Annotated in this window: 62 protein-coding genes, 4 tRNA genes and 2 pseudogenes (1 of these 68 running past the window's edge); 60 read left to right on the top strand and 8 right to left on the bottom strand. The window is 51.3% G+C overall.

Annotated elements, in window-relative coordinates; genetic code table 11:
• On the bottom strand, positions 1-948 hold the 5' portion of the coding sequence (locus ADICEAN_RS03935) for a hypothetical protein (protein WP_009194230.1). It extends 1119 nt beyond the left edge of the window; the window shows 948 of its 2067 coding nt (coding positions 1-948); it begins with the start codon at positions 946-948; the stop codon falls past the left edge of the window.
• Between the two features lie 210 nt (positions 949-1158).
• Positions 1159-1906: pseudogene (gene fabG / locus ADICEAN_RS03930) on the bottom strand (3-oxoacyl-[acyl-carrier-protein] reductase).
• Between the two features lie 327 nt (positions 1907-2233).
• Here fabG and lpdA point away from each other — a divergent pair.
• The 3 genes from lpdA to ltaE all read left to right on the top strand — a co-directional run bounded on the left by lpdA (position 2234) and on the right by ltaE (position 9411).
• Positions 2234-3631 (top strand): dihydrolipoyl dehydrogenase, encoded by a 1398-nt coding sequence (gene lpdA / locus ADICEAN_RS03925; RefSeq protein WP_009194227.1) that lies wholly within the window; start codon positions 2234-2236, stop codon positions 3629-3631.
• Positions 3632-4135: 504 nt separating this feature from the next.
• Entirely contained in the window at positions 4136-8275 is a 4140-nt protein-coding gene (locus tag ADICEAN_RS03920; RefSeq protein ID WP_009194226.1) for a tetratricopeptide repeat protein, read from the top strand.
• Between the two features lie 104 nt (positions 8276-8379).
• Positions 8380-9411, top strand: coding sequence for a low-specificity L-threonine aldolase (gene ltaE, locus ADICEAN_RS03915; protein WP_040396153.1), 1032 nt, complete (start codon positions 8380-8382; stop codon positions 9409-9411).
• Positions 9412-9720: 309 nt separating this feature from the next.
• Here ltaE and ADICEAN_RS03910 read toward each other — a convergent pair whose 3' ends face one another.
• Positions 9721-10593, bottom strand: a complete 873-nt coding sequence (locus ADICEAN_RS03910) for a DMT family transporter (protein WP_009194224.1) — start codon at positions 10591-10593, stop codon at positions 9721-9723.
• A gap of 115 nt (positions 10594-10708) precedes the next feature.
• Between ADICEAN_RS03910 and ADICEAN_RS03905 the strand changes: the two genes are divergently transcribed.
• Positions 10709-11992 carry a replication-associated recombination protein A gene (locus ADICEAN_RS03905; RefSeq protein WP_009194223.1) on the top strand — a complete coding sequence of 428 codons (1284 nt, stop codon included), beginning with the start codon at positions 10709-10711 and terminating at the stop codon, positions 11990-11992.
• On the opposite strand, the gene ADICEAN_RS03900 is transcribed toward ADICEAN_RS03905, so the two are convergent.
• On the bottom strand, positions 11989-13089 hold the full coding sequence (locus tag ADICEAN_RS03900; protein ID WP_009194222.1) for a glycosyltransferase family 4 protein: 1101 nt from the start codon (positions 13087-13089) through the stop codon (positions 11989-11991). The two genes, ADICEAN_RS03905 and ADICEAN_RS03900, sit on opposite strands and share 4 nt — an antisense overlap.
• Positions 13090-13602: 513 nt before the next feature.
• Between ADICEAN_RS03900 and ADICEAN_RS03890 the strand changes: the two genes are divergently transcribed.
• The 4 genes from ADICEAN_RS03890 (at position 13603) to nadD (ending at position 15607) form a co-directional block, all read left to right on the top strand.
• Complete coding sequence (locus tag ADICEAN_RS03890) at positions 13603-14136, top strand: sigma-70 family RNA polymerase sigma factor (RefSeq protein ID WP_152426308.1); 534 nt, start codon at positions 13603-13605, stop codon at positions 14134-14136.
• A 96-nt stretch (positions 14137-14232) separates the two neighbouring features.
• Entirely contained in the window at positions 14233-14436 is a 204-nt protein-coding gene (locus ADICEAN_RS03885) for an anti-sigma factor (RefSeq protein WP_236612863.1), read from the top strand.
• Complete coding sequence (gene gmk / locus ADICEAN_RS03880) at positions 14436-15038, top strand: guanylate kinase (RefSeq protein WP_009194219.1); 603 nt, start codon at positions 14436-14438, stop codon at positions 15036-15038. The genes ADICEAN_RS03885 and gmk overlap by 1 nt, the downstream gene beginning before the upstream one ends.
• Positions 15035-15607: a nicotinate (nicotinamide) nucleotide adenylyltransferase gene (gene nadD / locus ADICEAN_RS03875; RefSeq protein ID WP_009194218.1), complete on the top strand. Its 573-nt coding sequence runs from the start codon at positions 15035-15037 to the stop codon at positions 15605-15607. Before gmk ends, nadD begins: the two co-directional genes overlap by 4 nt.
• 87 nt (positions 15608-15694) lie before the next feature.
• Here the strand turns inward: nadD and frr are convergent, their stop codons facing one another.
• The 3 genes from frr to ADICEAN_RS03860 all read right to left on the bottom strand — a co-directional run bounded on the left by frr (position 15695) and on the right by ADICEAN_RS03860 (position 17623).
• On the bottom strand, positions 15695-16258 hold the full coding sequence (frr, locus tag ADICEAN_RS03870) for a ribosome recycling factor (RefSeq protein ID WP_009194217.1): 564 nt from the start codon (positions 16256-16258) through the stop codon (positions 15695-15697).
• A gap of 55 nt (positions 16259-16313) precedes the next feature.
• The gene (pyrH, locus tag ADICEAN_RS03865; RefSeq protein ID WP_009194216.1) at positions 16314-17027 is read right to left on the bottom strand and encodes a UMP kinase; all 714 of its coding nucleotides are present in this window, start codon (positions 17025-17027) and stop codon (positions 16314-16316) included.
• A 98-nt stretch (positions 17028-17125) separates the two neighbouring features.
• The gene (locus tag ADICEAN_RS03860; RefSeq protein WP_009194215.1) at positions 17126-17623 is read right to left on the bottom strand and encodes a biotin/lipoyl-containing protein; all 498 of its coding nucleotides are present in this window, start codon (positions 17621-17623) and stop codon (positions 17126-17128) included.
• Between the two features lie 56 nt (positions 17624-17679).
• Between ADICEAN_RS03860 and ADICEAN_RS03855 the strand changes: the two genes are divergently transcribed.
• The 52 genes and pseudogenes from ADICEAN_RS03855 (at position 17680) to ADICEAN_RS20895 (ending at position 55056) form a co-directional block, all read left to right on the top strand.
• A complete protein-coding gene (locus tag ADICEAN_RS03855; protein ID WP_009194214.1) occupies positions 17680-20235 on the top strand; it encodes a M1 family metallopeptidase in 2556 nt (851 codons plus the stop codon).
• A 127-nt stretch (positions 20236-20362) separates the two neighbouring features.
• Positions 20363-20448 (top strand) — tRNA-Tyr (locus ADICEAN_RS03850).
• A gap of 62 nt (positions 20449-20510) precedes the next feature.
• A tRNA-Gly gene (locus ADICEAN_RS03845) sits at positions 20511-20583 on the top strand.
• Positions 20584-20655: 72 nt separating this feature from the next.
• Positions 20656-20730 (top strand) — tRNA-Thr (locus ADICEAN_RS03840).
• A 50-nt stretch (positions 20731-20780) separates the two neighbouring features.
• The gene (gene tuf, locus ADICEAN_RS03835) at positions 20781-21968 is read left to right on the top strand and encodes an elongation factor Tu (protein WP_009194213.1); all 1188 of its coding nucleotides are present in this window, start codon (positions 20781-20783) and stop codon (positions 21966-21968) included.
• Between the two features lie 103 nt (positions 21969-22071).
• Positions 22072-22144: transfer RNA gene (locus tag ADICEAN_RS03830), tRNA-Trp, on the top strand.
• Positions 22145-22160: 16 nt separating this feature from the next.
• Positions 22161-22352 (top strand): preprotein translocase subunit SecE, encoded by a 192-nt coding sequence (gene secE / locus ADICEAN_RS03825; RefSeq protein WP_009194212.1) that lies wholly within the window; start codon positions 22161-22163, stop codon positions 22350-22352.
• 17 nt (positions 22353-22369) lie between these two features.
• Positions 22370-22924 carry a transcription termination/antitermination protein NusG gene (gene nusG / locus ADICEAN_RS03820; protein ID WP_009194211.1) on the top strand — a complete coding sequence of 185 codons (555 nt, stop codon included), beginning with the start codon at positions 22370-22372 and terminating at the stop codon, positions 22922-22924.
• Positions 22925-22928: 4 nt separating this feature from the next.
• On the top strand, positions 22929-23375 hold the full coding sequence (gene rplK / locus ADICEAN_RS03815) for a 50S ribosomal protein L11 (RefSeq protein ID WP_009194210.1): 447 nt from the start codon (positions 22929-22931) through the stop codon (positions 23373-23375).
• 5 nt (positions 23376-23380) lie between these two features.
• Positions 23381-24079, top strand: coding sequence for a 50S ribosomal protein L1 (rplA, locus tag ADICEAN_RS03810; RefSeq protein WP_009194209.1), 699 nt, complete (start codon positions 23381-23383; stop codon positions 24077-24079).
• Positions 24080-24083: 4 nt separating this feature from the next.
• A complete protein-coding gene (gene rplJ, locus ADICEAN_RS03805; RefSeq protein ID WP_009194208.1) occupies positions 24084-24611 on the top strand; it encodes a 50S ribosomal protein L10 in 528 nt (175 codons plus the stop codon).
• 37 nt (positions 24612-24648) lie between these two features.
• Complete coding sequence (gene rplL / locus ADICEAN_RS03800; RefSeq protein WP_009194207.1) at positions 24649-25026, top strand: 50S ribosomal protein L7/L12; 378 nt, start codon at positions 24649-24651, stop codon at positions 25024-25026.
• A 167-nt stretch (positions 25027-25193) separates the two neighbouring features.
• A complete protein-coding gene (gene rpoB / locus ADICEAN_RS03795; protein ID WP_009194206.1) occupies positions 25194-29060 on the top strand; it encodes a DNA-directed RNA polymerase subunit beta in 3867 nt (1288 codons plus the stop codon).
• Positions 29061-29161: 101 nt separating this feature from the next.
• Positions 29162-33486: pseudogene (rpoC, locus tag ADICEAN_RS03790) on the top strand (DNA-directed RNA polymerase subunit beta').
• Between the two features lie 8 nt (positions 33487-33494).
• Complete coding sequence (locus ADICEAN_RS03785; protein WP_009194203.1) at positions 33495-33824, top strand: DUF3467 domain-containing protein; 330 nt, start codon at positions 33495-33497, stop codon at positions 33822-33824.
• Between the two features lie 117 nt (positions 33825-33941).
• A complete protein-coding gene (gene rpsL, locus ADICEAN_RS03780) occupies positions 33942-34322 on the top strand; it encodes a 30S ribosomal protein S12 (RefSeq protein WP_040396151.1) in 381 nt (126 codons plus the stop codon).
• Between the two features lie 19 nt (positions 34323-34341).
• Entirely contained in the window at positions 34342-34809 is a 468-nt protein-coding gene (gene rpsG / locus ADICEAN_RS03775; RefSeq protein WP_009194201.1) for a 30S ribosomal protein S7, read from the top strand.
• A gap of 3 nt (positions 34810-34812) precedes the next feature.
• Entirely contained in the window at positions 34813-36933 is a 2121-nt protein-coding gene (fusA, locus tag ADICEAN_RS03770) for an elongation factor G (protein WP_009194200.1), read from the top strand.
• 6 nt (positions 36934-36939) lie between these two features.
• A complete protein-coding gene (gene rpsJ / locus ADICEAN_RS03765; RefSeq protein WP_009194199.1) occupies positions 36940-37245 on the top strand; it encodes a 30S ribosomal protein S10 in 306 nt (101 codons plus the stop codon).
• A 185-nt stretch (positions 37246-37430) separates the two neighbouring features.
• Complete coding sequence (gene rplC / locus ADICEAN_RS03760; protein ID WP_040396150.1) at positions 37431-38063, top strand: 50S ribosomal protein L3; 633 nt, start codon at positions 37431-37433, stop codon at positions 38061-38063.
• Positions 38064-38066: 3 nt separating this feature from the next.
• Positions 38067-38702 (top strand): 50S ribosomal protein L4, encoded by a 636-nt coding sequence (rplD, locus tag ADICEAN_RS03755; RefSeq protein WP_009194197.1) that lies wholly within the window; start codon positions 38067-38069, stop codon positions 38700-38702.
• On the top strand, positions 38699-38986 hold the full coding sequence (rplW, locus tag ADICEAN_RS03750) for a 50S ribosomal protein L23 (protein ID WP_009194196.1): 288 nt from the start codon (positions 38699-38701) through the stop codon (positions 38984-38986). The genes rplD and rplW overlap by 4 nt, the downstream gene beginning before the upstream one ends.
• Before the next feature lie 11 nt (positions 38987-38997).
• Positions 38998-39822, top strand: coding sequence for a 50S ribosomal protein L2 (gene rplB, locus ADICEAN_RS03745; protein ID WP_009194195.1), 825 nt, complete (start codon positions 38998-39000; stop codon positions 39820-39822).
• Positions 39822-40100: a 30S ribosomal protein S19 gene (rpsS, locus tag ADICEAN_RS03740; RefSeq protein ID WP_009194194.1), complete on the top strand. Its 279-nt coding sequence runs from the start codon at positions 39822-39824 to the stop codon at positions 40098-40100. The genes rplB and rpsS overlap by 1 nt, the downstream gene beginning before the upstream one ends.
• Position 40101: 1 nt before the next feature.
• On the top strand, positions 40102-40482 hold the full coding sequence (gene rplV / locus ADICEAN_RS03735; protein ID WP_009194193.1) for a 50S ribosomal protein L22: 381 nt from the start codon (positions 40102-40104) through the stop codon (positions 40480-40482).
• 2 nt (positions 40483-40484) lie between these two features.
• Positions 40485-41237 carry a 30S ribosomal protein S3 gene (rpsC, locus tag ADICEAN_RS03730; protein WP_009194192.1) on the top strand — a complete coding sequence of 251 codons (753 nt, stop codon included), beginning with the start codon at positions 40485-40487 and terminating at the stop codon, positions 41235-41237.
• 24 nt (positions 41238-41261) lie between these two features.
• Positions 41262-41681, top strand: a complete 420-nt coding sequence (gene rplP / locus ADICEAN_RS03725) for a 50S ribosomal protein L16 (RefSeq protein WP_009194191.1) — start codon at positions 41262-41264, stop codon at positions 41679-41681.
• An 8-nt stretch (positions 41682-41689) separates the two neighbouring features.
• Entirely contained in the window at positions 41690-41884 is a 195-nt protein-coding gene (gene rpmC, locus ADICEAN_RS03720) for a 50S ribosomal protein L29 (protein ID WP_009194190.1), read from the top strand.
• A gap of 3 nt (positions 41885-41887) precedes the next feature.
• Positions 41888-42145: a 30S ribosomal protein S17 gene (gene rpsQ, locus ADICEAN_RS03715; RefSeq protein ID WP_009194189.1), complete on the top strand. Its 258-nt coding sequence runs from the start codon at positions 41888-41890 to the stop codon at positions 42143-42145.
• A 2-nt stretch (positions 42146-42147) separates the two neighbouring features.
• Complete coding sequence (gene rplN, locus ADICEAN_RS03710; RefSeq protein ID WP_009194188.1) at positions 42148-42516, top strand: 50S ribosomal protein L14; 369 nt, start codon at positions 42148-42150, stop codon at positions 42514-42516.
• Between the two features lie 6 nt (positions 42517-42522).
• A complete protein-coding gene (gene rplX, locus ADICEAN_RS03705; RefSeq protein WP_009194187.1) occupies positions 42523-42873 on the top strand; it encodes a 50S ribosomal protein L24 in 351 nt (116 codons plus the stop codon).
• Positions 42866-43420: a 50S ribosomal protein L5 gene (gene rplE / locus ADICEAN_RS03700; protein ID WP_040396147.1), complete on the top strand. Its 555-nt coding sequence runs from the start codon at positions 42866-42868 to the stop codon at positions 43418-43420. Before rplX ends, rplE begins: the two co-directional genes overlap by 8 nt.
• Positions 43421-43422: 2 nt before the next feature.
• Entirely contained in the window at positions 43423-43692 is a 270-nt protein-coding gene (rpsN, locus tag ADICEAN_RS03695) for a 30S ribosomal protein S14 (RefSeq protein ID WP_009194185.1), read from the top strand.
• An 83-nt stretch (positions 43693-43775) separates the two neighbouring features.
• On the top strand, positions 43776-44171 hold the full coding sequence (rpsH, locus tag ADICEAN_RS03690; protein ID WP_009194184.1) for a 30S ribosomal protein S8: 396 nt from the start codon (positions 43776-43778) through the stop codon (positions 44169-44171).
• Positions 44172-44181: 10 nt separating this feature from the next.
• Positions 44182-44736 (top strand): 50S ribosomal protein L6, encoded by a 555-nt coding sequence (gene rplF, locus ADICEAN_RS03685; protein WP_009194183.1) that lies wholly within the window; start codon positions 44182-44184, stop codon positions 44734-44736.
• Between the two features lie 4 nt (positions 44737-44740).
• Positions 44741-45091 carry a 50S ribosomal protein L18 gene (gene rplR, locus ADICEAN_RS03680; RefSeq protein WP_009194182.1) on the top strand — a complete coding sequence of 117 codons (351 nt, stop codon included), beginning with the start codon at positions 44741-44743 and terminating at the stop codon, positions 45089-45091.
• A 7-nt stretch (positions 45092-45098) separates the two neighbouring features.
• Complete coding sequence (gene rpsE / locus ADICEAN_RS03675) at positions 45099-45617, top strand: 30S ribosomal protein S5 (protein ID WP_009194181.1); 519 nt, start codon at positions 45099-45101, stop codon at positions 45615-45617.
• 4 nt (positions 45618-45621) lie between these two features.
• Positions 45622-45801: a 50S ribosomal protein L30 gene (rpmD, locus tag ADICEAN_RS03670; protein WP_009194180.1), complete on the top strand. Its 180-nt coding sequence runs from the start codon at positions 45622-45624 to the stop codon at positions 45799-45801.
• Between the two features lies 1 nt (position 45802).
• A complete protein-coding gene (rplO, locus tag ADICEAN_RS03665; protein WP_040396144.1) occupies positions 45803-46249 on the top strand; it encodes a 50S ribosomal protein L15 in 447 nt (148 codons plus the stop codon).
• Between the two features lie 4 nt (positions 46250-46253).
• On the top strand, positions 46254-47576 hold the full coding sequence (gene secY, locus ADICEAN_RS03660; RefSeq protein WP_009194178.1) for a preprotein translocase subunit SecY: 1323 nt from the start codon (positions 46254-46256) through the stop codon (positions 47574-47576).
• Positions 47576-48349 (top strand): type I methionyl aminopeptidase, encoded by a 774-nt coding sequence (map, locus tag ADICEAN_RS03655; RefSeq protein ID WP_009194177.1) that lies wholly within the window; start codon positions 47576-47578, stop codon positions 48347-48349. The genes secY and map overlap by 1 nt, the downstream gene beginning before the upstream one ends.
• Position 48350: 1 nt before the next feature.
• Positions 48351-48569, top strand: a complete 219-nt coding sequence (gene infA / locus ADICEAN_RS03650) for a translation initiation factor IF-1 (RefSeq protein ID WP_009194176.1) — start codon at positions 48351-48353, stop codon at positions 48567-48569.
• Between the two features lie 6 nt (positions 48570-48575).
• Positions 48576-48692, top strand: coding sequence for a type B 50S ribosomal protein L36 (ykgO, locus tag ADICEAN_RS03645; protein ID WP_009194175.1), 117 nt, complete (start codon positions 48576-48578; stop codon positions 48690-48692).
• A gap of 2 nt (positions 48693-48694) precedes the next feature.
• Entirely contained in the window at positions 48695-49072 is a 378-nt protein-coding gene (rpsM, locus tag ADICEAN_RS03640) for a 30S ribosomal protein S13 (protein WP_009194174.1), read from the top strand.
• Between the two features lie 10 nt (positions 49073-49082).
• The gene (gene rpsK / locus ADICEAN_RS03635; protein WP_009194173.1) at positions 49083-49475 is read left to right on the top strand and encodes a 30S ribosomal protein S11; all 393 of its coding nucleotides are present in this window, start codon (positions 49083-49085) and stop codon (positions 49473-49475) included.
• 24 nt (positions 49476-49499) lie between these two features.
• Positions 49500-50105: a 30S ribosomal protein S4 gene (gene rpsD, locus ADICEAN_RS03630; protein WP_009194172.1), complete on the top strand. Its 606-nt coding sequence runs from the start codon at positions 49500-49502 to the stop codon at positions 50103-50105.
• A gap of 25 nt (positions 50106-50130) precedes the next feature.
• Positions 50131-51120, top strand: coding sequence for a DNA-directed RNA polymerase subunit alpha (locus ADICEAN_RS03625; RefSeq protein WP_009194171.1), 990 nt, complete (start codon positions 50131-50133; stop codon positions 51118-51120).
• A 6-nt stretch (positions 51121-51126) separates the two neighbouring features.
• Positions 51127-51624 (top strand): 50S ribosomal protein L17, encoded by a 498-nt coding sequence (gene rplQ, locus ADICEAN_RS03620; protein WP_040396143.1) that lies wholly within the window; start codon positions 51127-51129, stop codon positions 51622-51624.
• A 112-nt stretch (positions 51625-51736) separates the two neighbouring features.
• Positions 51737-52837, top strand: a complete 1101-nt coding sequence (gene carA, locus ADICEAN_RS03615) for a glutamine-hydrolyzing carbamoyl-phosphate synthase small subunit (protein ID WP_009194169.1) — start codon at positions 51737-51739, stop codon at positions 52835-52837.
• A 12-nt stretch (positions 52838-52849) separates the two neighbouring features.
• Positions 52850-54127 (top strand): phosphopyruvate hydratase, encoded by a 1278-nt coding sequence (gene eno, locus ADICEAN_RS03610; RefSeq protein ID WP_009194168.1) that lies wholly within the window; start codon positions 52850-52852, stop codon positions 54125-54127.
• An 87-nt stretch (positions 54128-54214) separates the two neighbouring features.
• Positions 54215-54520 carry an FtsB family cell division protein gene (locus tag ADICEAN_RS03605; protein ID WP_009194167.1) on the top strand — a complete coding sequence of 102 codons (306 nt, stop codon included), beginning with the start codon at positions 54215-54217 and terminating at the stop codon, positions 54518-54520.
• Between the two features lie 158 nt (positions 54521-54678).
• Complete coding sequence (locus ADICEAN_RS20895; protein ID WP_152426306.1) at positions 54679-55056, top strand: hypothetical protein; 378 nt, start codon at positions 54679-54681, stop codon at positions 55054-55056.
• Here the strand turns inward: ADICEAN_RS20895 and ADICEAN_RS03595 are convergent.
• On the bottom strand, positions 55053-55331 hold a 279-nt coding region (locus tag ADICEAN_RS03595; protein ID WP_040396142.1), incomplete at its 5' end, for an Ldh family oxidoreductase. The two genes, ADICEAN_RS20895 and ADICEAN_RS03595, sit on opposite strands and share 4 nt — an antisense overlap.

Below are 55331 nucleotides of genomic sequence, written 5' to 3'. Positions count from 1 at the left end.
CCTGCGCAGTGCCGTAATATCGGGGTGCGGACTGGCAGCTGCAATCAGGATCTTTTCCCGCCCCTCAATGATCTCCACATAGGCATGGCGGCGGTTGTTGCTCAGAGTATACTCGTTGGGCGCACCGCTCACTTCAAAAATGTAGTGCTGCAGCCCGGCCTCATCGGCATTCAGCACCACCTCTTCTTCCAGCAGGCTTGCCCCATTGGGAAAGCGCAGCTGCTTCTGCTGCAGCACCTTGCCCCCCAGCCGAACGTTAAGCGTAACCGCCTGGCCGGCATAGCCATTCTGGGTGATCTCAGCCCGGATGCGGAATTGGTTCCCCTGGTAGGCGACTTTATTATAATAGAGGTTTTTCAGGTTTACATCCGTCTTGGGCAGGGTATCGCCCAGCCCAAGGGTATGTACCGGAAAGGGGTAGGGCACATAAGCCGGGCTCATGCCCTGGTTGTAGATTCCATCGGTAAGCAGCACCACACCGGCCAGGTTGCGGTTTTCATAATCGGAGCGGATACCGGTAAGCAGGCTGCTGAGGTCGGTTGCCTGGGCCCCAAAGCGGAGGCTGTCGGCCACTTCCAGCGGTCCATTGAGCGTGCGGAACTCTACCCTGCCTTTGGGGCCCAGCTGCTGCTGCAGGCGGGCGAGGGTCTGGCGGAGCTGCTCGGGGGGAGTGGTACCGCCTTCGGCTACTGAAAGGCTGTTGTCAATGGCTATTACCCAGCTGGGTGCTTCAATGTGGCGGGTGAGCTGCCGCAGGTAGGGCTCTAGTAGCAGCAGGCACAGCAGGCTGGCCAGCAGAAAGCGAATGGCAAATAAGCTCCAGTTGGTGGCCGGGCCCCAGAGGCTCTGTTTCTTGCTGTACAACAAGCCGGCATAGAGCAGGCCTGCCAGTAAACATACCAGAATCCACCAGGGAGAGGCTCCCCACAAAAGCTGCCGTACATCCATGTAAAATTGCGTTCTCGTAAACTACAGGTAGAAGTAACGTAAAGGGGTGGTGGTTCTTGTATAGGTATAGGATATGAGGTACGGGCTTTCAGGATCTGCCAACTTGATATGTTCTGTTGAAGTGCTCGAAGATCAAGCGGCAATGTGTTGACAGCTGAACAGGACTCTTGATGCTCCCTACCTCATACCTCATATCCCATGCCCCATACCTTAAGTAAGCATGCCCCCATCTACCTGCAGTACCTGTCCGCTTACGTAGGTGCTCATGTCGGAGGCCAGGTAAACGGCGCAGTCGGCTACATCTTCGGGGGTGCCGCCGCGTTTCAGCGGAATGGCATCGCGCCAGCCCTGCACGGTTTTTTCGTCCAGTACTTCGGTCATCTCGGTTTCGATAAAACCCGGGGCAATGGCATTGCTGCGGATGTTGCGGCTGCCCAGCTCAAGGGCAACGGTATTTTGTAAACCCAATGATGCCGGCCTTGGAGGCAGAATAGTTGGCCTGTCCGGCATTGCCCTTGAGGCCTACTACAGAGGTAATATTGATGATGCTACCGCTTTTTTGCTTCATAAAGGTGCGGGTAGCCGCTTTTACGGTATTGAAACAGCTTTTTAGGTTGGTATTGATCACCTCATCCCACATCTGTTCGGTCATGCGCATGAGCAGGTTGTCCCGGGTAATGCCGGCATTGTTCACCAGCACATCCAGCCGGCCAAAATCAGCCACAACAGCATTCACCAGCTCATCGGCTGCGGCAAAATCGGCGGCATTGGAGCGGTATCCTTTGGCCTGTACGCCCAGGGCCTTTAGTTCATCTTCAAGTGCCTGTCCTTTTTCTACGCTGGAGAGGTAGGTAAAAGCTACGGTAGCGCCCTGCTCGGCAAAGCGCTGGGCAATGGCCCGGCCTATGCCCTTGGAGGCTCCGGTGATCAGCGCTACTTTTCCTTCTAATAGTTTCATTATACAGCTTATTATTGGGTATACTTATTGAGGTAAATATAAGAATACTTTTTATAGATGAAGGGGTTTGAAGCCCTTCAGGCCTGCAGGCTAAGGCTGCTTTCTCCTTTTATGTCTCTTAGGGCAATGATCGTACTGGCTACTGGCAGGGGGAACCATCTTCAGGCAGAAAAGTTCCTTCTACAGCTGCCGCATCCCTGCCTAGCCAAAGCTGTAAAACCAGCGGCTAACAGGGAAGAAAAGGCCGGAACAGCCTAATCTTTTTTAATTTAGTGCACAAAAGGCTACCTTTGTGCACCCTTCAATTTTTAGTAAAAACGACACATTATGTCATCACAATCATACGACCTAATTGTAATAGGCAGCGGCCCTGGCGGGTACGTAGCGGCCATTCGTGCATCTCAGCTGGGGCTGAAGGTAGGAGTGGTAGAAAAAGAAAGCCTGGGAGGCGTTTGCCTTAACTGGGGCTGTATTCCCACCAAAGCCCTGCTCAAAAGTGCGCAGGTGTTCGAATACATCAACCATGCAAAAGACTATGGGATAACGGTAGGCGATGCCAAGGCCGATTTCGGCGCCATGATCAAGCGCAGCCGCGAGGTTGCCAACGGCATGAGCAAGGGCATCCAGTTCCTGTTCCGCAAAAACAAGATCGAGCACATCCCCGGCTTTGGCAAGCTGAAAGCAAAAGACACCGTAGAGGTGACCGGCGAGGGGGGTAAAAAGCAGGACATCAAAGCCAAGCACATTCTGCTGGCTACCGGCGGCCGCAGCCGCGAATTGCCCAACCTGAAGCAGGACGGCAAGAAGATCATCGGCTACCGCGAAGCCATGAACCTACCCCAGCAGCCCAAAAGCATGGTAGTAGTAGGCTCCGGCGCCATCGGCGTAGAGTTTGCGTATTTCTATAACAGCATTGGCACCAAGGTAACCATTGTGGAGTACCTGGACCGCATTGTGCCTGTGGAAGACGAAGAAGTATCCAAGCAACTGGAGAAAAACTATAAAAAGGCCGGTATCGAGATCATGGTTTCTTCTGAGGTGACCAAGGTGGATACCAGCGGACAGGGCTGCAAAGTAACCGTAAAAGGCACCAAAGGCGAGCAGCAACTGGAGTGCGACATTGTACTATCGGCGGTAGGCGTAACCAACAACCTGGAAGGCATAGGCCTGGAAACGGTAGGTGTAAAAACCGATAAGAACCGCGTGGTGGTGGATGAATTCTACCGCACCTCCGTACCCGGTGTATATGCTATTGGTGATATTGTACCCGGCCCGGCCCTGGCCCACGTGGCCTCTGCAGAGGGCATCATCTGCGTGGAGAAAATTGCCGGTCACCATCCTGAGCCGCTGGATTACCGCAACATACCCGGCTGTACCTACTGCCAGCCCGAGATAGCCTCTGTAGGCTATACCGAAAAGCAGGCTAAGGAAGCCGGCTATGAGGTGAAGGTGGGCAAGTTCCCCTTCTCAGCTTCTGGCAAGGCCTCTGCTGCCGGCGCCAAAGACGGGTTTGTAAAGGTAATTTACGATGCCAAATACGGCGAGTGGCTGGGTGCACACATGATCGGCGCCAATGTAACCGAAATGATTGCCGAAGTGGTAGTGGCCCGCAAGCTGGAGACCACCGGCCATGAAGTGCTGAAAGCTGTGCATCCGCACCCCACCATGAGCGAGGCAGTGATGGAAGCAACGGCCGCCGCCTACGATGAAGTGATCCACCTGTAAGCCATAGACTTACCGTTCCAAAGAGAGCCCGGCCCCAAAGCCGGGCTATTTTTTTAAAAATAATAGCGTTGAAACAACAACTTCACACCCCCTTTTTGCGTCTTAGGGGTATATAAGNTTTGAGGCCGCAAGGCCAGATTTTTTTAACTGGGATAATTACGGAACGTATGGAGCGGAAAATAGCCGCAATCAAGTCCACCATCGTAGGTGCGATCTTTTTTGCGATATATATTATAATTCTTATAGGTTAATGGTTAAGGGTGAACAACGAGGCCTGCAGATCGAAAGACTGCAGGCCTTTTTTATTGCTCCCTTCTTTGACGAACCGATAACAGGAGAAGCCTTCAGCGGCCGTAGTACACCCCCTGACAGGGGCTAATGCATTCTATACCTTAGCTATGTAATATTTGCCCTAAGATAGACCCCCTTTGCGCCACCCCATTTTTTGTATTCCGCAGCAAACCCTTCTACTTTGTAGACCATATCGACAAGCCAGCTGCGGACATGAAACATCGCTATACTCTTTTCTCTTTCTTCCTGCTGCTACTGACAGCCCCTGCCTCCCTTGTGGCGCAGCAGGGCAACAGCAGCGTATTCTGGCTGGAGACCTATTCGGCCCAGGGCTCCCGCCTGAAGGGGGGTACCGGGTTCTTTGTTGACGATCAGGGCCGGGGCATTGCCCACGCCAGCTTGCTGGAAGGCGCCGAGGCGGCCCGCCTGATCACCGCCGATAGCAGCCTGCACCAGCTGGTACGCATTGAAGCTGCCGACCCCTATACCGGACTCGTACGCTTTGCCATTGACAACAACCTCACTACCCGCTTCAAACCCCTGCAGCCCGGCACCAGCCAGACTACTGCCCAGGTAAACTGGCATACGGCCACAGCGCCCCGTCTGGTTAGCTCCGCTTCTGCGGCTGCCTCGCCTGCTGCCGAAGTGAACGGCTACGGGGCGGTTGTGCTGGCCAAAACCAATGTGGGTCCCGAACTCAGCGGCAGCCCCGTAGTATCGGCCAGTGGCGAACTGCTGGGGGTGCTGGTAGGTCTGGAAGGAGGCGATGGCTTTATTGTAGCGGCCGACCGGCTGCGTCGCCTGCCTGCTACCAACTCTACCCTAAAGGCCTGGAACAAAAGCAATAAATTTGACTACAACTACCTCAAGGGCCTGCGGGCCGTAGTGAATGGACAGGAGGGAGAAGCCCAGTCCCATCTCAAAAAAGCCCTGGCCTTCTTTCAGCAGGATGCCCAGCTGCGTCTGCTGCTGGCCCAGTCCTATGCCAAATCCGGCCAGGAGCCCGATGCGCTGGCTGCCTTCTCAGAAGTGATCAAACAGCAGCCGGCACTGGGCGAAGCCTGGGCCGGCCGGGGGATGATGTACTATAAACAAAAGGCCTGGGAAAAAGCCCTGGCCGATCTGAACAAAGCGATCGAGCTGCGGCAGGTCAACAACCAACTGCTGTATGCCCGCGGCATCAGCCTCTACGAAACCGGCAATGCCGCTGCTGCTGCCACCGATCTGCAGCGAGCCCTGGAGGGGGGCGTAAAAGAGCCCGCCGGCTGGAAAGTGCTGGGCGATGTCTATTTCAAGACCGAGCAATATCCAAAAGCCATTACTGCCTACGATAAGGCCGAAGGCGCCGGCCAGGCCGATGCGCTGCTGTTCAACAACCGGGGCAAGGCCAAACTACTGGCCAGCCAGCTGCCAGCCGCCATTGCCGATTTTGGCAAGGCCATTCAGCAAAATGCCCAGTTTGGCAAAGCCTACCTGAACCGGGCCGATGCTTACAGCCAGCAAAAGCAGTGGAAAGAAGCCGCTGCTGATTATGATAAAGCCCTTAGCCTGGGTGAAAAAGAAGGGGAGACCTTTGCCCGCGCTGCCTGGGCCAGCCTGCAGCTGCAGCAGTGGCAGCAGGCCGTAAGCCTCTATGACAAGGCCCGTGCGGCCGGCTATAACAAGGAAGATCTCTTTGCCGGCCGGGGCCAGGCCAAGCTGGCACTGCAGGACTGGACCGGTGCCGCTACCGACCTGGAGGCTGTGGTGAATGCCGGCAAAGCCGATGCCCTTACCCATGCCGGCCTGGGCACCGCGCTCTATCACCAGAAAAGCTGGACCAAAGCGGTCGATAACCTTACCATAGCCCTACGCTCTGCCAGCGAACCCCAGTTACTGGCCTACCGGGGCATTGCCTACTACCAACTACAACAGGCCGATAAAGCCCTGCCCGATCTGGACAAAGCCCTGGCCGGAGGTATAAAAGAGCCCGCTGCCTTTGCTGCCCGGGCCGATCTGCACCTGGCCGCTGCCCGCTATCCGCAGGCCATAGCCGACTATGAAAAAGCCCTGGCAGGGGGCGCCACCGAAGCAAGCCTCTATCTGAAAAAAGGGAAAGCACAGCTGCTGGCCGGTAACACTGCAGCCGCTATCCCTGATCTGAGCAAGGCATTGGAGAAAGATCCCAAGCTTCAGGAAGGCTACTGGCTGCGGGGCAAGGCCCTCTTTGGCCAGAACAAACGCAGCGAAGCCCTGCCCGACCTGCAAAAGGCCGAAGCGGCCGGTGTGCAGGAAGCCGAGCTCTACCACATGCTGGCACTTGGCCTCTACGAAGGGGGCAAGAAGGAAGAATCGCTTCCCTATATCGATAAAGCCCTTGCCAAGGGGATCAAAGACCAGAAATTATTCCGCTACCGGGGGCTGATGATGCTGGAGAAGCAGCAATACAAAAGCGCAGAGCGGGAGCTAAGCCAGGCCATTGAACTGGGCGACAAATCACCTGAAACCCTGGCCGGCCGTGCCGAAGCCTACTACCAGCAAAAGAATTGGGGGCCGGCCATCGCCGACTGGACCGCTGCTGAGCGCAGCCAGGCGCTTACGGCCGAGCAAAAAGCAAAAAGAGGCAGTGCACAGTATGAGCAAAAGGAATGGACCGCCGCCGCTGCCGATCTTCAGGCCGTTGCTGCCAGCCCTGTAGCCGATGGCGAACTGCTGCTAAAGCTGGGCAATGCCTATGTGGCCCTGGAGAAACCCGCCGATGCCATCAGGGCCTATGAAGGAGCCGAGGCCAAGGGGATGCGCTCTGCCGCACTCTTCTATTCCAGAGCCCGCGCCCGCCAGCAGCAAAAACAAAACGAGGCTGCCCTTGCCGACTTTGGCAAGGCGCTGGAGCTGGATGCCAACTTTGCCAAAGCCTATGCCGGCCGGGGGCTACTGCACTATGCAGCCGGTAATGCCCAGGCGGCCCAAAGCGATCTGCAAAAAGCGGTATCCCTGGGCGAAGGGGGTAAGGAGGTACTGCGGGCCCTGGGCCTGAGCCAGTATGGCGCTGCCGCCTATGCCGATGCCCTGCCTACCCTGGAAAAAGCGCTGGCGGCCGGTGCCACCGAAGCCGATGTGTATGCCGCCAGAGGCAATGCCCGCTTCTTTTTAGGCCAGTATGCCGAGGCGCTGCCCGACCTGAACAAGGCCATACAGGGGGGTGTAGATAATGCTCAAATTTGGCTGAGCCGGGGCATTAGCCGCTATGAGCTTAAAGAAGTAGCCGCCGCCAAAGAAGACCTTGACAAAGCCATTGCCAAAGGCGCTAAAGACGCCCGGGCCTATCACTATCGGGCGCAGGCACGCTATGATGCGCAGGACCTGGAAGGCACCCTGACTGATCTGGGCGAAGCCCTGCGCCTGAAGCCTGACTATGCCCAGGCCTATACCCTGCGGGCTAATACCCATTTTCGTAAAGAAAGCTATGCCGAGGCTATTGCCGATTACGATCAGGCCCTTAACCTGGGCGCTTCCGATAAGGTGGTGCTCAACAACCGGGGCAAAGCCAAGCTGAATCTGAAGCAGTATGCCGGCGCCATTGCCGATTTTACCCAAGCCCTGTCCCTGGATAAGACCTATGCCAAGGCGCTCTACAACCGGGGGCTGGCCTGGTACGAAGGGGGCGAACTACAGCGTGCCTTTGACGACCTGCGGGAACTGGAGAAATTGGAAGCACCCGATGGCGAAACGCTGCACCTGCTGGGCGATATCAGCCACGAAATGAAGGAATGGAGCAAGGCAACCGGCTATTACCAAAAGGCTATCGACAAGGGCCGCAGAACCAGCGATCTTTACTACAAAATGGGCTATGCCCAGATGGAAGCTAAAGAGTTCAAAGATGCCCTGGGTAGCTTTACCCAGTCCATCCAACTGGACGAGAAAAAAGTGGAGGCCTTTCGCAAGCGCTCCCAGCTGTACCTCATGATCCGAGATAACCGACTGGCCATGGCCGATCTGGACCGGATCATCAAGATCAGGCCGGATGATATAAATGCCTATTACAACCGGGCCACCATCCGCAACATCGAAAAGAATTTCTCTGGTGCAGTAGAAGACTACACCAAAGTACTGGAGCTGAATCCCGACGACCACAGCGCCTACTTTGAGCGGGGCAATGCCCAGATGGGCATGGAAAAATGGGAGGCGGCCTACAACGATTTTACCCGGGCCAGCAAAATGGAGCCCTCTCAGCCCGAATACATCCGCAATCGAGGCTATGTGCGCTTTCAGCTGGGCGATACCGCCAATGCCTGCGAAGACTGGATGGAAGCCTCCATCATGGGCGATAGCCGGGCGGGCTTCTACGTACGGCAGCATTGCGCAACCAAATAAGCGACCCTCTGGGGGTAGCTACCCTAAAAAATAAAAGCCGGCTTGTCCGGCTTTTTTTATGTGTGGGCTTGGCAGCAGAAGGTAGTGTATACTAACTTTTCGGCATGAATAGAGCCATAATAGACCTACGAAGCGATACGGTTACCAAACCCACACCCGCTATGCTGGAGGCCATGATGAGCGCCCAGGTAGGCGATGATGTCTATGGGGAAGACCCCACAGTACGCGCGCTTGAGCATGAAACGGCCCGGCGCTTTGGCATGGAGACCGGCCTTTTTTGCCCCTCCGGCACCATGACCAACCAGATTGCCATAAAAGGACATACCCAGCCCGGGCAGGAGGTAATCTGTGCGGCCACGGCCCATATCTACCTGTACGAAGGAGGCGGCATAGCACTAAATTCCGGCTGCCAGCCCCGCCTGCTGAAGGGCGACCGGGGCCGCCTGAGCCCCGCCGAGGTGGAGGCCACTATCTACAAAGGAGATGATGTGCACTATGCCCCCACGGCCCTGGTATCGCTGGAAAATACCATGAACAAGGGAGGGGGCAGCGTTTACCCCCTGGAGCAGATTGCAGCCATTCATGCCGTTTGTGAGCGGCACCAGATACCCCTGCACCTGGATGGGGCACGTGTTTTCAATGCCCTGGTGGCTACAGGAGAAGACCCCCGGGAATACGGACGCTATTTCAGCACCATTTCTGTTTGCCTGAGCAAAGGACTGGGGGCCCCGGTAGGCTCGGTGTTGCTGGGCAGCGAAGCCTTTATCAAAAAAGCCCGCCGCATTCGTAAGGCGTTTGGCGGGGGCATGCGGCAGGCCGGCTATCTGGCAGCTGCCGGACTTTATGCGCTTGAGCATCATGTGGAGCGGCTGCAGGAAGACCATACCCGGGCCCGCCAGATTGGAGAAGTACTGCGGCGCCTGCCCTGGGTACGGGAGGTGCAGCCGGTCGATACCAACATTGTACTGGCCGATCTGCAGGGCTGTAGCCCTCAGCAGGTGCTGGAAGCACTGGCAGCGCAGGGGGTAAAAGGGGTGGCTTTTGGTCCGGAAAGCATCCGGCTGGTAACACACCTGCAGTTTGATGATGCACAGCTGGAGCGGCTGATTACCCTTGTAAAGGAGCTCCGGTTCTGAAAAAAAGGCAAAAAATAACAGGTTGAGTGGTATTAAAAAATTCTTTCGAGAGAAGGAAAAATACCCAACCTGTTATGGAACGCCGTCAAAAAGATAGTAACCCGCAAATAAACCAACTTAAGCTAAAAAATTATGTAATATTTAGCTGAAAAAATTAGTGGTCTCGACAGCGTCATATATCAAAGATACGGATATGTGTATGATTATCAATAGAATTGCCAAAAGAAATTTTATTTTTTTCTATTGAGGTCAATGTAAGGTACAACATCAATGTGTAGGAATAATGAAGGGGCCGATACCCTTATGTGATCATTTGCGGCTTACCAGATATACACCAGTAAAAATAAGGGCGCTGTAGAGAAATTTGTCGGCCGTGGGCTGGTCCTGGCCCAGCAGCATGGCCACCAGGGTGGCAAAAACCGGCTGCAGGTAAATGTAGATACCTACCACCGAAGAGTTCACATAGCGCAGCGTCCACACATTGAGCAGGTAGGCCACAAAGGTGGTAAAGACCACCACATACACAATGGCCAGCCAGATAGGCCAGGGGATCACCAACCAGTTGGTCTGACTGAACTCTCCCCAGCCAAAGGGAAGCACCATAAAAAAGCCGAAGAGAAAGATCCACTTAATGATGGTAGAAGCCCGATAGGAGCGCATCAGGGGTTTTACCACCACCAGGTATACGCCATAGGAGGCCGCATTCAGCAGAATAAGAATATCCCCCAGAATGCCCCCATCAGTAGCATTGGGGTTGCGCTGCAGTACCAGCAAAATGGCGCCAGTTAGGCCAAGCGCTATACCCAGGCTCTTTTTAAAGGTAACCCGTTCTTTTAATAAGATAGCAGAGGCGATCAATACCAGCACGGGGGTGATGGTCATAATCAGGGCCGCATTGATGGGAGAGGTGAGGTTAAGGCCCTTGAGAAAAAAGAGCTGGTTGGTGGCTACCCCCATGAGCGCGCACAGCAGCAGGCGGGGCAGGTCCTTTTTCATGTCAATATGCTCGGCTCCTTTCCAGGCGTGGTAGAGCCAGAACAGGAGCGTGGCAGCCCCTACCCGCACCAGGGTGAAGCCAAAGGGTTGGATATAGGTAGGCATTACCTCTTTGGCAATGCTGTAATTAGCCCCATAAATAAGGCCCACCACTATGAGGGCCGCATGCACCTTGTAATTTTGCATGGCGCAAATGTAGATCTTTTCCGCTAGTTCAGCAGAATGGGTGGTATACCAATAAGCTGGCCATGGCCACCGGCAATGCGTGCCGTATTTTAAGCCAAGAGTAGTACCTTCGCATATGAACCTTTTTGATCAGAGTCCGGGGCAGCAACCCCTTGCCGAACGCATGCGCCCCACCCGTCTGGATGAGGTGGTGGGCCAGCAGCACCTGCTGGGGCCCGATGCCCCCCTGCGCAAGCTCATTGAGGCAGGCCAGATTCCCAGCATGATCTTTTGGGGGCCGCCCGGCGTAGGCAAGACCACCCTGGCCAGCCTCATTGCCCATTATGCCGAGGCCGCCTTTTTTACCCTGAGTGCCATTAGCAGTGGGGTAAAGGAAGTACGGGAGGTTATTGAAAAAGCCCGCAACCGCACCCGCACCATTCTTTTTATCGATGAGGTGCACCGTTTTAATAAGAGTCAGCAGGATGCCCTGCTGGCGGCCGTAGAAAAGGGTATTATCACCCTGGTGGGCGCCACTACCGAAAACCCCAGCTTTGAGGTGAACCAGGCCCTGCTGAGCCGCTGTCAGGTGTATGTGCTAAAATCCCTGGAGCTGGAGTCGCTTAAGGATCTGGTGCGCCGGGCCCTTATGCAGGATAAAAAACTTGCGGCCCGCAAGCTGGAAGTAAAAGAGTGGGATGCCCTGCTGCGGCTGAGCGGGGGAGATGCCCGCCGCCTGCTCAACCTGCTGGAGCTTACCGCCGATAGCCTCCCCCTAAGCAAAACCGTTATTACCGATGCCGATGTGATTGCTGTGTCGCAGCAGCGGCTTTCCCGCTACGATAAGGGGGGTGAGCAGCACTACGATATCATTTCAGCTTTCATCAAGTCCATCCGGGGCAGCGATCCCAATGCGGCGGTCTATTACCTGGCCCGCATGATCGAAGGGGGGGAAGATGTGAAATTTATCGCCCGCCGCCTGCTGATCCTGGCCTCGGAAGATATTGGCAATGCCAACCCTACGGCCCTGGTCATTGCCACCAATACCTTTCAGGCTGTTACCTTCATTGGCTATCCCGAGGCGGAGATCATACTTTCGCAGTGTGTGGTGTACCTGGCCTGCTCGGCCAAAAGCAATGCCAGCTACAAAGCCATTAAAGAAGCCCGCCAGCTGGTAAAGAAAACCGGCGATCTCTCCATACCCCTGTACCTGCGCAATGCGCCCACTACTCTGATGAAAGACCAGGGCTATGGCAAGGGGTATCAATATGCCCATGATTACGAGCAGAATTTTGTGGACCAGGAATACCTGCCCCAGGAGCTGTCGGGTACAAAGCTCTATGAGCCCGGCCACAATGCCCGGGAGCAGGAGATGCGCCAGAAGCTCAGGAGCCAGTGGAAGGATAAATACGGCTATTAGCCCCGGCCAGACAGCACATCTTCATATACGCGGAGTGTTTCGGCGGCCATCTTCTCTTTGGTAAACTGGCGGGAAAGAAGGTGGAAGGCCTGTGTGCGAAGCTGCTGCTGCAGCTCTGGGTTCTGGAGCAGGCGTATGGCTGCGGCAGCCAGTGCTTCGGTATCCCCTACCGGTGCTACTAATCCGCTTTGCTCATGGCGCACAATTTCCGGCAGGCCGCCTGCATTGGTACTAACTACCGGCACCCGGCAGGCAAAGGCATCCAGCACACTGGTACCCAGGCCCTCTTGCCGGGAGGTGAACAGGAACAGGCTCAGCTGGGGGAGCAGCTCCGGCACATCGCTTCTTCTGCCCAAAAAATAGAGACGTTCCGAAAGGCCCAGCTGCCGGGCCAGCTCCTGCAGGGCGTCCTGCTCCGGCCCGTCTCCTACCACGACAAAGTATGCACCGGGCAGTGCTTCAGCAATCTGGTGGGAGGTTCGCACAAAGGTGCTGATATCCTTTTCCGCCGTTAAGGCTGCCACCGTACCAATCAGGGGTGTACCCTTGGGCAGCCCCAGTTGGTGGCGCAGGGGCGGGGCGGTGGTACCCTTGCCAAAGCGGCTCAGGTCAATGCCATCGTAGATTACCCGTACCGCCTCCTTGTTTTTTAGAACAGGTGTGGTTGCAGCCTTCACCGCCTCTGAAATACAAATGATTTGCTTCAGCTGCGGCGCATTGTAGCGCAGCACATTCAGTCCTTTATGGTTGATTGGAAAAGCCACCCTGCGGGTAAGCAGCTGGGGCGGGAGCGAGCCCAAAAGCCCCGCCAGGTGGGCAATGGCCTGCCCACGGCTGCTGTGTACATGCAGCAGATCGGCTCCCTCGCTGTGGCAGATGCGGCGCAGCTGCCAGGCCGAAGCCAGATCAAGCGAGTTGCGGAAGGGCAGCGTATGATGCGGCCAGCCCTTTTGTCGGCAATGCTGCTCAAAGGCCGATCCCTTCTTGCACACGACTACCTGCGGATGCCCCATTGCCAGGAGCTCTTCAATCAGATAAGCGATCTGCTGCTCGCCCCCGCGCCAGGAGCGCTCACTGCTGAGATGAAGGATTTTCATAAAATGGGGCTGCCTCGGCTCTTTATCCTAATAGAGGGTAGACAGCTGGCCGGCAGCCAAGGGGTTTGCCGGGTAAACTGCATGCGCAAAGAACGTAAAAAAAGTGCAGTTCCCCATTTCAAAAAAAATAGAGGTGCAGGGGAACCAACTTGTCGCAAGGAAATACAACAGCCCTCTTTTTTACGTTTATAAGGTGGTTAGTGATGAAAAGGAAAAAGCAGGCCTCCCTTTGTCTAGAAAAACAATCTGGGCCTGTAACAGTATTTTCCTAAGCCAGTTAATGTAGTAAGCAGTTTTTTAAAGCCCACCCCTATGATTGAGAACGAAGATTGGGAACCAACAGGAGAAGAGCAGCCAAACGCAGACCGCACTGATAAATCGGCCCGTAGCAGCATCCGGCACCAGAGGGAGCAGGATGAGAGCGAGCAGGCTGATACTGAGGGGGATGAGGATGCCCTGGCTGATGACGCTTCTGAAGAAGCCCCGCTGGAACGTTATTCCGAAACGCAAAAAATGCGCATCTTTGACAAGGAGTTTTTACCCCACATTGATGCCATGTACAACTTTGCCTATCGCCTTACCTTTGATGAGGACGATGCAAAGGATCTTGTACAGGAAACCTACCTGAAGGCCTTCCGTTTTATAAATTCATTTGAGGAAGGAACCAATGCAAAAGCATGGCTGTTCCGGATACTGAAAAACAGCTTCATTAATGACTACCGAAAGAAGAGCAAAGAACCTGCTAAGGTAGACTATAATGATGTTGAATCGTACTACAATTCGGAAGATGCCCAGGTAGAGATGACCACCGATCTGCGGGTGGAATCGCTGCGGGACATGATCGGCGATGAGGTGTCCAATGCACTGAATTCGCTGGCGGTAGACTTCCGGACCGTTATCATCCTCTGTGACCTGGAAGGGTTCACCTATGAGGAGATGGCCAAGATCCTGGACATTCCCATCGGTACTGTACGGAGCCGCTTACACCGGGCCCGGAACCTACTGAAGGATAAACTTCGTTCTTATGCAAAATCAATGGGCTACTAACTAACCACATTTTTTAAACTGGTTTACTTAACTAACTGAGCGATGGAAAATACGGAAAAACAAGCACCCTGCTCTGAACATGAGCGATGCTTACATTTGCTGCAGCTTGTGCTGGATGGCGAGGCCTCTGATACCGAGAAGCATTACTACATGCACCACATTGAAGAATGCATGCCCTGCTACCGCAGCTTCAACATCGAGACTGAAATTCGCAACATTTTGCGAAGCAAGCTGGAGAAAAAACACGTACCTTTGGACCTTGTAAGTTCCATCCGTTCCAAAGTCAAAGAAACCGTTTAATGCATCAGGGAAGAGCCATTATCTTCTCGGCCCCTTCGGGTTCGGGTAAAACCACCATCGTAAAACACCTCCTGGCCACCAACCCCAAGCTGGGGTTTTCCATCTCGGCCTGCACCCGCGATAAGCGGGGGCGCAATGAACAAAACGGCAAAGATTACTACTTTCTAACGCCTGAAGAATTCAAGCAAAAGATCGACCAGGACGCCTTTGTGGAGTGGGAAGAGGTTTACCCGGGCAATTTCTACGGCACGCTTAAAGAAGAAATTGAGCGGATCTGGGCCGGGGGGCGGCATGTGCTCTTTGATGTGGATGTAAAAGGCGGCCTGCACCTGAAAGAATACTTTGGCGATAAGGCCCTGGCGGTTTTTGTAAAGGTACCTTCTCTGGAAGTGCTTACCCAGCGCCTGCGCGATAGAAAGACCGAAACCGAGAATGCCCTCTCCCAGCGGCTTTTCAAAGCACAGTTTGAGATGAAGTTTGAAGACCGCTTTGACATTACCCTGGTAAACGAAGATCTGGAGACTTCCCTGCAAAAAGCACAGCAGCTGGTGGATGATTTTCTACAAAAGGGTATTGAGGCCGTTAAGGCAAAAGGGGTATGAAAATAGGGCTGTTTTTCGGCTCCTTCAATCCCATACACATGGGGCACCTCATGATCGCCAATGCCATGGTAGAAGATACCGATCTGCAACGGGTCTGGTTTGTGGTGTCGCCGCACAATCCCTTTAAAAGCGCCAGGTCGCTGCTGCATGAGTTTGACCGGCTGGATCTGGTACGTCTGGCCATTGAGGATAATCCTGGCTTTGAGGCCTGCGATATTGAGTTCAGGATGCCCCGGCCCAGCTATACGGTTGATACCCTGGCCTGGCTTACCGACAAATACCCCCAGCATCAATTTACCCTCATCATTGGCGAAGATAACCTGGCGTCGTTTCCCAAGTGGAAAAACAGCGCGGTGATTCTGGAGCAGTATGGGCTTTATGTATACCCCCGCCCGGGCGCTACCCCCTCTGACTTGCGCACCCATCCTAAGGTGCAACTGGTTGAAGCCCCCCTTGTGGATATCTCGGCTACCTACATCCGGCGGCGCCTGCAGCAAAACAAAACCATTCGCTACCTGGTGCATCCCCGGGTAGAAGATCAGATCAAGGTCCGCCGCTTCTATCAATAAAGAGAAGGTGCGTCCCTACTAACTAAAAGCCCTTCTGTGCAGCTGCACAGAAGGGCTTTTGTTTTTTTAGACAGGAGAGCTGTCTGCTTATACCGTCATGATGTCTTTTTCCTTGCGGCCAAAGAGCTCGTCCAGTTTGGTTACATTCTGGTCGGTGAGGCTCTGCACATTGTCGGTGGCACGTTTGATGGCATCTTCGGCGGCACCTTCTTTCTGCAGCTTGCTGAGCATATTGTTGGCATCTTTGCGAATGTTGCGGATGCTGATCTTGCCCTGCTCGATCTCGGCTTTGGCCTGCCGTACCAGCCCCTGGCGGCGCTCTTCGGTAAGGGGGGGCAGGTTCAGGCGTATGATCTCCCCATCGTTCTGGGGATTGAGGCCCAGGTCGCTATTAATGATGGCCCGCTCAATGGCAGCCAGCATTTTCTTTTCAAACGGCCGTACTACAATGGTTCTGGCATCCGGGGTATTTACGGTAGCTACCTGGTTTACCGGAGTAGGGGATCCGTAGTAATCAACGCGGATATCATCCAGCATGGAGGGCTGTGCCTTACCCGCCCGGATTTTAGTGAGTTCATGCGTGGTGTGTTCCACTGCTTTACGCATCAGGTCCCGGGCATCCTCCAGGATTAACTGGATCTCTTCTTCCATGGGGAATTAAGGTTAAAAGTTTATCAGAAATAAAAAGTCCTTAGGTGCTTATCGCTTATTTGTTGGTGGTGATCAGGGTGCCTACCTCTTCGCCCATCACCAGGTTGTAGAGATTGCCCGTTTTGTTCATGTCAAAAACAATAATGGGCAGATTGTTTTCCTGGCAGAGGGTAATGGCGGTCATGTCCATTACGTTCAGTCCCTTTTCAAACACCTCCTGAAAGGAAATGTTGGTATAGCGGGTGGCCGTAGGGTCTTTTTCCGGATCGGCGGTATAGACGCCATCTACCCGGGTACCCTTCAGCACCACATCGGCCTCTACTTCTATGGCCCGCAGCGAGGCCGTAGAGTCGGTGGTAAAGTAAGGGTTGCCAATGCCGGCGCCAAAGATCACAATGCGGCCCTTCTCCAGATGGCGCACCGCCCGGCGGCGGATAAAGGGTTCGCACACCTGCTCTATTTTAAAGCCCGACATCAGACGGGTAAACATCCCGTGCTTTTCCAGAATACTTTGCAGTGCCATGGCATTGATTACGGTAGCCAGCATGCCCATGTAATCGCCCTGCACCCGGTCTATGCCGGTGCGCTCGGCCTGTATACCCCTGTAAATGTTGCCGCCACCAATTACAATGGCTACTTCTACCCCCAATTCTTTTACCCGCTTCACTTCCTGGGCGTATTGCTCCAGACGCTGGGGGTCAATGCCAAATTGCTGGCTGCCCATCAGGGCCTCTCCGCTTAATTTCAATAAGATGCGTTTGTACTTCATGCTGCTGCTGGTTATGCCGGCGCAAATATAACATGCTGCCGCTGCCTTTCCTACCCAAAAAAGAGCCGGAATTTGGATAATTCCGGCGGAAGAAGGGCTTAAAATTGGATCAGAATCTGATTTTTCTCTACGCTTTCGCCTTTTTTTACCAAAATGGACTGCACCTGCCCATCACCCGGACTTTTTAAAACATTCTCCATTTTCATGGCCTCCAGAATCAGCAGGGGGTCGCCTTTCTTTACCGTATCGCCCGGGCTTACCTTTATATCCAGGATCAGGCCGGGCATGGGGGCCTTTACCTGATTGATCTTGTTGCTGGCCAGATCGCTCATGCCCAGCTGGTCAAGCAGCAGGTCGTAGCGGTCTTTTACCTTCACCTGCAGAATTTTGCCATTCACCTTAAGGCTGTAGACCTTCTCCTCAGGCAGGTACTCTACCAGCTCGGCCTGGTAGGAGCGTCCCTCCACCAGAATGTGAAAGCCGCCGCCTGGCAGGGGGGCCAGGTCCCATGCCAGGGGAGTATCGTTCAGGCTGAGGCCTTCTTTGGTTTGGCTTATCTGAAAAACATTTCCGTTATTTACAATGGCCTGATACATGTGTATTGGGTTATATCTGAAAAGTAGGGCTCAAGTTAGAAAAATTTTTAAGCTTTATGCTGCACAGCTCCCCGGGCAAGTTTTTGGCAGCAGCACTTTTGCTGCTTCAATTCGCCTCCTGCCGCACCAGTACCCCTGTGGCTACCCCATCGCCAGAGACTGCACCACCCCCCATAGACCTGCCTGCACCGGCAGCGCAGGAAGCAGCCGGCCTGGAAGCCAGGCTCCAGAACTATCAGAAAACGCCTACCCGCCTGCATGATCTGGTGCATACCCGGCTGCAGGTTTCCTTTGACTGGCAAAAGCAGCATGTAAAGGGTACCGCCACCCTGGAGCTTCGGCCCTGGTTTTATCCGCAACAAACACTGGTGCTGGATGCCAAAGGCTTTGATATTCACAGTGTGCAATTGCTGGAGGGCAGCAGCCACAAACCCTTAAAGTATGAGTACGATGGCCTCAAGCTCAACATTGCCCTGGGCAGGGAGTACAGCCGGGATGAAGCGTACTTTGTAGAAATTGAATACACCGCCAAGCCCAACGAACAGCCTGCCGGCGGTAGCGAAGCCATCACCTCCGATAAAGGCCTCTACTTCATAAACCCCCTGGGAACTGAGCCTGGCAAACCGCGGCAGATCTGGACACAGGGAGAGACCGAGGCTAACTCAAAATGGTTTCCTACCATTGACGCCCCCAACCAGAAAACCACCCAGGAAATTTACATCACAGTAGACAACCGCTACAAGACCCTCTCCAACGGTATCCTGGTACAATCCTCCCTGGTAAACGACAGCACCCGCACCGACTACTGGCGCATGGACAAACCTCATGCTCCCTACCTGTTCATGCTGGCCATTGGCGATTTTGCCGTGGTGGAAGAAAGCTGGAATGGCCTGCCGGTAGAGTACTGGGTAGAGCCCCAATACGAGCGCTACGCCAAAGCCATCTTTGGCAATACCCCGGAAATGCTCACCTACTTCTCCGATCTGCTGGACTATCCCTACCCCTGGTCCAAATACGCCCAGGTGGTGGTGCGGGATTATGTATCGGGCGCCATGGAAAACACCACCGCCTCCCTTTTTATGGAAGAGTTGCAGGTAGATGACCGCTCCCTGCTGGATGAAAACTGGGACTACATCATCGCCCATGAGCTCTTTCACCAGTGGTTTGGCGATCTGGTGACAACAGAATCCTGGTCCAACCTCACCCTTAACGAGGCCTTTGCTTCCTATTCCGAATACCTATGGTCGGAGTATAAGTGGGGAGAGGATGCCGCTGCCGAGACGCTGCTGAAAGAAGGGGATGCCTATTTCAGGGAAGCCGCCGAAAAGCAGGTAGACCTGATCCGCTTCTATTATGATGATAAGGAAGACATGTTTGATAGCCATACCTACGCCAAGGGCAGCCGCATTTTGCACATGCTGCGCAAATATGTAGGAGATGAGGCGTTCTTTACAGCCCTACACCGCTTCCTGAAAAAACATGAGTACCAGCCCGTGGAGGTGCATGACCTGCGCCTGGCCTTTGAGGAAGTGACCGGCGAAGACCTCAACTGGTTCTTTAACCAGTGGTTTCTGGCCAGTGGCCATCCGGTGCTACAGGTAGACCACCGCTGGGAGGGAGGGAATGTAGTAGTGCAGGTAGAGCAGCAGCAGGACCTCTCCACTACCCCCCTTTATGAACTTCCCCTGTATGTGGATGTAGTGGCCGGTGGCCAGAAAACCCGCTATGCCATCCGGATAGACAAGCAGCAGCAGGAGTTTAGCTTTCCGGCAAGCCAGCAGCCCCAGCTGGTAGTCTTTGATGCCGAAGAGCAGCTGCTGGCCGAGATCAGCCATACCAAATCGGCCGAGGAACTGCGCAACCAGTACCGCCTGGCCGAGAATTTTATAAGCCGCTACAAGGCCCTGGCCCAGCTCACAGAAGAGGGGAGCCCGGAAACGCTACAGCTCATGAAAGCAGCACTGGCCGATACCTCCAGCTACATGCGCCGCACGGCCCTGGCGGCCTTTGAAGAATATGAAGGCGCCGACAGCCAGCAGGTGTACAGCCAGCTTGCCAAAATGGCTGCCAGTGATAAAAACTCGCTGGTGCGGGCCGATGCCATGAGCATACTGGCGGCCTCTGCTCCCAACGCCTACAAAGAACTTTTCCGCAAGGGGCTGGAAGACCGCTCCTATGCCGTGGTAACGGCAGCCGTTTATGGCTATGCCCTGAGTGATGCCACGGATATCGATCAGGTGTTGCGCAGCGTAGAGACCATCACAGAAGGAGATGTACCCCTTGCCCTTGCCGAATACTATGTAGGCAGTGGCCAGACCAATCGGTACGACTGGTTTGTAAGCCAGCTGCCCCGGCAGAAAGGCATTAACGCCTACTACTTTCTGAATACCTTTGGCCAGTACCTGATGGCTGCTCCTCAGGAGCAGGTAGTGCAGGGCGCACAGCTTCTGGAAAAGTTAGCCCTCAGCCATGCAAAATATTATGTGCGCATGGCGGCCTTCAATGCACTGGCCATTCAGGCCAGCCTGCCTGAAAGAGAAACACTTCTGCGCAAAATTGCCGAGCAGGAGCAGGACCCCAGATTGAAAAGAGAGTATCAAAATTTCTTTTAAAGCGGAGAGAGGGCGAATTTTTTAGGGACTAGTTTTGATTTATATAAAAAAGCATATAATTTTGCACACTCGAATTTAAAACTCAGCTACCAAAACGGTTGGGTAGAGAATCCGGGCAATTCCATTGGGGGAGATTCCAGAGCGGCCAAATGGGACGGACTGTAAATCCGTTGTCTTACGACTTCGCAGGTTCGAATCCTGCTCTCCCCACCAAGTGAAAGTACGTGGTTTGCTTGAAAAAGTAGAAGAAAGTGCTTTTGTTTGCGGAACAATAAGCGGGAGTAGCTCAGTTGGTAGAGCGATAGCCTTCCAAGCTATAGGTCGCGGGTTCGAGCCTCGTCTCCCGCTCGCTTATCGGATCCGGAAGGGATCTGAGGAAATGTTTAAGGTATCTGATCGGAGCAATTTGATTAGGTATACGCCGAGATAGCTCAGTGGTAGAGCACTCCCTTGGTAAGGGAGAGGTCGGGGGTTCAAGTCCCCTTCTTGGCTCCAGTAATTTTTATTCAACTATCATTCGTAACTAAACCGAGGGATTTTCAAGTATGGCTAAGGAAACCTTTAACCGGTCGAAGCCCCACGTAAACATAGGCACTATCGGCCACGTGGACCACGGTAAAACCACCTTAACTGCAGCGATCACTAAAGTTCTGGCCGAGAAAGGTCTTGCTAAAATGCGCGACTTCTCGTCTATTGACAACGCTCCTGAAGAAAAAGAGCGTGGTATTACCATCAATACTTCACACGTGGAGTATGAAACCAGCAAGCGTCACTACGCGCACGTTGACTGCCCAGGCCACGCCGACTATGTGAAAAACATGATTACCGGTGCTGCGCAGATGGACGGTGCTATTCTTGTAGTAGCGGCAACTGACGGCCCAATGCCACAGACCCGGGAGCACATCCTGCTGTCTCGTCAGGTAGGTGTACCTGCCCTGGTAGTGTTCATGAACAAAGTAGACCTTGTTGATGACGAGGAGCTGCTTGAGCTGGTAGAGATGGAAGTACGCGAACTGCTGAGCGACTACAGCTTCCCTGGCGACGATATCCCGGTTATCAAAGGTTCTGCTCTGGGCGGCCTTAACGGCGACGCACAGTGGGTAGCGAAGATCGAAGAACTGATGAACGCTGTTGATGAGTACATCCCTGAGCCTACTCGTCTGACCGACCAGCCTTTCCTGATGCCTATCGAGGACGTATTCTCGATCACAGGTCGTGGTACTGTAGCCACCGGCCGTATCGAGCGTGGTGTGATCAACTCAGGCGAGCCTGTTGAGATCCTGGGTATGGGTGCTGAGAAACTGACCTCTACCGTAACGGGTGTTGAGATGTTCCGCAAGATCCTTGACCGTGGTGAAGCCGGTGACAACGTAGGTATCCTGCTGCGTGGTATCGACAAAGAGCAGATCCGTCGTGGTATGGTTATCTGCAAGCCTAAGTCAGTAACCCCTCACAAGAAGTTCAAGGCTGAGATCTACGTTCTTTCAAAAGAAGAAGGTGGTCGTCACACGCCATTCTTCACCAAGTACCGTCCTCAGTTTTACTTCCGTACTACGGACGTAACTGGTGAGATTCGTCTGGCTGAAGGTGTGGAAATGGTTATGCCTGGTGACAACGTATCAATTGACGTTGAGCTGATCCAGCCGATCGCTATGGAAAAAGGTCTGCGCTTTGCGATTCGCGAAGGTGGCCGTACCGTAGGATCAGGTCAGGTAACTGAAATCCTTGACTAATAATTAGTTAGAAAATAGAAGGCGTTCCGAATTTACTTCGGAACGCTTTTATTTGTCTATCTATCTACTTATCTTTGCACTCCCTTTGAAGAAAAGGGTGCACACGGGTGTAGCTCAACTGGTAGAGTGGCGGTCTCCAAAACCGTAGGTTGTAGGTTCGAGCCCTACCACCCGTGCAAAAATCCGAAAGCGATGGAAAAGCTGAAATTATTTGTGCAGGAGTCTTATGAAGAGATGAAGCACAAGGTAACCTGGCCTCGATATGGCGAATTACAACGTAGTTCTGTGCTGGTACTGGTTGCCTCGCTGATCTTCGCCATAGTGATTGGGTTAATCGACCTGGCGTTCGATGGAGCGCTGGGCTGGTTCTACGACGCTTTTTAAACTATAAAGTCCGGCAGATGAGCGAACTAAAATGGTACGTGCTGCGGGTGGTAAGTGGGCAGGAGAAAAAAGCCAAGACCTATCTGGATAATGAGATTTCCAGACAAGGTATGCAGGAAGAAGTTCCCCAGGTCCTTATCCCCTCAGAGAAAGTATATGAGATGCGCAACGGCAAAAAACGAGTGCGGGAGCGTAATTACTTTCCGGGCTACGTTATCGTTTCAGCAGATCTGAGCAATGGCGAGGTATTGCATGTGATCAACAGCATTCCGGGGGTGATCGGCTTCCTGGGCGCTGGTGAAGGCCAGCAAAAGACCCCTGTACCCTTGCGCCAGTCTGAGATCAATCGGATTCTGGGCAAAGTAGATGAAGAAGCAGTTGCAGGAGAAAAACTCGAAACACCGTTCATAGTTGGGGAAACGGTCAAAGTTATGGATGGCCCCTTCAGTGGTTTCACCGGGACTGTCGAAGAAGTGTTTGAAGAACGCAAAAAGCTTAACGTTATGGTTAAGATCTTCGGCCGCAATACTCCGGTAGAGTTAAATTACATGCAAGTAGAAAAACAAGAATAGCAAGATGGCTAAGGAAGTAACGGGTTACGTTAAACTGCAGGTAAAGGGTGGCCAGGCCAACCCCTCACCTCCAATTGGTCCGGCACTAGGTAGCAAGGGCCTTAACATCATGGAGTTCTGTAAGCAGTTTAATGCAAGAACCCAAGACAAAATGGGTCAGGTTTTACCGGTAGTGATTACCGTATATTCTGACAAGTCTTTTGAATTTGTTGTAAAAACCCCTCCGGCAGCCGTGCTGCTGATGGATGCAATCAAGAAAAAAGGCGGTTCCGCTGAGCCTAACCGGATCAAGGTAGGCAGTGTATCCTGGGATCAGGTGCGCACCATTGCAGAAACCAAAATGCCCGACCTCAACGCATTTGAGCTCAATGCAGCCATGCGCATGGTTGCCGGCACTGCAAGAAGTATGGGAATAACTGTTTCAGGTCAGGCCCCTTGGGATAACGCGTAAGTAGTATGGCAAAGTTAACAAAAAACCAAAAGGCTGCGCTTAGCAAACTGGATAGCCAAAAAGCGTATACGCTGGAAGAAGCTGCACAGCTGGTAAAAGAAATCACCTTTACCAAGTTTGATGCCTCTGTAGACCTGGACGTTCGCCTGGGTGTAGACCCCCGTAAAGCCGACCAGATGGTGCGTGGCGTAGTATCGCTGCCCCATGGTACCGGTAAAGAAGTGCGCGTACTGGCACTGGTTACACCTGATAAAGAAGCCGAAGCCAAAGAAGCCGGCGCCGATTTTGTAGGCCTGGACGAGTTCATCTCCAAAATTGAAGGTGGCTGGACCGATATTGATGTGATCATTACCATGCCTACCGTAATGGCCAAGGTGGGTAAGCTGGGGCGGGTACTGGGACCACGCGGTCTGATGCCAAACCCAAAATCGGGTACTGTAACCATGGACGTTGCCAAAGCGGTAAAAGAAGTGAAGCAGGGTAAGATCGACTTCAAAGTGGATAAATACGGCATCGTACACGCCAGCATTGGCAAGGTGTCCTTCACGCCCGATAAGATCATGGACAATGTGAAAGAAATGCTGAACACCATAGCCCGTCTGAAGCCTTCTTCAGCCAAAGGTACCTATGTGAAGAGCATTCACATCTCAAGCACCATGAGCCCAGGTATAACCGTAGATAAAAGTTCTTTAGCAGGATTGTAATATCATGACCAGAGAAGAAAAAGCAGTGATCCTTGAGGATCTAAAAGATAAATTCCGCTCGAACACCCACTTTTACATCACCGATGCAACTGGGATGACGGTAGCGGAAGTAAACGCTCTGCGTCGTATTTGCTTCCAGAGCGGCCTTGAGTACCGCGTAATCAAAAATACCTTCATCGCCAAAGCGCTGGAGGATCTGGATGCCGATTTCTCAGGGCTGAACGAAAAAGTACTGAAAGGCTTTTCAGGCGTGCTGTTCTCTAAGGAGAACGCCAACGCGCCGGCCAAGCTGATTCAGGATTTCCAAAAAAAGCACAGTAAGAAACTCACCTTTAAGGGCGCTTCCATCGACTCCGATCTTTTCATAGGTGCAGATCAACTGGATACGCTAAGCAAGCTTAAGTCTAAACAAGAGCTTATTGGCGAAATCATCGGGCTTCTTAATTCTCCTGTACAAAATGTACTGGGCGCGCTTAACAGCGGCAAGCACATTATCGCAGGGGTAGTTAAAACCCTTTCCGAAAAAGAATAATCAGGTAGTAACAATCAATTTTAAAAGGTAATCTAAAATGGCAGATCTTAAAGCGTTTGCAGAGCAGCTAGTTAATCTAACCGTTAAAGAAGTTAACGAGTTGGCAACTATTCTTAAGGACGAGTACGGTATTGAGCCTGCTGCTGCCGCCGCTCCCGCAGCCGCAGCTGGTGGTGGTGCTGAAGCCGCCGCTCCTGCAGAGAAAACTGAGTTCGACGTAATTCTGAAGTCAGCTGGTGCAGCGAAACTTGCAGTAGTTAAACTTGTGAAAGAACTGACTGGTCTTGGTCTGAAAGAGGCGAAAGACGTAGTTGACAACGCTCCTAAAGCAATCAAAGAAGGCATCGGTAAAGACGAAGCTGAAGGCCTGAAAAAACAACTTGAAGAAGCCGGAGCTGAAGTAGAACTGAAGTAATCACATGGACCTGTTAATACGGTCCGACCTACATTATTAGGCCTGACGATAAGTCAGGTCTTTTCCTGTTTGTACCTGTTCCTGATAGAGCTAGCATGAACTAATCTTTTCAGGCCTCAGTTCTTACCAATAGCCGGTTTATTTTGGGTACTAAAAGTTCAACAGTCTTGGCAAATACAAAAAACAACGAACGGATAAATTTTGCCTCCATTAAGACGGTACTTGACTATCCAGACTTTCTGGATGTGCAACTACAGTCGTACATGGACTTTCTTCAATTGGAAACACCTGCCGACAAGCGTACGCAAGAAGGCTTGTACAAGGTGTTTATGGAGAATTTTCCCATTTCAGACTCCCGCGAAAATTTCGTGCTGGAGTTTGTTGATTACATGCTTGATCCGCCTAAGTACACTGTGGAGGAGTGTATCGATCGCGGGCTTACCTATTCCGTTCCGCTTAAGGCCAAATTGCGCCTGCGCTGCAACGACGAGGAAAACGAAGATTTCGAAACCATCGAGCAGGAAGTTTTCCTTGGCAATATCCCCTACATGACCGAAAAAGGCTCCTTTGTGATCAATGGAGCTGAACGTGTTATTGTATCGCAGCTGCACCGCTCACCCGGCGTGTTCTTTGCCCAAAGCAAGCACACCAACGGTACCAAGCTTTACTCGGCCAGGATTATCCCCTTTAAAGGTTCCTGGATAGAGTTTGCAACAGACGTTAACAACGTGATGTATGCCTACATCGACCGGAAGAAGAAATTCCCGGTAACAACCCTGTTGCGTGCTATCGGATACGGTACAGATAAACAAATCCTTGACCTCTTTGGCCTGAGCGAAGAGGTACAGAATAACAAAACGAACCTGAAGAAGGTTGTGGGCCGCCGCCTGGCTGCCCGGGTGCTGCGTACCTGGACGGAAGACTTCGTAGATGAAGATACCGGTGAGGTGGTGTCCATTGACCGGAACGAGGTACTTCTTGAGCGTGACTCGCTCATCACCCAGGACGACATTGAAACCATACTGGATTCAGGTGCCGATTCCATCATCCTGCACCGGGAAGATGTGAATGTGAACGACTACACCATTATCTACAACACCCTTCAGAAAGATAACTCTAACTCTGAGAAGGAAGCCGTAGAGCAGATCTACCGCCAGCTTCGGAACACCGAGGCGCCCGATGAGCAGACCGCCCGTGATATCATTCACAGCCTGTTCTTCTCGGATAAGCGGTATGACCTGGGTGAAGTAGGCCGCTACCGGATCAACAAAAAACTTGGTCTGAACATCGAAGCCGATGTGAAGGTACTGACGACTGAAGACATCATCAGCATCGTGAAGTACCTGATTACGCTGATCAACTCGCGCGCTGTGGTGGACGATATTGACCACCTGAGCAACCGCCGGGTACGTACCGTAGGGGAGCAGCTCTATGCCCAGTTTGGTGTAGGCCTTGCCCGTATGAGCCGCACCATCAAGGAGCGGATGAACGTGCGCGATAACGAAGACTTTAAACCCGTTGACCTGATCAACGCCCGTACACTGTCTTCTGTGATCAATAGCTTCTTTGGTACCAACCAGCTGAGCCAGTTCATGGACCAGACCAACCCCCTTGCCGAGGTAACGCACAAGCGTCGTATGTCGGCCCTGGGACCTGGCGGTCTGAGCCGCGAGCGTGCCGGCTTTGAGGTACGGGACGTACACTATACGCACTACGGCCGCCTGTGCACCATTGAAACGCCTGAGGGACCAAACATTGGTCTGATCTCGTCACTGTGTGTACATGCAAAGGTAAACCACATGGGCTTTATCGAAACCCCTTACCGCAAGGTGAAGGAAGGGGTTGTTAGTAAAGATGTGGTGTTCCTCACAGCCGAAGAAGAAGATACCCATAACATCGCCCAGGCCAATGCGCCTATCGATGATCAGGGGAAATACATCAATGATCGGGTAAAAGCACGCTACGAAGGGGACTTCCCTGTGCTGGAGCCAGATCAGCTGAGCTATATGGACATTGCCCCCAACCAGATTGTATCGGTTGCCGCCTCGCTGATTCCATTCCTGGAGCATGACGATGCCAACCGTGCCCTGATGGGATCAAACATGCAACGCCAGGCGGTACCGCTGCTTCGGCCCGAGGCCCCCATTGTGGGCACCGGTCTGGAAGGCCGTGTAGCCGCTGACTCACGGGCCCTGATTGTAGCCGAAGATGATGGGGAGGTCGTATTTGTAGATTCTACCCAGATTCAGATCCGCTACGATAAAACCGATGAGCAGAAACTGGTAGCCTTTAACGATGATATCATCACCCATACCCTTACCAAGTTCCGCCGCACCAACCAGGACACCTGCATTAACCTCAAGCCAATGGTATACAAAGGCGAGCGGGTTACCAAAGGACAGATTCTGTGCGAGGGCTATGCAACCGAAGGGGGAGAGCTGGCCCTGGGCCGCAACATGCGCGTGGCCTTCATGCCATGGCAGGGGTACAACTTTGAGGATGCCATTGTAATCTCTGAGCGGGTAGTACGGGAAGATATCTTCACCTCTATCCACGTAGAAGAATTTGAGATGGAAGTTCGGGACACCAAGCGTGGTGAAGAAGAACTGACCTCTGAAATTCCAAACGTAAGTGAAGAAGCCGTACGCAACCTGGATGAGAATGGCATTATCCGCATTGGAGCCGAAGTACGGGAAGGGGATATCCTGATTGGTAAGATCACTCCGAAAGGGGAGACCGATCCTACACCGGAAGAAAAACTGCTGCGCGCCATCTTTGGTGACAAAGCCGGTGATGTGAAGGATGCCTCCATGAAAGCGCCCCCATCGCTGACCGGTGTGGTCATCGAGACCAAGCTGTTCTCTCGCCCCAAGCGGGATAAGGACTCTCGGGCCCGTGCCAAGAAGGAGGTAGACAACCTGAAAGCCCGCTACAGCAAAGACCTGCTTGGCCTGCGTGCCAAAATGATCAACAAGCTGGTGCAGCTGCTGGATGGCAAAACCTCTCAGGGCATCCGCCACCGTTTTGGCGACGAAGTAATGTCGAAAGGCGTGAAATTCGGCCGTCAGAACATTGAGAACAACCTCTTCCCAGAGAAGAACATCTACCGGGATGAGAGCACCTATGCCGTGCCGGAAGAAGTAAACATGATTGCCGACCTGAACCTGGAAGCCTGGACAGAAGACCAGCACACCAACGGACTGGTTCAGCAACTGGTGAAGAACTATAACCGCCGCCGCAACGAGATCACCGCCCACTTCAAGCGTAACCGCTTTACGCTGGAAGTAGGAGATGAGCTGCCTGCCGGTATCGTACAGCTGGCCAAAGTCTACATTGCCAAGAAGCGCAAGCTGAAGGTGGGAGACAAAATGGCTGGTCGCCACGGTAACAAAGGGGTAGTAGCCAAGATCGTGCGGGCCGAAGACATGCCATTCCTGCCAGACGGCACCCCAATGGACATTGTACTGAACCCGCTGGGGGTACCTTCGCGGATGAACATTGGCCAGATCTACGAAACCGTACTGGGTTGGGCAGGTCTGGAACTGGGCCGCAAATATGCTACGCCTATCTTCGATGGAGCTTCCATGGAAGAGGTAGCTGCCGAGCTCAAAGCCGCCAATGTTCCGGAATACGGCCGTGCCTACCTGATGGATGGCCGTACAGGCGAAATGTTCGACCAGCCAGTAACCGTAGGGGTTATCTACATGCTGAAACTGGGTCACCTGGTGGATGACAAGATGCACGCCCGTTCTATCGGACCATACTCGCTCATTACGCAGCAGCCGCTGGGTGGTAAAGCCCAGTTTGGTGGTCAGCGTTTTGGAGAGATGGAGGTGTGGGCACTGGAAGCTTTCGGTGCAGCCAACATCCTGCAGGAGATCCTGACGGTAAAATCAGACGACGTTGTAGGCCGTGCCAAAGCATACGAAGCCATTGTAAAAGGCGAGAATATGCCACGTCCTAATATTCCGGAGTCCTTCAATGTACTGGTACACGAGCTTCGTGGCCTTGCACTTGAAATTACGATGGACTAACCTATAAGTACTAAAGGGGGGCCTGATAGCCCCCTTTAGGAACTTACGCGCGTCGATCACGCCTATACAGGCCGCTAAACAACGATTCAATAATCATCGGTATGGCATTTCGAAAAAATAAAAAGCTTAACATAGACTTCTCAAAAGTTACCATCAGCCTGGCCTCACCGGAATCTATTCTGGAGAGCTCCCATGGTGAAGTAACGCAACCAGAAACCATCAACTACCGGACCTACAAGCCGGAGATGGGTGGTCTTTTCTGCGAGCGTATCTTCGGTCCGGTAAAGGATTGGGAATGTCATTGCGGTAAATACAAGCGTATACGTTATAAAGGCATTATCTGCGACCGCTGTGGCGTAGAGGTGACCGAGAAAAAAGTGCGTCGGGAGCGCATGGGCCACATTGAACTGGTAGTTCCGGTAGCCCATATCTGGTACTTCCGTTCGCTTCCCAATAAAATTGGCTACCTGCTGGGCCTGCCCACCAAAAAGCTGGATCAGGTTATTTACTACGAACGCTATGTAGTAATTCAGCCCGGTATCAAGGCAGAAGATGGCGTAAATACCATGGACTTCCTCACTGAGGATGAGTACCTGGACATCATCGACAAGCTGCCCCGGGAAAACCAGATGCTGGACGACAGCGACCCGATGAAGTTCATCGCCAAAATGGGTGCTGAAGCGCTGGAAATGCTGCTGTCTCGTACCCAGCTGGATGAACTCTCGTACGATCTGCGCCACCAGGCCGCTACCGACTCTTCGCAACAGCGGAAAGCCGAGGCCCTCAAGCGCCTGAAAGTTGTAGAGGCCTTCCGCGATGCCAATACCCGTATCGAGAACCGCCCTGAGTGGATGGTGATCAAAATGGTACCGGTAATTCCACCGGAGCTTCGTCCGCTGGTACCCCTGGATGGTGGCCGCTTTGCCACCTCTGATCTCAATGACCTGTACCGCCGCGTAATCATCCGCAACAACCGCCTCAAGCGCCTGATCGATATCAAGGCCCCTGAGGTAATTCTGCGGAACGAAAAGCGGATGCTGCAGGAAGCGGTAGACTCGCTCTTCGACAACAGCCGTAAGGTAAACGCGGTACGTTCCGACGGAAACCGTGCGCTGAAGTCGCTGTCCGACATGCTGAAAGGCAAGCAGGGTCGTTTCCGCCAGAACCTTCTGGGTAAGCGGGTAGACTACTCCGGTCGTTCGGTAATTGTGGTAGGTCCCGAGCTGAAGCTGCATGAGTGCGGTCTGCCCAAGAACATGGCAGCCGAGCTTTTCAAACCCTTTATTATTCGCAAGCTGATTGAGCGCGGCATCGTAAAGACCGTAAAATCAGCCAAGAAAATAGTAGACCGCAAAGATCCGGTGGTGTGGGATATTCTGGAGAACGTGCTGAAGGGCCACCCTGTGCTCCTCAACCGGGCCCCAACCCTTCACCGTCTGGGTATTCAGGCCTTCCAGCCCAAACTGATCGAAGGGAAAGCGATTCAGCTGCACCCCCTTGTGTGTACAGCCTTTAACGCTGACTTTGACGGTGACCAGATGGCGGTACACGTGCCCCTGGGGCACGAGGCTATTCTGGAAGCCTCTATCCTGATGCTGGCCTCGCACAACATCCTGAACCCTGCCAACGGCGCCCCCATTGCGGTACCGTCTCAGGACATGGTGTTGGGTCTGTACTATGTGACCAAAGGTCGCCGCGGTACTGAAGGAAACCCTGAGAAAGGGGAGGGCATGCGCTTCTATTCAGCAGAAGAAGTGATCATTGCGCTGAATGAGAAACGCCTGAGCAAGCATGCCTACATCTTTGTGAAAACCAAGGTGCGTAACCCGGAGACCGGCGAGCTGGAAGAGAAAATGATCGAGACCGTAGCCGGTCGGGTCCTGTTCAACCAGCACGTGCCGGAAGAGGTGGGCTATGTAGATGAGCTGCTGACCAAGAAAAAACTGCAGCAGATCATATCGCAGGTATTTAAGGTAGTTGGTATGGCTCGCACGGCCCACTTCCTGGACGACATCAAGGAACTTGGTTTCCAGAGTGCGTACCGTGGTGGTCTGTCCATGGGGCTGGGCGACATCCTGGTGCCTGAGAATAAGGACCTGATGATCGATCAGGCCAAAGAGGAAGTTGACACCGTATGGAACAACTACCTGATGGGTCTGATTACCGATAACGAACGTTACAACCAGGTAATTGACATCTGGACCCGGGTGAACTCGCAACTGACCGCCCGCCTGATGCAGCAGATGGAAGATGACCGCCAGGGCTTCAACTCCATCTTTATGATGATGCACTCCGGCGCCCGTGGTTCCAGAGAGCAGATTCGTCAGCTGGGGGGTATGCGGGGTCTGATGGCCAAGCCACAGAAAAACCTGCAGGGTTCTGTTGGTGAGATTATCGAAAACCCCATTCTTTCTAACTTTAAAGAAGGTCTGGACGTAATCGAGTACTTTATCTCTACCCACGGTGCCCGTAAAGGTTTGGCCGATACCGCCCTTAAAACGGCGGATGCCGGTTACCTGACCCGCCGTCTGGTAGACGTAGCGCAGGACGTAGTGGTGAATGAGCCTGACTGCGGTACCCTGCGGGGCATTACCGTAACAGCGCTGAAAGACAACGAAGATATCGTTGAACCCCTAAGCGAGCGTATCCTGGGCCGTGTAACCGTACATGATGTATATGACCCTATTACAGACGAGCTGATCGTAGAAGCCGGACAGGAAGTTACAGAAGAACTTGCTGCCCGCATTGATGAGACGGCTGTTGAGGAAGTAGAGATTCGCTCTGCCCTTACCTGCGAAACCCGTCAGGGTATTTGCGCCAAGTGCTACGGACGCAACCTGGCCTCCGGCCGTATGGTACAGCGTGGCGAGGCTGTAGGGGTGATTGCTGCCCAGTCTATCGGTGAGCCGGGTACACAGCTTACGCTTCGTACCTTCCACGTAGGTGGTACGGCCTCTAACATTGCAGTAGAAGCCCAGATCCGGGCCAAATTTGATGGTACCATCCGCTTTGAAGAGCTGCGCACCATCAATACCACCAACGATGAAGGCGAGAACATTACCGTGGTAATGGGCCGTTCCGGTGAGATTCAGATCGTGGACGAGAAATCAGGCAAGGTACTGATTTCAAACCACGTGCCCTATGGCGCCTTCCTGGCCGTGAAAGACGGTGCCAAGGTGGCCAAAGGCGATCAGATCTGCTTCTGGGATCCCTACAATGCGGTGATCATGTCTGAGCTGGATGGTAAGATTGAATTCGACGCCATCGAAGAAGGCATTACCTACCGCGAGGAGTCTGACGAACAAACCGGTCACCGTGAAAAAGTGATCGTGGAAACGAAAGACAAAGCCAAGAACCCGGCCATCGTTGTAAATACCGGCAATGCCGATACAACCAAGGGATACAACATTCCTGTAGGTGCTCACCTGGTGGTAGACCAGGGCGATAAAGTGAAAAAGGACAGGTACTGGCCAAAATACCCCGTACCATGGGTAAATCGCGCGACATTACCGGTGGTCTGCCACGGGTAACGGAACTCTTTGAAGCCCGTAACCCGTCTAACCCGGCGGTAGTGTCTGAGATTGATGGGGTAGTAACGTATGGTTCCATCAAGCGTGGTAACCGCGAGATCTTCATCGAATCGAAAGACGGCGTGAAGAAACGCTACCTGGTGCCCCTGTCCAAGCACATTCTGGTTCAGGACAATGACTTTGTGCGTGCTGGCATTCCGCTGTCTGACGGAGCCGTTACGCCTGCCGATATCCTGAACATCAAAGGACCCACCGCAGTACAGGAGTACCTGGTAAATGAGATTCAGGAAGTATACCGCCTGCAGGGTGTAAAGATCAACGACAAGCACATTGAAGTGATCGTACGCCAGATGATGCAGAAAGTATATGTAGTGGATCCGGGGGATACCAGCTTCCTGCCAAACCAACTGGTAGACCGCTTTGCGTTCTTTGAAGAGAATGACGGCATTCTGGACATGAAAGTAGTGGTAGATGCTGGCGATTCAACCAGCGTACGACCCGGCATGATCCTTAATGCACGCCGCCTGCGGGAAGAGAACTCCAAGTTAAAGCGCAATGACCAGAAGCTGGTAGAAGTGCGGGATGCACAGCCTGCCGTATCGCAGCCAACCCTGCAGGGTATCACACAAGCCTCACTTGGTACCGAAAGCTTTATCTCAGCAGCCTCCTTCCAGGAGACCACCAAAGTACTGAGCGAGGCTTCGATCCGTGGTAAGGCCGATTACCTGATGGGCCTGAAAGAAAACGTGATCGTAGGTCACCTGATCCCGGCCGGTACTGGCATGCGCGAGTTCAACCGCGTGCTGGTGTACTCAGAAGAAGAATATGAGCGTGTGAAAGCAACTCAGGAAGAAGCGCCTGCCGTTGCCCATGAACGTCAACTGGAATCGAGATAAGACAATCTATGGCAGATCAGGATCCTAAAAAACCGGCAAAGTCGCATCAGATCAATATTGAGCTGACCGAAGACATTGCTGAGGGGGTATATTCCAATCTGGCCATGGTGGCCCACTCCAACTCGGAGTTTGTAATCGATTTTATCCGGCTTATGCCCGGGGTACCAAAAGCTAAGGTAAAAGCACGGGTGATCTTAACACCCGAGCATGCCAAGCGGCTGCTGCAGGCCCTGAATGACAACATTCAGAAGTATGAAAACAGCTTTGGCGATATCAAGCAGGCAGATGAGGAGCAGGTTCGGTTCCCCATCAACTTTGGTACCATAGGCGAAGCATAGTGCCTCAAAATCAGTAGATTTAAAATAGTACACACATCCGTTTGGAATGTGTGTACTATTTTTATAGTTTTGCAGTCCGAAAATCCAATAGGAGAAGTAGCTAAACAAGGTAATTAGATGCCTACTATTCAGCAATTAGTAAGAAAGGGCAGAAAGAAACTGACCTCAAAATCAAAATCTCCGGCGCTGGATTCTTGTCCACAGCGTCGTGGCGTGTGTACCCGCGTGTACACCACTACACCAAAGAAGCCTAACTCAGCCATGCGTAAAGTAGCGCGTGTACGCCTTACCAACGGTAAAGAGGTAAACGCATACATTCCAGGCGAGGGACACAACCTGCAGGAGCACTCCATCGTGCTGATCCGCGGTGGTCGTGTAAAGGACCTTCCGGGTGTACGTTATCACATCATCAGGGGTGCCCTGGATACAGCCGGCGTAAACGGTCGTCTGCAGGCTCGCTCTAAATACGGTGCAAAAAGACCGAAAGCGAAAAGCTAATCACAGAGTATAAAAGACAATGAGAAAAAGTAAGCCTAAAAAGAGATATATTCTGCCGGATCCCAAATTTGGCGATACCATGGTATCCAAATTTGTGAACTACATGATGGTAGACGGTAAGAAGAGTATTGCCTATGACATTTTCTACAACGCCGTGGCGCTGGTAGAAACTAAGACTGGCGAGAATGGTCTCGAAACCTGGCGTAAGGCACTGAACAATGTTATGCCAAGCGTAGAGGTGAAAAGCCGTCGTGTGGGTGGTGCAACATTCCAGGTGCCTATGGAGGTGCGACCTGAACGCAAAACTTCGCTGGGGATCAAGTGGCTCATTTCCTATGCCCGTAATCGTGGTGAAAAAACCATGATGGAGAAACTGGCTGGAGAAATCATTTCTGCATCTAAGGGTGAAGGTGCTGCTATCAAGAAGAAAGACGATACTCACCGTATGGCTGAGGCGAACAAAGCATTCTCGCACTTTAGATTCTAAAAAATGGCACGCGATTTAAAATATACTAGAAATATAGGCATTGCCGCTCACATTGATGCAGGTAAAACGACCACTACGGAGCGTATTCTGTATTATGCGGGTGTAAGCCACAAGATTGGTGAGGTTCATGATGGTGCTGCCACCATGGACTGGATGGAGCAGGAGCAGGAGCGGGGCATTACCATTACCTCAGCTGCTACAACTGTAAACTGGAACTACAGAAACCAAAAGTACCACATCAACATCATTGACACTCCGGGCCACGTGGACTTTACCGTAGAGGTAAACCGTTCACTGCGGGTACTGGATGGTCTGGTATTCTTGTTTAGCGCCGTTGATGGGGTAGAGCCGCAGTCAGAAACAAACTGGCGACTGGCCAACAACTACAATGTGGCCCGTATTGGTTTCGTAAACAAAATGGACCGTTCAGGCGCCGATTTCCTTGGTGTTTGCAAGCAGGTTAAAGAAATGCTGGGCAGCAATGCAGTACCCCTGCAGCTTCCCATTGGTGCTGAAGAAAATTTCAAAGGCGTAGTAGACCTGGTAAACTTCCGCGGCATTATCTGGAATGAGGAAGATAAAGGCATGACCTTTACCGAAGTGCCCATTCCGGACGATATGATGGAAGAAGCGCAGGAGTACCGGGAGAAACTGCTGGAAGCAGTGGCCGAGTATGACGAGACGCTGATGGAAAAATACTTCGAGGATCCAAACTCGATCACCGAAGATGAGATCCTGGCTGCCCTTCGTGCCGCAACCATCGACATGGCCATTGTGCCCATGCTGTGTGGTTCTTCCTTCAAGAACAAAGGGGTACAGACCATGCTGGACTATGTAATGGCCCTGTGTCCGTCTCCGCTTGATAAAGAAAGCATCAAAGGAACGCATCCTGATACCGGTGCCGAAGTGGCACGTAAGCCAAGTGAGTCTGAGCCTTTCGCAGCACTGGCATTCAAAATTGCAACCGACCCCTATGTAGGACGTCTGTGCTTCATCCGCGCCTATTCTGGTGTATTGGAGTCTGGCTCATACGTGTACAACAGCCGTTCGGAAAGCAAAGAGCGTATCTCCCGTATCTTCCAGATGCACGCCAACAAGCAAAACCAGATCGAGCGTCTGGGCGCTGGTGACATTGGGGCGGTAGTAGGCTTTAAGGATATCAAAACAGGGGATACCCTCTGTGATGAGAAGAACAAGATCGTACTTGAATCCATGGTATTCCCAGAGCCCGTAATTGGGTATGCCATCGAGCCTAAGAAACAGGCCGATGTGGATAAGCTGGGTATGGCCATTGCCAAACTGATCGAAGAAGATCCAACCCTACAGGTGCATACTGACCATGAAACGGGTCAGACCATCCTCAGAGGAATGGGCGAGCTTCACCTTGAGATTATCATTGACCGTATGCGTCGTGAGTTCAAGGTAGAGATCAACCAGGGTGCTCCTCAGGTAGCCTACAAAGAAGCTATCACAGCTAATACCGAGCACAAAGAGGTATACAAGAAGCAAACGGGTGGTAAAGGTAAATTTGCAGATATTGTGTTCGAAATGGGCCCAATCGATGCAGATGCCGATCCTAAAACTGTCAAGAACGGTCTGCAGTTTGTGAATGCCGTAGTGGGTGGTGTAATTCCAAAAGAATTCATCCCGGCTATTCAGAAAGGCTTTGAAGGTGCCATGAAAAATGGTCCGCTGGCCGGCTTCCCCATTGAGCAGATGAAAGTTCGTCTGTTCCACGGATCATACCACGATGTAGACTCCGATGCGCTGTCATTTGAAATGGCTGCACGCCTTGGGTACAAGGAAGCAGCAAAGAAATGTAAGCCCATCATTCTGGAGCCGATCATGTCCGTAGAGGTGGTAACGCCAGACGAGTACACCGGTCCTGTAACAGGTGACCTGAACCGTCGCCGCGGTATCATGAAGGGTATGGAAGGCAAAGGCAATGCACAGGTGATCAGAGCCAATGTGCCGCTTTCTGAACTGTTTGGGTATGTAACGGACCTGCGTACCATTACATCCGGACGTGCAGCAGCAACACTGACCTTCGATCACTATGAGCAGGTACCAAATAACATTGCTGAGCAGGTAATCGCAAAAACTAAAGGTGAGGCCGTAAAATAAAAGGGTATGAACCAGAAAATTCGCATAAAGTTAAAATCATACGATCACAACCTGGTAGACAAATCGTCTGAGAAGATCGTACGGGCGGTAAAAGCTACCGGAGCTGTGGTAAATGGTCCTATCCCTTTGCCCACAGAGAAGGAAATCTTCACTGTTCTTCGTTCTCCCCACGTAAACAAGAAGTCTCGGGAGCAATTCCAGCTGTGCACCTACAAGCGCCTGGTAGATATTTATTCTACAAGTGCCAAAACCGTAGATGCCCTGATGAAGCTTGAACTACCCAGTGGTGTAGATGTAGAGATCAAAGTGTGATAACACCGCACGTTTACAAAAGAACCAACTTGCCGGCAGCGGAAGTTGGTTCTTTTTTGTTTTAGCGCAGGGGATAAATTGTGGAACAAGATTTTACTTGTAAACTTTTTTTATAACTTTGCAGTCCTTTATGAAAAGTAAGTTGCGCAAATAGTACGCAGCTTCAAGGTAAACTAACAGATAAAATGTCTGGTATAATCGGAAAAAAAATCGGGATGACTAGCATCTTCAGTGCCGATGGACAAAATGTCGCATGCACAGTAGTGGAGGCTGGTCCTTGCGTGGTAACGCAAGTAAAAGATGAAGAAACTGATGGCTATCGGGCCGTACAGTTGGCTTACGGCGAGCGCAAAGAAAAGCATACAAGCAAAGCGCTGGCCGGACACTTTGCAAAGGCCAAGACCACACCAAAGCGTAAAGTGGTTGAATTCCGCGACTTCCGGGTGGAGTTTGAGGGAGGAGTGGCGATTGGAAACGAGATCAAAGCCGGTGAGGTATTCATCGAAGGCGATTTCGTAGATGCCATTGGCACATCAAAAGGCAAAGGATTTCAGGGTGTTGTGAAACGCCATGGATTTTCCGGTGTAGGTGAAGCGACCCACGGTCAGCACAACCGTCTGCGTGCGCCAGGTTCAATTGGTGCGTGTTCTTTCCCCTCTCGGGTATTCAAAGGACAGCGCATGGCCGGCAGAACTGGTGGCCGTAGAGTTAAGATGGTTAACTTACGCGTTCTAAAAATCTTTCCTGAGCAGAATCTGCTGTTGGTAAGTGGCTCAATTCCAGGAGCGAAAAATTCTTACGTAATTCTAGAGAAGTAAACCATGGAAGTTTCAGTACTGAAAAATAATGGTGAAGACACAGGCCGTAAAGTAACACTGGCTGCGTCTGTGTTTGGTATCGAACCAAACGATCATGCAATCTACCTGGATGTAAAGCAGTATTTGGCTAACCAACGTCAGGGAACGCACAAGTCAAAGGAGAGAAACGAGGTAGCTGGCTCTACGCGTAAGATCAAGAAACAAAAGGGTACCGGTACAGCCCGTGCAGGTAGCATCAAGTCGCCTGTATTCCGTGGCGGTGGACGTATTTTTGGTCCAAGACCTCGTAACTACAGCTTCAAGCTGAATAAGAAGGTGAAGCAGCTGGCAAGACTGTCCGCGCTGGCCTATAAGGCAAAAGGTGAGAGCATCAGCGTGCTGGAAAACTTCAGCTTTGATGCTCCCAAAACCAAATCGTACCTGAGCCTGCTCAATGGCTTATCGCTGAGCAGCAAGAAAACGCTGCTGGTACTGGCCGAGAATGATCAGAACGTAGTGCTGTCAAGCCGCAACATTCAGAATGCCCGTGTGACCACAGCATCTGAGCTGAACACCTATGAAATAATGAAGGCCGATACGCTGATCTTCAGTGAGGGCGCCATACAGAAACTGGAAGAACTTTATACCGCTGAATCATGAGTGTGCTGATCAAACCTCTAGTAACCGAGAAAGTATCTGCCCTGAATGAAAAGGGTAAATACGGCTTTGTGGTAGCAAAGACTGCTAACAAAGTTGAAATCAAAAAGGCTATTGAAAAGGCCTACGGCGTAACGGTGGAATCAGTAAACACCATGCGTTATAATGGTAAAACCAAATCCCGCTACACCAAAACAGGCGTGGTAAGTGGCAAAACTGCCTCTTATAAGAAAGCCGTTGTTTCTGTAGCTGAGGGTGAAGTAATCGACTTTTACAGCGGCATTTAATAAGATTAGTGATGGCAATTAAAAAACTAAGACCGGTAACACCGGGTCAGCGTTTCAGAATAGCACCAACCTTCAGTGAAATTACCAGCGATCAGCCGGAGAAGTCACTGCTGGTAACAAAGAAGAAATCTGGTGGCCGGAACAATCAGGGCCGCAGAACCATGCGCTATATTGGTGGTGGTCACAAGCAGAAAGTACGTGCAATCGACTTTCAGCGTGCCCATTATGATGTACCCGCTACTGTAAAAGCGATTGAGTACGATCCAACCCGTACTGCACGTGTTGCCCTTATCGTTTATGCAGATGGCGCAAAAGCCTATATCCTGGCTCCCGAAGGCCTGGCTGCCGGACAAACGGTGATCAGCGGTACAGCGGTAGCACCCGAGCTGGGCAATGCCCTTCCTCTGAAAAGCATACCCCTGGGTACTATTGTACACAACATTGAGCTGAAGCCTGGTAAGGGTGGAGCAATGGCCCGCAGTGCAGGCTCCTATGGTCAGCTGGTAGCCCGTGAGGGTAAATATGCAACCATTAAGCTTCCTTCTGGCGAAATGCGCAGTGTGCTGGTAGAGTGTATGGCTACCGTAGGTACTGTTTCCAACGGAACCCACATGAACGAAAGCCTGGGTAAAGCAGGTCGTAACCGCTGGCTGGGACGTCGTCCTCGCGTACGTGGTGTAGCCATGAACCCGGTTGATCACCCTATGGGTGGTGGCGAAGGCCGTGCATCCGGTGGTCACCCACGCTCTCGCAATGGTCAGATCTCAAAAGGTAAGAAAACCAGAAGTCCGAAAAAGTACAGCAACGGCTTAATCATTAGCAAAAGGAAGAAATAATGGCACGCTCACTTAAAAAAGGACCATACATAGATTTCCGGCTGGAAAATAAAGTATCTAAAATGAACGAAGGAGGCAAAAAGTCTGTCATTAAGACCTGGTCTCGCCGTTCTATGATCTCTCCGGACTTTGTAGGCCACACATTTGCCGTTCACAATGGCAACAAGTTTATACCTGTGTATGTGACAGAGAACATGGTAGGTCACAAAATGGGCGAATTCGCTCCTACCCGTAACTTCAGAGGTCACACTGCGAAAAAAGATAAAGGTAAGAGATAATATGGAAGCAATAGCAAAGCTTAATAACGTGCCTACATCGCCTCGTAAGATGAGGCTGGTAGCCGATATGATTCGTGGCCTGGCTGTAGACAGAGCATTGAGCGTATTGAAGTTCGATTCAAAACACAGCTCTGAGCGCCTGGAGAAATTGCTTGTATCAGCTATCTCTAACTGGCAGAACAAACACGAGGATGCACGTCTTGAAGAAGCCGGCCTGTTCGTAAAGGAAATCCGGGTTGACAGTGGCCGTATTCTGAAGCGCCTTCGTCCTGCTCCGCAGGGTAGAGCACACCGCATCAGAAAAAGATCCAACCACGTAACGCTGGTAGTTGCCAGCCGCAGCAACCAGACAAACGAACAAACTAACACTAGCGCAGAATAATCATGGGACAGAAAGTTAATCCAATAGGTCTCCGATTAGGCATTATCAAAGGGTGGGAGTCAAACTGGTACGGTGGCAAGACTTTTTCCGATAAACTGATCGAAGATCATAATATCCGCAAATACATTTTCGCCCGTATTCCAAAGGGTGGTATTTCAAAGATCATTATAGAGCGTACACTCAAGCGCATTACCCTTACCATCCATACGGCCCGTCCGGGTGTAGTGATTGGCAAAGGTGGCGCCGAGGTAGACAGGCTGCGGGAAGAGCTCAAGAAGCTGACCAGCAAAGATGTTCAGATCAACATCTTTGAGATCAAGCGTCCTGAGATCGATTCACAGCTGGTAGGTGATTCAATTGCCCAGCAGCTACAGGCACGGATCTCGTATCGTCGTGCGATGAAACAGGCCATTGCCAGTGCCATGCGTGTAGGTGCCCAGGGTATCAAGATCAAATGTTCAGGCCGTCTAGGCGGTGCTGAGATGGCTCGTACAGAGCAATACAAAGAAGGCCGTATTCCCCTGCACACCCTTCGTGCCGATATCGATTATGCTATCTCTGAAGCACAAACGGTATACGGTAAGATCGGTATCAAGGTGTGGATCTTCAAAGGGGAGGTTTACGGTAAGCCCGACCTTTCTCCAAATGCAGCTGCTCAGGCGCAAAGCGGTGGCCCCGAGGGTCGTCGTCCTGCAGGACCAGGCAAGCAAAGAAGAGAAGGTGCCCGTGGCGGCGCAAGAAAGAAAAGAAAATAAGCTGTCGTTAATTCTGTACGAACCATGTTACAGCCAAAAAGAACAAAATTTAGAAAGCAACAAAAGGGCAGGGTTACCGGCATCGCACAGCGCGGCCATACCCTTACCTTCGGCAACTTTGGCATCAAAGCCCTGGAGCCGGGATTTATAACTTCACGGCAGATTGAGGCAGCTCGTATCGCCATGACCCGTGCAATGAAACGCGAAGGCCGCGTATGGATCCGGATCTTCCCAGACAAACCCATCACCAAAAAGCCTGCAGAGGTTCGGATGGGTAAGGGTAAAGGTGCTCCGGAATACTGGGTAGCCATTGTAAAACCAGGTACGATCCTTTTTGAGTCTACAGGGGTAGCCCCTGAACTGGCTCAGGAATCACTTCGCCTGGCAGCACAAAAGCTTCCTATCAAAACTAAATTTATTGTACGAAACGATTTTGTAGGATAAGCCAGGTCATGAAAAACCAAGAAATACGTTCCTTGTCTGCAGATGAGCTAAAAGAGCGCATTGCAGCAGAGAAAGAAGGCCTTCAAAAGCTTAAGTTTGCCCATGAGATCTCTCCGGTAGAGAACCCCATGAAGATCAGACATTCCCGGCGCTTGATAGCCAAAATGGAAACCGAATTAAGGGCTAAAGAAATAACTAATTAAAAGATGGAGCCTCGCAATTTACGTAAAGAACGGATTGGCAAGGTGGTGAGCAACAAGATGCAAAAAACCATCACCGTAGAAGTATCTCGTAAGGAGAAACACCCCATCTACGGTAAGTTCATCGGTAAGTCCACCAAGTTCAAAGCCCATGATGAGAAGAATGAGTGCAACATAGGTGACACCGTTCTGATCTCTGAAACACGCCCCCTTAGCAAAGAAAAGCGCTGGCGTTTAGTTGAAATCCTAGAAAGAGCGAAGTAATCATGATACAACAAGAATCAAGACTGGCCGTAGCCGATAACAGCGGCGCTAAAGAAGTACTTTGTATCAGAGTGCTTGGCGGTACGGGTAAACGCTATGCAAGTGTTGGTGACAAGATCGTCGTTTCTGTGAAGAGCGCAATCCCAGCCAGCAACATCAAAAAAGGAACTGTAAGCAAGGCGGTAGTTGTTCGTACCAAGAAAGAAATACGCCGCAAAGACGGATCCTATATCCGTTTCGAAGAAAACGCTGCTGTGCTCCTGAACAACCAGGACGAGCCCCGCGGCACGCGTATCTTCGGCCCGGTAGCACGCGAATTGCGCGAAAAGCAATTCATGAAAATTGTTTCTCTGGCTCCAGAAGTATTGTAATTGGATATGAAAGCAACAACAACTAAGACTGCCAAACTTCACATCCGCACAGGTGATACTGTGAAAGTACTGACTGGTGCAGATCGTGGTAAAACCGGCAAGGTACAGCAAATTTTGCGGGATGAGCAGAAGGCCATAGTAGAAGGTGTGAACATGAAGCACAAACACCAGAAGCCTAATGCCCAAAACCCCGAGGGTGGCATCACACATAAAGAAGCTCCTATCCACATTAGCAACCTAATGGTGGTAGATCCGGCTACTGGTCAGGCAACACGCATTGGCCGTAAGCTGAACGATCAGGGAAAGCTACAGCGTTACTCAAAGAAAAATAACGGACAATTTATCACTAATGGCTAATCCTAGGCTAAAAGATAAGTATCTCAGCGAAATCGTACCTGCTCTACAAGAGAAGTTCTCTTATAAGTCAGTTATGCAGGTGCCAAAACTCGTTAAGATCAGCATCAACCGTGGCGTTGGTGCAGCAGTAGCTGACAAAAAACTGGTAGACGTAAGCATCGACGAGCTGTCGACGATTGCCGGCCAGAAGGCAGTTGCTACCAAGGCTAAACTTTCGATCTCTAACTTTAAGCTGCGTGAAGGCATGCCCATCGGCGCCAAGGTAACGCTGCGTGGAGAGCGTATGTATGAATTCCTGGACCGTCTGATGACCGTAGCACTGCCCCGCGTACGTGACTTCAAAGGCATCAACAGCAAAGGATTCGATGGCCGTGGCAACTATACCCTGGGTGTACAGGAGCAGATCATCTTCCCTGAGATCTCAATCGACAAGGTAAACCGCATTACAGGTATGAACATTACCTTTGTAACGACGGCTGATACCGACGAAGAGTGCTACGCGCTGCTGAAAGAGTTTGGATTACCCTTCTCAAATAAAAACGCTTAACCATGGCAAAAGAATCAATCAAGGCCAGAGAGCGCAAAAGAGCTAAGATGGTGGCAAAATTCGCTGAGAAGCGCGCTGCCCTGAAAGCTGCCGGCGATTATGAGGCTCTGGACAAACTTCCTAAGAGCTCATCTGCAGTTCGTCTGCATAACCGCTGCAAACTAACCGGTCGTCCAAGAGGCTACATGCGTAAGTTTGGCATCTCTCGTGTGACCTTCCGCGAAATGGCCTCAGCAGGCAAGATCCCTGGCGTAACCAAAGCCAGCTGGTAATTCCTGCACCAAATATTTTATTAAACGAAAAAAAGTAGTACTTTTGCAGGCCATTACGGTGTGCAAGACAACTTATTATTTAGATGGATCCTATAGCAGATTACCTGACCAGGCTCAGAAATGCCATTAAGGCCAACCACAGGGTGGTTGAGATTCCTGCTTCCAACATCAAAAAAGAGATAACTAAGGTATTATACGACAAAGGGTATATCCAAAGTTACAAGTTTGATGATGAAGCCAAGGTAGGCGGTATCATTAAGATTGCCCTTAAGTATAATCCGGTTACGAAAAACTCAGCAATTGTTAAGCTGGAGCGAGTTAGTAAACCAGGTTTGCGCAAGTACGCAAAATCAGACGCCCTTCCCCGTGTTCTAAATGGCATGGGTGTAGCCATTGTGTCTACCTCCAAAGGTCTGATGACAGATAAAGAAGCTCGTCTGCAGAATGTAGGCGGCGAAGTTTTGTGTTACGTTTACTAATTACGCTACTATGTCACGAGTTGGTCTTAAACCCATCAGCATACCTAGCGGTGTCGACATCAAGGTTGACAAAGACGTTGTGACCGTAAAAGGTCCAAAAGGTACGCTTTCACAAAAAATAGATACAGACTTCTCCGTTGCTATGGATAACGGAAGTCTGGCTGTTACACGCCCTACAGAGCAAAAACGTCACAAGGCCCTTCATGGTCTGTACCGCTCCCTTATCAACAACATGGTGGTAGGGGTTAGCCAGGGCTACAAAAAAGAACTGGAACTTGTAGGGGTAGGCTACAAAGCCGCCGTACAGGGTAATATCCTGGAACTTAACGTTGGCTATTCTCACAGCATCTTCCTGGCTGTTCCCGAAGAGATCAAGATCTCTGCCGAAACGCCCAAAGGTAAAAACCCGCTGGTAACCCTGGAAGGTATTGACAAGCAGCTGATCGGTCAGGTTGCTGCTAAAATTAAGTCCCTGCGCAAAGTAGAGCCTTATAAAGGGAAAGGTATCCGCTTCGTTGGTGAATTTGTAAGAAGAAAAGCTGGTAAGTCCGCTTCTAAAAAATAAGTAAATGGCTAAGAATATTCGTCTATCCAGTAGGGACAGAATCCGTAAAGGAATTCGTCGCAAAATTAGCGGAACATCTGAGCGTCCCAGACTATCAGTTTTCAAGAGCAATAAGGGGATTTATGCTCAGCTTATAGATGACCTGAAAGGTCACACCATTGCAGCCGCCTCCAGCAGAGAGCTTGAAGTTGCCAACGCAACCATTGGTTCTGCCAAAACAGTAGGCACAGCGCTTGCTGAAAAAGCAAAAGAAGCAGGTGTTACTGCAGTAGTATTTGACCGTAACGGCTACAAATACCACGGACAAGTTAAAGCTCTGGCAGAAGGTGCCCGGGAGGGTGGATTAAATTTCTAAGTACATCATGGCTCAAGCAACAGTAAAAACAGTAAAAGCTAGCGAAATAGACCTGAAAGAAAAGGTAGTAGCTATCAATAGAGTAGCCAAGGTTGTAAAGGGCGGTCGCCGTTTCAGCTTTGCCGCTATTGTGGTTGTTGGCGATGGTCAGGGTGTAGTTGGATACGGACTTGGAAAAGCAAATGAGGTGACCGATGCGATTGTAAAGGGAATCGAAGATGCCAAGAAAAACCTTATCCGTGTACCCATCATCAATGGTACCGTGCCTCATACGGCCGAAGGTAAATACAGTGGCGGTTTCGTACTGGTAAAGCCGGCTGCCGCCGGTACCGGTGTAATTGCCGGTGGTGCGATGCGTGCTGTGTTCGAAAGTGCCGGCGTTCATAACGTACTGGCCAAATCCAAAGGTTCTTCAAACCCGCATAACGTGGTAAAGGCTACCTTTGATGCACTGACCAATATGCGCGATGCGCATACCGTAGCCATGCAGCGTGGTGTTCCTATGTCTAAAGTATTTAACGGTTAATGTCATGGCTAAACTGATCATTACACAAGTTAAAAGCTCAATCAAGCGTCCGGCGCGGCAAAAAGCTACGCTGCAGGCATTGGGCCTTCGCAAACTGAACCAGACCGTGGAGCACGAAGGTACTCCCCAGATCCTGGGCATGCTAAATAAAGTTGGTCACCTGGTAAGCTATAAGGAGGCATAAGATGAAACTGAATACACTACAGCCAGCAGAAGGATCTGTTAAAAGCGGCAAGCGTATCGGTCGTGGTACAGGATCAGGTAGAGGCGGAACCTCAACCCGTGGTCACAAAGGTGCCAAATCTCGCTCTGGTTACAGCCAGAAAGCAGGTTTTGAAGGTGGTCAGATGCCCCTTCAGCGTCGTGTGCCTAAGTTTGGCTTTAAGAATAACAACAAGATCATTTACAAGCCGATCAACCTGTCTACCCTTCAGCAGCTTGCTGATGAGTTCCAGCTTGATACCATCACCGTGGACGTGCTGAAAGAGCACGGCCTGGCCGGCAAAAATGATAAGATCAAAGTTCTGGGTAATGGTGAGCTTACCAAAGCCCTGACAGTAGAGGCACATGGTCTCTCAGCCTCCGCTCTTGAAGCAATTGAGAGAGCTGGTGGTAAGGTGACTAAACTCTAAGCGAATGAACAAATTCTTCAGCACCATACGGAATATCTTTGCGATAGAAGATCTGAGAACCCGGATTGTCAATACGCTGGGTTTTCTGATCATTTTCCGCCTAGGCTCACACATCGTATTACCGGCTACCGATCCTAACATGTTAGGGGAGGGGGCGACGGAAGGTATACTTTCCCTGTTGAACACCATTCTGGGCGGCGCTTTCAGCAAAGCAGCTATCTTTGCACTGGGTATTATGCCCTATATTTCAGCGTCTATCGTAGTGCAGCTGCTAACCGTAGCTGTACCCTACTTTACCAAGCTGCAAAAGGAGGGTGAATCTGGCCGAAAGAAGATCAACCAGATCACCCGGGTGCTGACGATTGCCATTACGCTGGTACAGGGCTTCAGTTATCTGCAATCCGGGATCATCCCTGCAGAAGCGATCATGATCGACCCCTTCTGGTGGACGGTTACCAACATGATCGTACTAACCTCCGGTACCATGTTCGTTATGTGGCTGGGTGAGCGGATCACCGATAAAGGGATCGGGAATGGTATCTCCATGTTGATCATGATTGGTATCATCTCCGTACTGCCAGGCGCCCTCTGGGCTGAGGCACTTACCCGCGGTGGAAGCGAACTTCTGTTCTTCATTCTTGAATTAGTGGCCCTGTTCTTTGTGGTAATGGCTGTAGTGATGCTCACTCAGGCTACCCGCAGAATACCCATTCAATATGCAAAGCAGGTAATTGGTGGGAAGGTATATGGCGGTCAGCGCCAATACATTCCCCTCAAGATCAACGCAGCTGGTGTAATGCCCATTATCTTTGCTCAATCGCTGATGTTCCTTCCGGGCCTTGTAGCAGGTTTCTGGGCTGATCAAAGTGATCTGGCAAGTTCCATTGGCCGTACCTTCAGCTCGTATACCTCCTGGGAGTATAACCTGGTATTTGCTATCCTGATCATTGTATTCACCTTTTTCTACACAGCTATCACCGTCAATCCTAACCAGATTGCCGATGACCTGAAGCGGAATGGCGGTTTTGTACCAGGCATCAAGCCGGGCAGAGATACCAGCCATTTCATTGACGGAGTGCTGACCAGAATCACCCTTCCGGGTTCAATCTTCCTGGCAATTGTGGCTATTCTGCCTGCACTTGCCGTACAGGCCGGGGTAAACCAGCAGTTTGCCCAGTTCTTTGGAGGAACGTCCCTGCTGATCATGGTAGGTGTGATCCTGGATACCCTGAATCAGATTAACAGCTACCTGCTGATGAGGCACTACGAAGGCATGATGAAATCAGGCAAGATTCGTGGTAAATCAGAAAATGTTGCAGTAGCTTAATGGTCTGGTTGAAAGGGGAAGAAGACCTTGCCCTGATCAGAGAAGGGGCAGAAATACTTGGAAGAGCGCATGCCGAAGTAGCGAAGATCATTAAGCCCGGTGTTACCACTGAGGCGTTGGACAAAGCTGCTGAAGCCTACATCCTGGATCATGCCGCACTTCCTTCTTTTAAGGGATACAACGGATTTAAACATACCCTGTGCATTTCACCAAATGAGCAGGTTGTGCATGGAATTCCGGGCAAATATGAACTAAAAGAAGGAGATGTTGTTTCCATAGATTGTGGAGTTTTTTACAAGGGATACCACAGTGACTGCGCTTACACATACGGTGTAGGCGAACTTGATAAGAAGGTTGCCGATTTGCTGGAATATACCCGCCAGTCCCTTTATCTGGGTATTGAGCAGGCCGTAGCCGGCAGGCGGATCGGAGATATTGGTTTTGCTATTCAGTCCTTTGTGGAAGCAAAGGGGTATAGTGTTGTCAGGGAGCTTGTTGGGCATGGGGTAGGTAAGAACCTGCATGAAGAACCTGAAGTACCGAACTATGGCAAACGTGGTAAAGGTGCTCTCCTCAAAAAGGGGATGGTTCTTGCTATTGAACCAATGATCAACCTGGGCAAGCGCAATGTAGTGCAGGAACGGGATGGTTGGACAATCCGTACAGCCGATAAGCTTCCTTCAGCACATTTTGAGCACACAGTGGTAGTACTGGAAGAGCGCGCTGAGATTTTGACAACACATAAGTATATAGAAGAAGTACTGTATAAATAGTATGGCAAAACAATCATCCATTACGCAGGATGGAAAAATAATTGAGGCCCTCTCGAACGCTATGTTTCGTGTAGAGTTGGAAAACGGCCACCAAGTGATTGCACACATTTCCGGCAAAATGCGCATGAATTACATTAAGATTCTGCCAGGAGACAAGGTCAAGCTGGAAATGTCGCCATATGATTTAACCAAAGGAAGAATCGTTTACCGATATAAATAAGCAGCGATGAAAGTTAAAGCTTCTGTAAAGAAACGTAGTGCCGACTGCAAGATCATCCGCAGAAAAGGCAAGATCTACGTAATTAACAAAAAGAACCCCAGGTTTAAACAAAGACAAGGATAAGTATGGCCCGTATTGCAGGAGTTGATATTCCGGATAATAAAAGAGGCGAGATCAGCCTGACCTACATCTTTGGCATCGGACGGAGCTCTGCCAAGAGCATCCTGGAGAAAGCCAATGTAGATCTGGATAAAAAAGTACGTGACTGGACCGATGATGAATCTGGTGCTATTCGTGCTATTATTACCAACGAGTTCAAGACTGAAGGTGTCCTGAAGTCAGAGATCCAGCTAAGCATCAAGCGTCTGATGGACATTGGTTCTTACCGTGGCCTTCGCCACCGCAAGGGCCTGCCGGTTCGTGGTCAGAAGACCAAGAACAATGCTCGTACACGTAAAGGTAAACGTAAGACTGTAGCGAATAAGAAAAAAGCTACTAAATAAGGTTTAGGACATGGCTCAAAAACGTAAAGACAAGGCTAAAAAGCGTGTCGTTGTTGTAGAAGCAATCGGACAGGCACACATCAAAGCCTCTTTCAACAATATTATCGTTAGCATGACTAACGGCAATGGTGAAGTGATCTCTTGGGCATCTGCCGGTAAAATGGGTTTCAAAGGCTCCAAGAAGAACACTCCATATGCTGCCCAAGTAGCCGCTCAAAACGCTGCCTCCGCTGCTTATGACCTGGGACTACGCAAAGTAGAAGTGTATGTAAAGGGACCCGGTGCAGGACGTGAGTCCGCGATCCGTACCATCCAGAATGCAGGTATCGATGTAACAACCATCAAGGATGTTACACCCCTGCCGCACAACGGATGCCGTCCTCCCAAGCGCAGAAGAGTTTAATCCTAGACGAGAAGTAGTTTAACAATGGCAAGATATACAGGACCTACTACCAAAATCGCCCGCCGCTTTGGTGAGCCAATTTTTGGTTCGGACAAATCCTTTCAAAAGAAGAACTATCCTCCCGGCATGCATGGTCGTGGTCGCCGTAAGAAGCAATCAGAATATGCCATCCAGCTGATGGAGAAGCAAAAGGCCAAGCACATCTATGGTATGCTTGAGCGCCAGTTCGAGAATCTTTTTGATAAGGCCAGCCGCCTGCCAGGCATTACAGGTGATAACCTGCTTCGCCTGCTGGAAGCACGCCTTGACAATACCGTGTACAGACTTGGTATTTCACCCACCCGCCGCGGCGCCCGTCAGCTTGTGCTGCACAAGCACATTATGGTAAACGGCCAGGTAGTGAACATCCCCAGCTATACCCTTCGCCCTGGTGATCAGATCAGCGTACGGGAAAAGTCTAAGTCACTTGAAGTAATCACTAATAGCCTGGCTGCCCGCACTGCGCAGCGCTACAACTGGCTGGAGTGGAATGCTTCTGACATGACGGGCAAATTTGTTGCTCCTCCCGCGCGTGAGGATGTTCCTGAGAATATCAGAGAGCAGCTGATCGTCGAGCTTTATTCTAAGTAATTTTTAAATTTAATTCCTTTTCTTTATGTCTATACTAGCATTTCAGATGCCCGAAAAGGTTGCCATGGAGAAGGCTGATGACTTTCGTGGTCTATTCACCTTCAAGCCACTGGAACCAGGATACGGCGTGACAATAGGTAATGCATTACGTAGAATTCTGCTGTCGTCGCTCGAGGGGTATGCTATTGTTGGTATAAAGATTCCAGGCGTTCTGCACGAATTCTCTTCCATTGAAGGCGTGGTAGAAGATGTGAGCGATGTGATCCTTAATCTGAAGCAGGTTCGCTTTAAGAAAGTAGCAGATGTGGTAGACAATCAGTTTACCGTGCATGTGAAAGGTCAGAAGCAACTCAAAGCAGGTCAACTGGTGAATGCTCAGAAGGGTTTTCAGGTTCTGAATCCCGATCTGGTAATCTTCAACTGCGATGAAACGGTAGATCTGGAGATTGAAGTGTATGTTGAGAAGGGACGTGGCTATGTACCCGCCGATGAGAATAAGCCCTCTGAGCAGGTATTCGGTTACATCACTACTGATGCCATCTTCACCCCGATCAAGAACGTACAGTATCGGATTGAAAATACCCGTGTAGAGCAGAAAACTGACTACGAGCAACTGGTACTGGATATTGAAACTGACGGTTCCATTCATCCTGAGAAAGCCCTGCAAGGCGCTGCCAATATTCTTATTCAGCACTTCATGCTATTCTCAGATCAGAACATGGTTCTGGAGTCTGGAGCGCAGGGCGAGCCTGAAGCAGTTGATGAGGAATTGCTGCACATGCGTAAAATGCTGAAAACAGCGCTGAATGATCTTGATCTCTCCGTACGTGCCTATAACTGCCTTAAAGCAGCTGATGTGCGTACCCTGGGCGATCTGGTGCAGCTTGAAATTTCTGATATGATGAAATTCCGCAACTTCGGTAAGAAGTCGCTGGCCGAACTGGAACAACTCGTACAAGAAAAAGGGTTGGTATTCGGCATGGATATATCCAAGTACAAACTTGATGAGGACTAAGGTATCATGAGACACGGTAAGAAAATAAATCACCTCGGAAGAACAGCCTCACATCGCAGCGCGATGTTGTCTAACATGGCTTCTTCTCTTATCCTGCACAAGCGCATCACCACTACTGTTGCCAAAGCCAAGGCGCTTCGCAAGTATGTAGAGCCGCTTATCACCAAGGCTAAAGACAATACGACCCACTCTAGACGGGTAGCATTCTCTTACCTGCAGGACAAAACAGCTATTCAGGAGCTTTTTGGCCCGGTAGCTGAAAAAGTTGGAACTCGCCCCGGCGGCTATACGCGGATCATCCGCACTGGCTATCGCCTGGGTGACAACGCTGAGACCTGCCTGATGGAGCTGGTTGATTTCAACGAGCTGATGCTGAAAGATGCAACTCCGGCCAAAGGGAAAGCGAAACGTACACGTCGTGCCGGCCGCACTAAAGCTAAAGGTGCTGAAGGTTCAGCAGCTGAAGCTAAAGGCGCTGAAGGCGACTCAACTACTGAAGCATGATGCTAACCGGCATCTGATTATAAAAGGGATTAGGCGTAGGCTTAATCCCTTTTTTGCGTTCTGTCCCCTCTGGTTTGATATTTTGATGTAAATTTGCACCGACTTCACGCGCATGAAATACTATACCAAAAAACCCGCAGTTTTGATGCTCCAGGATGGCACCGTCTTCTGGGGTTCCTCTATTGGTAAAACCGGCACCAATGGGGGCGAGATCTGTTTCAATACCAGCATGGCTGGCTACCAGGAGATCTATACCGATCCCTCCTATGCAGGTCAGGTAGTGGTAAACACTACCGCTCACATAGGCAACTATGGGGTGCTGGATCTGGAGCAGGAATCTGCCCGCCCCACTATCAATGGGCTTGTGGTGAATACCTTTTCTGCGATCTCAAGCCGTAAAACTGCCGAAAGCAGGCTGCAGGAATACCTCGAGAAAAATGAGATTGTGGGCATTGCCGATGTAGATACCCGCCAGCTGGTGCGGCATATCCGGTCTAAGGGGGCTATGAACTGCATCATCTCTTCAGAGATACTGGATCTGGACAAGCTGCGTGCCGAACTGGATAAGATACCCGATATGCAGGGGCTTGAATTGTCCAGTAAAGTTACCACACAGGAGGCCTATGAACTGGGTCCGGAAGGGGCGGGCTATAAAATTGCCGTCCTGGATCTGGGGATCAAGAAAAGCATCATGAGCAACTTAACGGAGCGTGGGTGCCGGCTTAAGGTATTTCCTGCCAAAACCTCTTATGATGAAATTGCGCAGTGGGGGCCCAATGGGTATTTTATTTCCAACGGTCCCGGCGATCCGGGTGCCATGCCCTATGCGGTAGATACGGTTAAGAAAATGCTGGAGTCTGATAAGCCCCTATTTGGTATTTGCCTGGGTCATCAGATCCTGGGGCTGGCCGTAGGGGCGCCTACCTACAAAATGCACCACGGGCATAGAGGGGCCAACCAACCAGTTAAAAATCTGGTGACCGGAAGAAGCGAGATCACCTCACAAAATCACGGTTTTGCAGTTGATACTGAAACGATTAAGCAGCAGGAGAAGATCAACATCACGCATGTGAACCTAAATGATGGTACCGTAGAAGGCTTTGAGCTTAAGGATAAACCGGCTTTCTCTGTACAGTACCACCCTGAGTCGTCTCCGGGCCCGCATGACTCGCGCTACCTCTTTGATCATTTTATAGACTTACTTAACGACTAAAACTTTTTTACTATGAGCATCATTTCGCACATTCATGCCCGTCAGATCCTTGATTCAAGGGGGAACCCTACCATTGAAGTAGATGTAATTACCGCCAATGGCGTAATGGGTCGGGCGGCTGTCCCCTCCGGTGCCTCTACCGGCGCACATGAGGCCGTTGAGCTTCGTGATGATGACAAAGACCGCTATATGGGCAAAGGTGTTACCAAGGCGGTAGAGAATGTAAATGAAAGCATTGTAGAAGAGTTGGTGGGCATGTCGGTCTTCGATCAGAACCTTATTGATCAGACCATGCTGGAGCTGGATGGTACCGAAAACAAAGGCAAGCTTGGTGCTAATGCTATTCTGGGCGTTTCGCTGGCAGTTGCCAAAGCCGCTGCTCAGGAAGCCGGCCAGTCGCTGTTCCGCTACGTAGGGGGGGTAAATGCCAACACCCTGCCTGTACCCATGATGAATATTCTCAATGGGGGTAGCCATGCTGATAATGCCATCGACTTCCAGGAGTTCATGATCATGCCTGTAGGGGCCGATACCTTTTCGGAAGCCCTGCGCAAAGGCACCGAAGTATTCCATAACCTGAAAAAGGTGCTTAAAGATGCCGGCCTATCTACCAACGTAGGGGATGAGGGCGGTTTTGCACCCAACATTCGCTCCAACGAAGAGGCCATTGAGATGGTACTGCGCGCCATAGAAAAAGCAGGCTATAAGCCCGGCGATGACTTTATGATTGCCATGGATGCCGCCACTACAGAGTTCTACGATGAAAAAACGGGCCTGTATACCTTCCACAAATCGGATAACCGTCAGCTGAGTAGCGATGAGATGGCCGAGTACTGGGCTACCTGGGTGAACAAATACCCCATTCTGTCCATTGAAGATGGCATGGCCGAAGATGACTGGGCCGGCTGGAAGCGCCATACCGAACTGGTAGGCCATAAGGTGCAGCTGGTAGGCGATGACCTGTTCGTAACCAATGTAAAGCGCCTGCAGCAGGGCATCGATCAGCGCATCGGCAATGCCATCCTGATCAAAGTAAACCAGATCGGTTCACTGACTGAAACCATCAATGCGGTAAACCTGGCTCACCGCAATGCCTATAAGAGCATCATGAGCCACCGCAGCGGCGAAACCGAAGACAATACGATAGCCGACCTGGCCGTAGCACTCAACACCGGGCAGATCAAAACCGGATCGGCCAGCCGCTCTGACCGTATGGCCAAGTACAATCAGCTGATCCGTATTGAGGAAGAGCTGGGGGATATGGCCTATTATCCCGGCCGCCGGTTCTAGGCAGGCAGAAACAGAAATGGAAAAACGGGCTTAGGGATAAGCCCGTTTTTCTTTTTTATGTATCTTTAGCCTACGCTACAGCTGGTTATGTCACCAATCCGAAAAATCCCTCCCATTTTCCGTAACATCTATGTGCTGGCAGCCCTGGGCTATCTGGTCTGGATGCTGTTTCTTGATGCCAACAATATCCCCAATCAGATCAGGACCAGTGCTAAAATGTCCAGGCTGGAAGATGATAAAGCCCACTACCAGCAGCGGATAGAAGAAGTGAAAAAAGACCGGGAAGAACTGCTGGGCGATCCCGCGATGCTGGAGAAGTTTGCCCGGGAAAAGTATCTCATGCGTAAACCACAGGAGGTTGTTTACGTACTTGAGAGAGAGAATGAAGACTAAGCTACTACCCCTGTTTCTACTTATTTTCCTTTCCCTGTGTGCCTTGGGGCAGGGTGTGCCGATTGAGCAAAACGAGCCCGAGCGCCCGCGCTGGCGCGATAAAGTTTTTTTGGAGGGGTGGGGGTGTTCAGTTCACCAATATTGGCACCTTTATTACGGTGTTTCCTTCTGTAGGCTACCGCATTAAGCCCAAATGGTCTACAGGGGTTATGGGCATCTACCAGTATATCCATTACCGGGATGTGCAGCGCAGCACCCACAATTACGGAGCCAGCCTCTTTACCCGCTATTTTGTGCTTCCCAAGGTGTATGCTACGGCCGAATATGAGCAGCTCAACATGCAAACCATCAGCTATCAGGAGATTGGCGCCCGCCGTTGGGTAGACCGTATGCTGATAGGCGCCGGCTACTTTCAGCCGGCCGGTAGGCGAGGGGGCTTCCACCTGGGCATCCTGTACGATGTTTTCTACAGCCCTACCGATCCCTACTATCCCTACCAATCCCCCTTTGTCTACCGGATCGGCTTTATCTTTTAGTGTGTTCCTTCAGCCAGGGGTGCTACCGATAGTTTAGCGGCCAGTTGCTGCAGATCGTCCACCACAGGGAGCAGCAGCGGTATTCCCTCTTTTCTGCGTATTACTTCCATTTCCCGCTCCGGATCACCGGGTATGATCACCTGCGCTTTGCCTTCTACAGTTTTGGCAGATCGGAAGCGCCTTATCCACCCATCCATATGCTCTTTGAACTCCTGCGCAGCCGGAACGCATCCACCCGCATGGCTCCCAGAAAATGCCCTATGCCCTCTCCAACA

The organism is Cesiribacter andamanensis AMV16 (assembly GCF_000348925.1).
In the GTDB taxonomy this organism is placed as follows: domain Bacteria; phylum Bacteroidota; class Bacteroidia; order Cytophagales; family Cyclobacteriaceae; genus Cesiribacter; species Cesiribacter andamanensis.
Note: the sequence above shows the minus strand (reverse complement) of the source record. Positions and strands in the feature narration are given on the sequence as shown.

What these genes read in the sequence shown, in the direction of transcription:
- rplP (WP_009194191.1), top strand. Translation starts at nt 41,262, where the DNA reads ATGTTACAGCCAAAAAGAACAAAATTTAGAAAGCAACAAAAGGGCAGG.
- gmk (WP_009194219.1), top strand. Translation starts at nt 14,436, where the DNA reads ATGCATCAGGGAAGAGCCATTATCTTCTCGGCCCCTTCGGGTTCGGGT.
- ADICEAN_RS03910 (WP_009194224.1), bottom strand. Translation starts at nt 10,593, where the DNA reads ATGCAAAATTACAAGGTGCATGCGGCCCTCATAGTGGTGGGCCTTATT.
- ADICEAN_RS03890 (WP_152426308.1), top strand. Translation starts at nt 13,603, where the DNA reads ATGCGCATCTTTGACAAGGAGTTTTTACCCCACATTGATGCCATGTAC.
- rpsQ (WP_009194189.1), top strand. Translation starts at nt 41,888, where the DNA reads ATGGAGCCTCGCAATTTACGTAAAGAACGGATTGGCAAGGTGGTGAGC.
- rpsD (WP_009194172.1), top strand. Translation starts at nt 49,500, where the DNA reads ATGGCAAGATATACAGGACCTACTACCAAAATCGCCCGCCGCTTTGGT.
- rplJ (WP_009194208.1), top strand. Translation starts at nt 24,084, where the DNA reads ATGACCAGAGAAGAAAAAGCAGTGATCCTTGAGGATCTAAAAGATAAA.
- rplW (WP_009194196.1), top strand. Translation starts at nt 38,699, where the DNA reads ATGAGTGTGCTGATCAAACCTCTAGTAACCGAGAAAGTATCTGCCCTG.
- secE (WP_009194212.1), top strand. Translation starts at nt 22,161, where the DNA reads ATGGAAAAGCTGAAATTATTTGTGCAGGAGTCTTATGAAGAGATGAAG.
- secY (WP_009194178.1), top strand. Translation starts at nt 46,254, where the DNA reads ATGAACAAATTCTTCAGCACCATACGGAATATCTTTGCGATAGAAGAT.
- pyrH (WP_009194216.1), bottom strand. Translation starts at nt 17,027, where the DNA reads ATGAAGTACAAACGCATCTTATTGAAATTAAGCGGAGAGGCCCTGATG.
- ADICEAN_RS03900 (WP_009194222.1), bottom strand. Translation starts at nt 13,089, where the DNA reads ATGAAAATCCTTCATCTCAGCAGTGAGCGCTCCTGGCGCGGGGGCGAG.
- frr (WP_009194217.1), bottom strand. Translation starts at nt 16,258, where the DNA reads ATGGAAGAAGAGATCCAGTTAATCCTGGAGGATGCCCGGGACCTGATG.
- tuf (WP_009194213.1), top strand. Translation starts at nt 20,781, where the DNA reads ATGGCTAAGGAAACCTTTAACCGGTCGAAGCCCCACGTAAACATAGGC.
- rplL (WP_009194207.1), top strand. Translation starts at nt 24,649, where the DNA reads ATGGCAGATCTTAAAGCGTTTGCAGAGCAGCTAGTTAATCTAACCGTT.
- rplD (WP_009194197.1), top strand. Translation starts at nt 38,067, where the DNA reads ATGGAAGTTTCAGTACTGAAAAATAATGGTGAAGACACAGGCCGTAAA.
- rplK (WP_009194210.1), top strand. Translation starts at nt 22,929, where the DNA reads ATGGCTAAGGAAGTAACGGGTTACGTTAAACTGCAGGTAAAGGGTGGC.
- rpmD (WP_009194180.1), top strand. Translation starts at nt 45,622, where the DNA reads ATGGCTAAACTGATCATTACACAAGTTAAAAGCTCAATCAAGCGTCCG.
- rplX (WP_009194187.1), top strand. Translation starts at nt 42,523, where the DNA reads ATGAAAGCAACAACAACTAAGACTGCCAAACTTCACATCCGCACAGGT.
- ykgO (WP_009194175.1), top strand. Translation starts at nt 48,576, where the DNA reads ATGAAAGTTAAAGCTTCTGTAAAGAAACGTAGTGCCGACTGCAAGATC.
- rplO (WP_040396144.1), top strand. Translation starts at nt 45,803, where the DNA reads ATGAAACTGAATACACTACAGCCAGCAGAAGGATCTGTTAAAAGCGGC.
- nusG (WP_009194211.1), top strand. Translation starts at nt 22,370, where the DNA reads ATGAGCGAACTAAAATGGTACGTGCTGCGGGTGGTAAGTGGGCAGGAG.
- ADICEAN_RS03785 (WP_009194203.1), top strand. Translation starts at nt 33,495, where the DNA reads ATGGCAGATCAGGATCCTAAAAAACCGGCAAAGTCGCATCAGATCAAT.
- rpsL (WP_040396151.1), top strand. Translation starts at nt 33,942, where the DNA reads ATGCCTACTATTCAGCAATTAGTAAGAAAGGGCAGAAAGAAACTGACC.
- rpsG (WP_009194201.1), top strand. Translation starts at nt 34,342, where the DNA reads ATGAGAAAAAGTAAGCCTAAAAAGAGATATATTCTGCCGGATCCCAAA.
- nadD (WP_009194218.1), top strand. Translation starts at nt 15,035, where the DNA reads ATGAAAATAGGGCTGTTTTTCGGCTCCTTCAATCCCATACACATGGGG.
- eno (WP_009194168.1), top strand. Translation starts at nt 52,850, where the DNA reads ATGAGCATCATTTCGCACATTCATGCCCGTCAGATCCTTGATTCAAGG.
- rplB (WP_009194195.1), top strand. Translation starts at nt 38,998, where the DNA reads ATGGCAATTAAAAAACTAAGACCGGTAACACCGGGTCAGCGTTTCAGA.
- rpsK (WP_009194173.1), top strand. Translation starts at nt 49,083, where the DNA reads ATGGCTCAAAAACGTAAAGACAAGGCTAAAAAGCGTGTCGTTGTTGTA.
- ADICEAN_RS03920 (WP_009194226.1), top strand. Translation starts at nt 4,136, where the DNA reads ATGAAACATCGCTATACTCTTTTCTCTTTCTTCCTGCTGCTACTGACA.
- rplV (WP_009194193.1), top strand. Translation starts at nt 40,102, where the DNA reads ATGGAAGCAATAGCAAAGCTTAATAACGTGCCTACATCGCCTCGTAAG.
- rplC (WP_040396150.1), top strand. Translation starts at nt 37,431, where the DNA reads ATGTCTGGTATAATCGGAAAAAAAATCGGGATGACTAGCATCTTCAGT.
- rpmC (WP_009194190.1), top strand. Translation starts at nt 41,690, where the DNA reads ATGAAAAACCAAGAAATACGTTCCTTGTCTGCAGATGAGCTAAAAGAG.
- rplF (WP_009194183.1), top strand. Translation starts at nt 44,182, where the DNA reads ATGTCACGAGTTGGTCTTAAACCCATCAGCATACCTAGCGGTGTCGAC.
- rpsJ (WP_009194199.1), top strand. Translation starts at nt 36,940, where the DNA reads ATGAACCAGAAAATTCGCATAAAGTTAAAATCATACGATCACAACCTG.
- ADICEAN_RS03855 (WP_009194214.1), top strand. Translation starts at nt 17,680, where the DNA reads ATGCTGCACAGCTCCCCGGGCAAGTTTTTGGCAGCAGCACTTTTGCTG.
- fusA (WP_009194200.1), top strand. Translation starts at nt 34,813, where the DNA reads ATGGCACGCGATTTAAAATATACTAGAAATATAGGCATTGCCGCTCAC.
- ADICEAN_RS03860 (WP_009194215.1), bottom strand. Translation starts at nt 17,623, where the DNA reads ATGTATCAGGCCATTGTAAATAACGGAAATGTTTTTCAGATAAGCCAA.
- rpsC (WP_009194192.1), top strand. Translation starts at nt 40,485, where the DNA reads ATGGGACAGAAAGTTAATCCAATAGGTCTCCGATTAGGCATTATCAAA.
- map (WP_009194177.1), top strand. Translation starts at nt 47,576, where the DNA reads ATGGTCTGGTTGAAAGGGGAAGAAGACCTTGCCCTGATCAGAGAAGGG.
- rpsN (WP_009194185.1), top strand. Translation starts at nt 43,423, where the DNA reads ATGGCAAAAGAATCAATCAAGGCCAGAGAGCGCAAAAGAGCTAAGATG.
- ADICEAN_RS03905 (WP_009194223.1), top strand. Translation starts at nt 10,709, where the DNA reads ATGAACCTTTTTGATCAGAGTCCGGGGCAGCAACCCCTTGCCGAACGC.
- rpsS (WP_009194194.1), top strand. Translation starts at nt 39,822, where the DNA reads ATGGCACGCTCACTTAAAAAAGGACCATACATAGATTTCCGGCTGGAA.
- ltaE (WP_040396153.1), top strand. Translation starts at nt 8,380, where the DNA reads ATGAATAGAGCCATAATAGACCTACGAAGCGATACGGTTACCAAACCC.
- ADICEAN_RS03625 (WP_009194171.1), top strand. Translation starts at nt 50,131, where the DNA reads ATGTCTATACTAGCATTTCAGATGCCCGAAAAGGTTGCCATGGAGAAG.
- rplA (WP_009194209.1), top strand. Translation starts at nt 23,381, where the DNA reads ATGGCAAAGTTAACAAAAAACCAAAAGGCTGCGCTTAGCAAACTGGAT.
- rplQ (WP_040396143.1), top strand. Translation starts at nt 51,127, where the DNA reads ATGAGACACGGTAAGAAAATAAATCACCTCGGAAGAACAGCCTCACAT.
- infA (WP_009194176.1), top strand. Translation starts at nt 48,351, where the DNA reads ATGGCAAAACAATCATCCATTACGCAGGATGGAAAAATAATTGAGGCC.
- rpsE (WP_009194181.1), top strand. Translation starts at nt 45,099, where the DNA reads ATGGCTCAAGCAACAGTAAAAACAGTAAAAGCTAGCGAAATAGACCTG.
- rplN (WP_009194188.1), top strand. Translation starts at nt 42,148, where the DNA reads ATGATACAACAAGAATCAAGACTGGCCGTAGCCGATAACAGCGGCGCT.
- rplR (WP_009194182.1), top strand. Translation starts at nt 44,741, where the DNA reads ATGGCTAAGAATATTCGTCTATCCAGTAGGGACAGAATCCGTAAAGGA.
- rpsH (WP_009194184.1), top strand. Translation starts at nt 43,776, where the DNA reads ATGGATCCTATAGCAGATTACCTGACCAGGCTCAGAAATGCCATTAAG.
- ADICEAN_RS03605 (WP_009194167.1), top strand. Translation starts at nt 54,215, where the DNA reads ATGTCACCAATCCGAAAAATCCCTCCCATTTTCCGTAACATCTATGTG.
- rpsM (WP_009194174.1), top strand. Translation starts at nt 48,695, where the DNA reads ATGGCCCGTATTGCAGGAGTTGATATTCCGGATAATAAAAGAGGCGAG.
- rplE (WP_040396147.1), top strand. Translation starts at nt 42,866, where the DNA reads ATGGCTAATCCTAGGCTAAAAGATAAGTATCTCAGCGAAATCGTACCT.
- carA (WP_009194169.1), top strand. Translation starts at nt 51,737, where the DNA reads ATGAAATACTATACCAAAAAACCCGCAGTTTTGATGCTCCAGGATGGC.
- lpdA (WP_009194227.1), top strand. Translation starts at nt 2,234, where the DNA reads ATGTCATCACAATCATACGACCTAATTGTAATAGGCAGCGGCCCTGGC.